The following is a 56,761-nucleotide window of genomic DNA, read 5'->3' on the forward strand; positions in this document are numbered from 1 at the left end:
GATAGGCAAGTAGGCGAATACCGAACCGGGTTCAATGCGCTGAAGGCCGTCGATCCGGATATCCTGCACGACGAACGAGGCGGTGGCATGCGCCGATACTGCCGTCACACTCAGGCCGACGAGCGCCAATGCCTGCGTGCAACGGGACAATAAGATTTTTACCTTCATGCAGGGGCAAGCGAAAAAAACCAATTCAAAATGAGAACCGGCACCGCGTGCTGTCCAATGGACGACTCGCGATTACGGGCCATGAAGCCTGGCGTTGCGCTATTGCATCCGGAGGCCGGAGAGGTCGCCGGGCTTTGCAAACCCGGTGACGAGGGCAAGCACCTCAGTCAAGTGCGCAGCTTGGGAGCGATGCATCTGAAAAGACAGCTCCGCGCCTCCCGGTAAGCGGAACGTCAAGATCAGGTAAGGTGCCCCGCCTGCATCCTTGCCTAGCGACCATGCTTCGCAAGGCATCGCGAATGTCACGTTTTTCTTCTTATGACGGATTCGCTCCGACGAGCCGATGGCATTCGACAGCGCCGCCAGCAGTTCGTGCATGACCGAGCAGTGCAATGCAATGCGATCCGGCTGGTTGCTCTTCAGCATCAGGTATTGACCGTCTTCTGTCAGCTCGAAGCCATGAAGCGAATCAATTGCGACAGCGAGCGGCGGTTGCATGTGTGCACTCCGGGAAGAAAAGCAGATTAGTGACAAGAACGGCCGAGGCTTGGGTTTTATTCCATCCTCACGAGCGACAAGCCGAGGACCTGCTCGCACAATAGGGAATTGGCGAGACGCGACTCGAACAACTCAACGCGTTTATTGCCCTGAGGCGAAGGCAAGGCTGGTCACGAGTATCGATGGCCGCCGCGTTGTGAGCGGACTGCGAAGTTCCCTCTGCTACCTGTAAGCAGACCGGCGGAAGTTGAAGAAACTTGGCGCTGGTATGGGAGGACCGTGTCTGTTCCGCTACGAGAAGCTTCCGGTGGGTCCGCAGCAGGAAGAGGTTCAGCGATTCATTCGCCGCGAAGGCTGCACAGCGTAATCTTTTGTTGGCAGAGTGTATGCATAACCGTCTTATATATGACCAAGCGGGTTTGCAATTCTACGCAGGCGATATCCCCGATCAATCCGCGATGAACAAGTCATTGATGTGGCGAAACAAAATATTCATGCCATTTTAGACCAGACGTGTTCATAATTAGGTAGGATATTTGGGCATCATGCGATCTCGCATTTCAGGCGTCATTCCAACGGTCGAACGTCAGGCAGATAGTAGGGAAGAGAGCCTTTTTGATGAGTGCAGATTTCACTTTACTCGCGGTCATGTGGCGACAACGAAGGGCAGCGCGATGGACTTTGAATCGGTTAGCGGCGTCAGGAAAGAGTGGGCGAGTGAGCGAAGTTTCGACGTGTGGTGTATCGATACTTGGAGGAGTCAGGAAAATGCACCATGGATAGCGGCATCAACGCCGCATGCACGAGGCCAATGGGGTCGGCCAATTCGTGTGATGGTCGTCATGTCCTGCTTGGTTACTCTTTGCAAATTAATTCCCTGTCGCGCCGATGAAGTTGGGGCCGCATCTGGTAGCGGAGCAAGGCAATGAGCAGCACTGGGGATTTATGCAATATGCTCCCGAAGATGCTGCCGCAATTATGGAAGTTTGCGCTGCGCATTTCCGGAGATAAGCACGACGCAGAAGACCTGATGCAGCTTGCTTGCCTTCGCGCTCTCGAACGGGCGTATCAATTGCAGCCTGATACTGCCCCGCTTAGCTGGATGTTTTCCATTGTATATTCCACGTGGATAAACGAAGTACGGGCGCGCCGTGCGCGAAGCCGTGCGGGGATCGCTTGGGACGACGATCTGCTGGACAGTGTTGCAGATCCTGCCGCCCGTACGCCCGAAGAAAACCTCATGAGCGCTCAAATTGTGAGCGCGGTACAGCGGTTGCCGGAGCCGCAACGTGTCGCCATGCTGCTGGTAGCCATAGAAGGGATGAGCTATAAGGAAGCCGCCGAAGCGCTGGACGTGCCTATCGGCACGATCATGAGCCGTCTGTCGCGCGCGCGGCAAACTATTGGAGCAGCGTTCGGCGTCGGCAAAGACCCCTTGGTCAAAAGGCAGGAATCAAAGGAGACCTCGGTCGGACGCAATGGATGATCACATACAGCGATGAGCACCTGCTTGAAACGAAAGGTGCCGAGGCGAAGGGCGATATGTCACAAAAAAATAGTTAGAATAACTAGATGAAAATTTCATAAATGAATCATCTCGCTGTAACACTCGCTTCCGCACTTTTCAACACACAGCGCTGACTGTTTTCCCGAAATGCCTGGATAGATTCAGAGCCTGAGAGTTTTGTAATGCAACTGAATGTTTTTGTGCAACGGGTGCCGACTCCGGAAAGGAGCGAGCCGAGTCGCCGCATCCGGGCCGTCGGAGACTACTAACGGCGCCAAGGTGAATCAGTCAGATGGACGGCCCAGCAACCGTTCCAACCCGGTACTCAGTAAAGGTCCCGCGGCGCCGAGCATTTCAAGTTCACGGCTACGTTCGTCAGCAATGAGATCGGGACCTGGGAGGTCCAACAAGATACCCTCGCGCAAGAAGGCCTCGCGAAAGGCAATCCACAACTTTGCATTTGCCACGAACGGCCCGGACATAACGACGGTTCGTGGGAATCCAACGCGGCACAGGTTCGCTAACGTCAACACGACATTGCGTAAGGCAATTTGGATCGATGGAAATTCGAGGAGGTCCATTTCGCGAAATATTCTTGCAATCGACTCTTCACTCGCGGCTGGATCGAATTTCTCTCCGAGCAACGCAGGTCCGAGCGACCATAGCGCTGAAGTCGTTTCCAGGCAGCCGCGCCGTCCGCACCGGCATTCGGCGCCTTCATCCGTCCAACGCCAGTGGCCCACTTCGCCGAACCCTTCGGTGCCGCTGAATCTCACCTGGCCCTCGGATGTAGAAGCAACTCCGATCCCGTATCCCCAATGAAAAAGCATCGTCCGGCTGGAAAGCCGCTTGTCTCTCGCCAGCCGAGCGTGCAATTCCGCGTCCAGATTACGGCACGCAGACACTGGAACATCCCATTTTTGCATGACCTCGCGCAGGTCCAAACGTCGCATCAGGGGCCATCGGGTAGAGAACACCCATGTTGCTGCCACCGTGTTGACAAGGCCGGGTAGCGAAAAGCGAGCGCCCACCAGTTTTGTGTTGCTCTTCAACCGCGCAACAGTCCTTTGGCTCAAAAGCTCGATTGTTGCAGAGATAATTTCGTTGGTGCAGTCAGGCCTGAGTTCGCACGCTTCGTGCGCTATGGTCTGCCCAAGAAGGTTCAGAACAGTTGCATGCATTGCTTGGCTTGTAACCGTGAAAACCAAAACAGCGATGCGATGAGAATTCCCTATCAGGACTAGAGAGGGCCTGCCGCGTCGCGTGCGGCGGTCCGCCGTTTCGGCTAACAACTGCGAGCGCAGCAAGTCACTCACCAACTCAGAGACAGAGCTGGACCGCAGCGAAAGCAGGTCCACCAAGTCCTTCCTGGATGCGGCCTGGCCGCGAAACACCGCAGCTAGAATGCGCGCTTTGTCGCTGCCTGACTCCCATCCAATTGATGGATTTTCAAACTGGGCAGGCACCTCATTTTCTACGAACGCTGGCGGTCCGACCTCATCGCGCAGGGCTCGGGCAGATAAATTCTGTCGCATTTTAAACTCTCAGGTTTCAAATATTATGTGGGCATTTTCGCAAAAAGCTGCCTCCAGCATTCGATGCGCCTCGTGGAGGTGGGTGGTGCCGAGTATTCATCGCATTTTAGAACAGATGAGGTCGGAATTCGATGCCATGCAAATGGTATCACCCGATCTTGCAGTTTCGCGTGTTAGCTAGCAAGCTACATCCTATTCCGCAGGGCTTTTCAAAAAGCGCGTATTGCGCTTCAATTCGCTCCCGCGTGGCAAAATAAAGGGTGTGTCGAGATTAGGTGAGAAAGTTGTGTATGGTATGGATTCCTACATGACCAACGAATAGAACTGCTCTGCGGTAGTGCACGCGATATCATCAACTTTCATCTGCCCTTATATGATCATGCGCATTGTCTGAATGCCTGACCAGATGATGCGAGCACACCGGAATCCTTGAAGCCCATCATCGGCCTGATTTGGTGTTTGATGGCCCGATGATCCTGTTCGACGATGTTGTTCAGATACTTGACCTGCCGGATCTTGATAGGCGTTCCCGTTCAGCGTTGATGGGCTGAAGGGCTGAAGGGCTGAAGGGCGGCCAGATTGCCTGCGCGCCTAGCGCGACACAACCCAATAAATGGATCGCTTTCGCTTCCCTAATACCCGCGACGGATCCGTGTCACGAAGGTCATCCCGCCGAGGGACAGTCTTGAAGACTGGATGGACGCGCTCTCAGGCGTCGCGTGCGAGCAGCACGGCGTCTACCTCGATATCGAAGCCTGCGAAGTTTGACTGGATGAGCGTGCGGGCAGGGGGCGGGTCGCTGACGTATTCGGCGTAAATCGCATCGAACGCCTTCGCGTCCGACGGATTCTTCAGGAACACGCCGACTTTGACGGCATCTTTCAGCGACAACCCCGCGGCGTTGGCGGCCGCCTCGAGGTTGTCCAGGGCCATGCGCGCCTGAACCTCAAAGGGCTTGTCGCCGTGGCGCACGTTGTCCCTGTCGCGCGGGGTTTGCCCCGCAAGGAAGACCAGACCCTGTGCCTGGATGGCCACGCTGTAGGTGCCCGCCGGCGGCGGCGTCCGTTCGTTCGAAAAGGCTTTGCGGGTTGTCATTGAGAACCTCCTCTGCACTCAGGCGCGATAACGGTTGATAAGTTGTGCAATGCGCTCGACGGCCTGCACGGCAGCAGCGTGGTTCTGGGAGAAGTTCAGACGGATGCTGTCGGTGGCGTGAGGACTGAACTCTGTGCCTGGCGTCACTGTCACCCCGGCCTGATGGCGGAGAATGCGGACGAAATCGTGCAGCGAGACGGACATCGCGGGCAGGCGAGGGAACAGGTAGCTGCCCGCCTCGGGCAAACGCGCGGCCATGCCGTCTACGGAACAGAACAACCCGAACAGGTCGTCGCGGATGGCCTGATGCTGTGCGATACGTTCCTGCATCCAGCCCTTTGGTTCTTCGAACCAGGTGCGCAGAATCGCTTGGCAATAGCCCGGCGCCCGGAGGGACACGATGGCCTGGAGCTTCTCCATCCGATCGACAAGACGCTTCGGGCCAAAGGCCACGCCCAGGCGATAGCCGCTGAGCGACTCGGTCTTGGACGGTCCCATGATAGTCACGACGTTGTCGGCGTTGATCTCGGTAGCGCGCAGATGCGTGTACGTCACACCGGTATAGAGCAGGCGCGAATAGAGCTGGTCGACGATGACGGTTGCCCCATACCGGTTGGCGAGCGCGGCAATCTGCTCGATCTCATCCTTTGAATAGATGACACCGGCAGGGTTGTTCGGATTGGAGAACAGGAAAGTCCTGACGCCGGCCTTGAACGCTTCTTCGAGCTGATTCAAGTCGAGGCCTGCGCGCGCTGTGTGATCCAGGTAGTCCAGTCGCACGGGCACGACTTCACCACCGGAGAACTCGACCAGCTTCCTGTTGGCGAAATAATCGGGCCGCACGATGGCGACCTTGTCGCCGGCAGTGACCGTGGCTGCAATGGCCAGGAACAGCGCGCTCTGCGTGCCGGGCGTGATGATCAGCTCATTGGCGCCCGACAGTGGCCGGCCGGTGAACGCAGCCAGGTGCACAGCCACGCGCTCGCGCAGCTCGGCACCCCCTCTGTACTCGGTGTACGCCTGCTCGCCACCGCGCTCAACGCCCTTGATGAACTCATCCAGCGAACCAGGCGTGGGGGCGAAGGCACTGGTGTTCACGTCGCCATGTGAGAAATCCACAGGCGTGCCACTCAGGTTGTCACCGCGCAGTAGCGATTCCAGGCCGCCTTCGTGCTGGCGCACCTCTTGGCCCGGCGCATGGTCAGTGGTCAGTTTGGCGAACTTCTCTTCGATCGAACTCATTTCATTACTCGGTGGGTGGAGGGGAGGACGGGAGGTGGGAACATGTCGCTTGGCAATTTACGGCTGCCCACGGTAGTTATATGAGCGGCCTGTCGACCTCAACGTTTACGATAAGACAAAAAAATGCTAATGTGAAACGCACATTTTTCATTCTTAGCAGAAGTTTTTTTTATATGATCCGGTACCTGAAGACGTTCTTGGTGGCAGCCGAATTGGAGTCATTCTCGGCCGCGGGTGCGAAGCTCGGACTCACGCAATCGGCGGTCAGCATTCAGATGAAACAGCTGGAGGCCGACTTGGGCTGTCTATTGTTTCAGCGCAGCGGTAAAGCCGTTCAACTGAGCGATCGCGGTAGGGCAATGCTGATACAGATACGCCATGTGGTCGACATGTACGACGCGCTGAAGATACAAGCTACGGAACTCGTTCCCGAGACGATCGGCCTGGGTGCGATTTCGACCGTTCAATCGAGCTTGCTGCCTGGCATCTTGCGCAAATTTAAGGAACGCTGTCCCCATGCACGTATCAACATCTGTCCGGGGACATCTGCGGAGTTGCTAGCGAAGGTTGACAGTCGCGAACTGGATATGGCCGTTATGATCAAGCCCCATTTCGGTATCCCCTCCGATCTGGAGTGGATGCCATTAATCGACGATATTTTTGTAGCCATCGCTGCTTCCTCGGTCAAAGAGCCAATGGACGAATGGGCGAGTCAACTGCCATTTATACGATACGACCGCCGATCGTTCGGCGGGCGTATCGTGGACCGGTTTTTGCGCCGTCACAAAATACTCATTCGTGAAGGCATGGAGCTTGACGAACCCAACATCATTGTGAAAATGGTCGCCCAGGGTCTGGGGTGGTCGATCATCCCGGCCGCGCTTCTCGATGTACCGTCGGTTAGTTCTATTCAAACGGCGGAATTGCCCGGAAATCCGGTCTGCCGAAACATCGGATTACTAATACGTCCACCGGTCGCCGAAGCAAGTGCTATCCGCGTGCTTGTGAATCAATTCGAAGACACGGTTCGTCTCCTGGATATCTAGCTTATCCAGCTGGCTTTTAGGACTCTGGTGCAAATGGCCTGTCTGGCTGAGATGTTCCCTATAGATAGGGATACCTTATCGATTGAACAGGACGGAATTCCAGAAAAAAGGCGCGGCGGTATCTTTGAACCCGACCATGGGGAGGTTGAACTGTCCCTTGCGAATGCGATGCATCAATTTGATGCCTGAAATCGTGGCCGCGGCATGCCTGAACTGTTTGAAGCCGAGCATCACGTTCGTTCTGGACTTTGGTCAACACGCCACGACCGCCCTGTGGGTATGCCAAAACGATTCCAGTGCTTGACGAACTCGGGTGTAAAGCGCTTCACCCTGTTGTTCGATGTGCCGCGGCCAATCCCCGCGCCAGAAATGGACGGCTCGAGTCGGACAATGGCAAGTCCTGGCCGGCATCGATATCGAGCGATTTGCGGCAATACTGAACGGCGGTGGAGTGGTGACAATCGTGCGAATTCGAAAGCGGCCGAAACGCCGTAGCGGTACATTTCGCGGAACCGCCCGGAGTATGGCGGCGAGGCATTTGTTGGCCTGTCTGGCAATCAGTACGGCGAGCTGACTCAGGCACTCGCCGGACATTCCACGGCTATGCTAAAGGTCAATCCCGTGATTGAAACGATCCTTAACGGACTCCTGCCGGTCGCATTGGCCATCGTTCTTGGATGGCTATCGGCCAGGATTGGTCTCCTGAAGCACGAGGATGCCGGTGTGCTGGCAACCTTGGTCATCCGTTTTGCACTGCCGTTTGCGCTGTTTTACGCAGCGGTCACCACACCCGCTGACCAGATCGTTGACCCAGGACTGGCCCTGTGCCTGACTTTTGGATTGATGGGCAGCTATTTGATCGCCCTTGCGCTGGGTTGCCTCGTGTTCAAGCATGACCTGCGTACCGCCACCATGCAGGCACTGGTGTGCGGATATCCTGACATGGCGTATTTTGGTGCTCCAATCCTGGCAGCCATGTTTGGTCCGCGAGGGTTCCTCGTTGTTCTCGTCGGCAACCTGGTCACCAGTATTCTCATGTTGCCCCTGACCATTGTTCTGACCCACCTTTCGGACAAACGGGAAGCGGGGCACGGCTGGAAGGACGCTGTACACGTCCTTGGCCACAGCCTTTGGGGGGCCGCTATCAATCCGATCGTCTTCCTGCCAATCTTCGGTGTCGTCTTGAGTTTTTGCCACGTGAAGCTCCCGACGCCTGTACTTTCATCAGTGGATTTGATCGGGAAGGCGTCCGGGGGCACCTCGTTGTTCGCGCTTGGTTTGATGCTTTATGGAGAGAAATTCCGCATCAACCTTGACGTCTTGACGAACATTGGTATAAAGAATTTTTTCATGCCGGCAATGATGCTGTTAGGCGTTTTGCTTTTCAAGCTGACAGGAGATCCCGCGCATCAGGCCATTATCACTGGAGCAGTTCCGACTGCGACCGCAGCCGCCATGTTTGCGTTAAAGAACAAGACCTATACCGCTGACGCGACATCAACCATCCTGCTCAGCACGGTCCTGGGAATCGGAACGGAAGCAATACTGATCGGTCTGTTCTCCAGGTAGCGGATTCTTAAATTCAGGTGACCATCGCGAAGTCGCTTCGTACAATCCGGCCGTTCTGGTGTCCGCACGTCTCACACCGGGATCTGAATCGAACTTGATCTAACATTATTCAGGAGTGCGTCATGGAAAAATCATCTGAGGTCGCACAGACCCTTGCGACGGAACTGATGAGCTATGACCTGATCAATCAGCCCGGACTGAACAAGGGAACCGCCTTCACGGAGGAGGAGCGCGATCTGTTCCACTTGCATGGGCTGCTTCCGCCTCATATTGGCACGCTGGAAGAGCAAGCCGCGCGACGGATCAAGGTACTACGCAGTTACGAAACCGACTTTGAACGCTATGCGTATCTTCGGGACCTGCAGGATACCAATGAGACGCTCTTCTATTCGGTGCTCGTCAGCAACCTCGAAGAGCTGTTGCCGATTGTCTATACGCCGACCGTCGGTGAAGGGTGCCAGCGCTTTAGTGAAATCTGGCGTAAGCCGCGCGGACTGTTTCTGAGCTACGCCAATAAACATCGGATTCCTGATATTTTCGCAGACAAACGATTCGATCAGGTTCGCGCCATTGTCGTGACCGACGGCGAACGGATTCTTGGGCTAGGCGACCAGGGTGCTGGGGGTATGGGAATCTCGATCGGCAAACTGGCCCTTTACGTTGGTTGCGCGGGCATTCACCCGGAAGAGACACTGCCCATCTTGCTCGATGTCGGTACTAACAATCAGGAACGTCTGAAGGACCCGCTGTATATGGGGTGGCGGCACGAGCGTGTCACCGGGACCGAATACGACGAATTTGTCGAAGCGTTCGTGACCGCTGTGATGGCGCGTTGGCCGCATGTGCTTCTCCAGTGGGAAGATTTTGCGGGCTACCACGCTGGACCGTTGCTTGAACGCTATCGCGATCGGCTCTGCACGTTCAACGACGATATCCAGAGTACCGCATCGGTCGCGCTGGCGACGCTCCTGGCGGCCATCAACGTCACCGGCATACCGCTGACTGAGCAGCGCGTTGCCCTGCTGGGCGCCGGTTCCGCCGGCTGCGGCATCGTCTCGCTCGTGCTGCGGGCCATGGTCGAGGCGGGCGCCAGTGAAGCGGACGCGCGCAGCCGCTTTTATGCGGTCGATCGCGACGGGCTGCTGGTGGACGGGATGCCGGGTATCACCACCTGGCAGAGGCCATTCGTGCAGAGCCGCGCGGCGGTTGCTAACTGGAAGAGTGAGTCGCCAGGCAAGATCGGGTTATTCGATGTGGTCGCGAACGCGCACCCGACCGTGCTGATCGGCGTGTCGGGTCAATTTGGCGCTTTCACGGAACCAGCGATCCGTTTGATGGCACAGCATGTTCAACAGCCGATCATTTTTCCGCTGTCGAATCCGACATCGCGCAGCGAGGCAACGCTTGAGCAACTCGTCACGTGGACGGAAGGGCGCGCGCTGGTTGGCACAGGCAGCCCGTTTAAGCCCGTCACCTGGAATGGCGTGGAAATAGCCAACAATCAGACGAACAACTCATACATTTTCCCTGGCATGGGGCTCGGCATTCTGGCCGTGAGGGCAAAACGTGTAACGGACGCAATGTTCATGGTCGCGGGCAAGGCGGTCGCTGCCATGTCGCCAACGGTGACCGACCCGAAAGGACGGCTCTTGCCGCGGGTGAGCCAGTTACGCGATGTGGCAATTTCTGTCGCGAGGGTAGTGGCTCGGCAGGCACAGCGGGATGGGGTTGCCACCTTTCTTGACGAGTCGGGCGTGGACGCTCGCATCGCGGAATACATGTGGACGCCGCACTATCGCCGCTATGTCAAGGGCGGTTCGGGAGGGTGATGGGTGGCTTCATACGCGCGATTCCAATACGTAATCGTGCGAATCCTAAAGCACGCCCGGATGACCCGCGACACCATGATCGCAGGCAAACCGAGGCCCGCCGGCATACGTGCCAGCACGACCAGCCTGCGATCAACGAACTGGTGCTCTCGATCACCGATGACCTCAAGGTAGTCGACGCCTGGGCCGGGGAAGGCACGGTGATGTTTCCCGACGCCGCGGGCGAGGAACTGTCGACGCTCGCGCCGGTGCGCAATGGCGCGGGCTTACGCATGTGCATCTCGTACACGGTCACGGACCTGCAACTGCTTGAAGACCTGACGCAACGCCACGCGGGCTGAAGGCATGGCGCGAAACCACAGGAGGCGCATCTTGAACAACCCCCAAGCTTACTCGCGTTCGCTGCTCCCCATAGCGGCGGATACCTCCATCGGGGAGGCATCATGAGCACCGCAGCAGACTACCTGGTCGACGCTCTGACGCAAGCCGGCGTGAAGCGCATTTACGGTGTCGTCGGCGACTCGCTGAACGGCATTACCGACTCGCTCAGGCGTTCCGGCGAGATCGACTGGATCCACGTGCGGCACGAGGAAGGCGCTGCCTTCGCGGCCGGTGCGGAAGCCCATCTCACCGGCCACCTGGCCGTGTGCGCCGGCAGTTGCGGACCGGGCAACCTGCACCTGATCAACGGGCTGTTCGACTGCCACCGCAGCGGTGTGCCCGTCCTCGCGATAGCCGCGCACATTCCCAGCTCGGAGATCGGCATCGACTACTTCCAGGCGACGCATCCGGAAAGCCTGTTCAAGGAGTGCAGCCACTACGTGGAACTCGTGTCGAACGTTGGCCAGTTACCGCAGATCCTGACCCGCGCGATGCGGGTCGCGGTCGGACGGCGCGGCGTGGCGGTCGTCGTGATTCCGGGTGACATCGCGCTGTCGACGACGACTGCCGAGGTTGCACCTTGGCTGATACCGTCGACGCCGCCCGTGCTGCGTCCGGCCGACGACGAGATCGCGCGTCTGGCCGATATGCTGCACGCGGCATCGCGCGTGACGCTGATGTGCGGCGCCGGCTGCGCGGGCGCGCACGACGAAGTGGTCGAGCTCGCGAAGCGCCTCAAGGCGCCTGTCGTGCACTCGCTCCGCGGCAAGGAGTCCATCGAGCACGATAACCCGTTCGATGTTGGCATGACGGGCATGGTCGGGTTCGCGTCGGGCTACGCTGCGATGAAGGCGTGCGACATGTTGTTGCTCCTCGGCACCGACTTTCCATACCGGCAGTTCTATCCGGAAGACGCAAAGATCGCGCAGATCGACGTGCGTCCCGAAGCGCTCGGCAACCGCTGTTCGCTCGATCTTGGCCTGCTCGGCACGGTCAAGGACACGCTCGCCGCGTTGCTGCCTCTCCTCAAGGAAAAGACCGATTCGTCGCATCTCGACAGCGCGCTCGATCATTACCGGAAAGCGCGCAAGGATCTCGACGCGCTTGCCGAGAGCAATCCGTCGAGCACCACGATCCATCCGCAGTATGTGACGCGGCTCGTGAGCCAGCTCGCAGCTGACGACGCGATCTTTACCTGCGACGTCGGCACGCCGATCGCATGGACGGCGCGCTATCTGAAGCTGAACGGCAGGCGCCGGCTGGTCGGCTCGTTCAATCACGGTTCGATGGCGAACGCGTTGCTGCATGCAATCGGCGCACAGGCTGCGTATCCCGGCCGCCAGGTGATCTCGATGTCCGGTGACGGCGGCTTCACGATGATGATGGGCGACTTCATCACGCTGGTTCAGGCGGGGCTGCCGGTGAAAGTAGTTGTGCTGAACAATGGCACGCTGGGTTTCGTGGAAATCGAAATGCGCGCGTCGGGCTTCGTCGATACCGGCACCGAACTCGTCAATCCGAACTTCGCGCGCATGGCTGAAGCGGTGGGAGTGAAGGGCATCCGCGTCGAGAAACCGCAGGAACTTGAAGGCGCGCTCACGGCAGCGCTCGCACACGACGGGCCCGCGCTTGTCGATGTCGTCAGCGCGCGCCAGGAACTGATCATGCCGCCGAAGACCACCATCGATGAAGCCTGGAATTTCGGCCTCTTCATGATGAAGGCGGTGATGGATGGCCGCGGCGGCGAGTTGATCGATCTCGCGAAAGTGAACCTGACGCGCTGAACGGTATAGCTTCATTGCTTGGACCTTCAGGGGGAGATGGCGATGTCGAGTGGTTTGCGCCCTGCGCGCCATGCGTGGGCGATCGCGATGTCGTGCGCGACGCTGACTGCCTGTAGCGACGCGCCGTCGGTCGGCGTGCTGGGCGCGTATTTTCCAGACTGGTTGTTCTGTATCGCGGGCGGCGTGCTGCTGGTCGCATGCGTGCACGTGCTGCTGTCGCGCAGCAGGCGCGGCGATTGGCTCACGCCGCCCGCGATCGTCTACCCGGCGCTGACCGTGCTGTTTTCGGTCGCGCTCTGGGTCGTTGGCTTTAACCTTTAGTCTCTAACCGATCGTCCGACCATGACCGCTGCCCACGGCACGGATGCAGGAAAGCAGCGTCCGCGAACCTGGCCCGCCATGCTGCTGATCGCGCTGGCGGTGATCGCGCTCATCGCCGTGATCTGGCGTGTGGATACCGTGCCGCGTACCGATGACGCCTATGCGTACGCCGACACAATCGGCGTCTCGCCCGAAGTCAGCGGCAAGATCGTGACGCTCGCGGTGCGCAACAACCAGGCGGTGAAGCAGGGCGATCTGCTGTTCGAGATCGACCCTCGGCCGTACCAGTTCGCGTTGCAGCGCGCGCAGGCGGCGCTCGCGCAACTCGACGCGCAGATTCCGCTGACCCAGCGCACCGTCAATGCGCAAGGATTCAGTGCCGACGCGGCAAAGTCCGCGGTCGTGCGCGCGCAGACCGCCGCGAAGCAGGCAGGGGACACGCTGGCGAGAATGGAGCCGTTGATCGGGAAGGGCTACATCTCCGCGGACGAACTCGACCGCGCGCACACCGCGCAACGCGCCGCGCAAGCCGAACTCGCGGCCGCGCAAGCGCAGGCGCGTGAGGCGCAGGCGGCGGTCAGCAGCGTCGCCGCGCTCGTCGCGCAACGCGCGGTGCTGACCGCCGAAATCGCGACGGCGCAGCTTAATCTCGAATACGCGACCGTGCGTGCGCCGTTTGATGGCCGAGTCGTCGAGCTGCGTACATCTATCGGGCAATTCGTGTCCGCGCAAAAACCCGTCTTCACGCTTATCGATACGCGGCATTGGTACGTGGTCGCCAATTTACGCGAGAACGAGCTCGGCAATATTCGTCCCGGCACTCGTGCGACCGTGTACCTGATGAGCAATACCCGCATCCGTTTCAGCGGCTCGGTCGACTCGATCGGCTTCGGCGTCGATCCGCAGGACGGCGGCGGCACCGCAAACGGTCTGCCGAATATCCAGCGCAGCATCAACTGGGTGCACGTCGCGCAGCGCTTTCCGGTGAAGATACTGATCGATCATCCCGATCCGCTGATGTTCCGCATCGGTACATCCGCCGTGGCCGTGCTGCAACCTGAACGTCGCGAGGATCGCGACAATGGCAACAACCATGCCACGCCCAATGGAGCGCCGTCATGAGCGGGCTCGATGGCGTCGGGCGCCGTCTCGCATGGCCGCGGCCGCTCGGGCAGCTGGCAGCCTTCCTGCGTTCGGAGCTTGGCGGGTTTCCGGGGCGGGCCAACGTGACCATGCGCTCCGTGCTCGGCTGCGCGATCGTGATCGTCGTGTCGATGACCTTACAGGTGCCCGAGCTGGCGTTGTCGCTCATAGCGGTGTTCTTCGTCACGCAGTCGAACATCGTGCTGACCCGCGTGGTCGCATTGAGTATCGTGATCGGCACGACCTGCGCGATCGCTTGCATTATCGGCATCTACAAGCTGACGTTCGACTATCCGCTGCTGCGCATCATTATCGCGAGTGCCATCTTTTTTTGCAGCGCCTATCTGATGCGGGCCGTGGCGAAGTTGGGGCTGGTGTTCTTTCTCGTCTCGCTGATCGTGATTTACGCGCAGACCTTTGCCGATCTGACCGATAACGCGGAAGCACTGGTGCGTGACTGTCTGTGGGTGTGGGTAGCGGTCAACTACTCAGTTGTCCTGTCGCTGATCATCAACACGCTGTTTCTGCCGGCCGAGCCGGAGCGGCAGTTGCGCGCCGCGATGCAACGGCAGCTCGCGACGGCCCATGCGCGGCTCGCTGCCGTGATCGACTCGGATGCGCCGGCCGTGCGCATCGGCTCGCTCGATCTGGAGCGCGGCGCACTGGCGTTGCAGAAGCTGTTGCGCTTTTCGACCATGCGTCACCACTACAGCCCCGAGGATGAGGCGGCGAGGCTGGCCTGCGTGACCGTGGTATCGCGCATCTTCGAGGCTGCGGCGGTGCTGCCCGACCATGATGCCCATGCTGTCACGCACGGCGCCGGGCAGATCAATGCCATCCGCGCGGTGCAGGACGAACTCGTGTCGCTCGACCACGCGATTGGCGAGGACGCGCAATGGCTGCACTGGAGCGCATTGCGCCAGGTGCCGGTGTCGACCTCGATACCGGCGCTCGACGCGATGCAGCGCGCGCTCATCGCGTTCTCCGATGCCACGCGCAACGCCGTCGCGCCGACGCCGCCGGACGATGCCGCTGCGGCCGGTGCAACAGCGAAAGCGGCGGAGAAACCGGCCCCGCTCGAACCGGACATCTTCGCGAATCCGCGCTACGCCCGTTTCTCGCTGCGTACGCTGTTCTCGGTGCTGATTTGCTACGTGTTCTATAACGCGGTGAACTGGCCGGGCATCCACACGATCATGCTGACATGTCTCGTGGTCGCGCTGCCGAACCTTGGCGCATCAAGCCGTCAAGGCGTGCTGCGGATCAGCGGCGCATTGATCGGCAGCGCGCTGGCGCTGTTCATGGTTGCGTTCGTGATTCCGCAACTGGAGAGCGTGACAGGGCTGCTATTGATGAGCCTGCCCGTGATTACGCTCGGCGCCTGGGTGTCGGCGGGTTCCGAGCGGAGCAGCTATGCCGGCATCCAGATCATGTTTACGTTTGCGCTGGCGTTGCTCGAATCGTTCTCTCCGCCGTCCGATCTCACCGAGATCCGCGACCGGATCGTCGGCATTCTGCTAGGCGTCGGCGTGGCGACCTTCATCCAGATGTCGCTGTGGCCGGAAGGCGAAGCAGATACGCTGCGTGCACAACTGGCCTCGGTATTGCGCAGGATCGCGGCGCTGGTGCGCCTCGAGGCGAACGCTATGTTCACCGGCCCGCGCGCGACGGATTCGCCCGAGGTGGTCGCAACGTGGGCCACGATCGCGGACTGCGAGATGGTGTTGGCGCGCGTCGCGCTCGAACCCGACTGGCGCGAGGGCGAGACGGCTCGTATCACACTGCTGTCGCAGACGGTACTCGCGCAGAGCCGTGCGATGCTTATCGCTATCGAAGCGTTTCACCACGAGGCGATGATCGGCGCGTTGGCAGGCGCGTCGATGGAGGGCGCAGCGAAGTTTCAGTCGGATGTCGCGGATGCCCTTGAGCGATACGGGTCACAGCTTGCGGCCGAGCCACCGGCCGCGATGACGCCTGCACCGATCGACCCAAGTGCACTGCGCGTCACACCAGCAAGTGCAAGTGCGCTGGAACGGCTCGCGCAACAGATCGATGCAGCACTCGCCGGATTGCCGCGTTGGTCGGCGGACGAGCGTGCGTCCGGCGAATTCGCTAGTGCGGGGTGATCTGCGATGACGCGCTTCGCTTGCATCCTGCGCCGCCTTCCGCGCTTACCCTATGCACTGGCCGCAAGACTGGCCGACCACTGGCTCGCCTCTCTCGCGCTGCCGTTGCTTGCCTCGTGCGCGATCATTCATCACGACAGTCCACCCGCCGCGATGATCACACCGCAGCAGATTCGCCTCGCCGACGACATCCATCTCGCGAACGAAGGCTGGCCGTCGGCGCGCTGGTGGGAGCAGTATCACGATCCGCAACTCAATACGCTCGTCGACCTCGCGCTCGCCCGTGCGCCGACGCTCGCCGTTGCGCGCGAGCACGTCTCGCAGGCCAACGCGCAGGTCGAGCTGATCCGCGCGGCGTCCGGTCTGCAGATGTCCGCGCTTGCCGAGACCGATCGCGAGCATGTCTCGGGGCACGGTTTCCTCAGCGCGTACGCGTCGCATGACCCGGCGATCGGCGCGTATGGGCCGTGGTATTGGACCGGGCTGGTAGGCGTTGACGCTCACTACGACATCGACATCTGGGGCAAACAGCGCGAACTCGTGCGCGCAGCAATCGGCGAGCAGAACGCACGGCGTGCAGAGGCGGCGCAGGCCGAGCTTGAGCTCTCGGCAGGCGTCGCGCAGCTCTACTACAGCATCCAGATCACCTACGCGAGTCTCGACCTGTTGCGCCAGCTTCGCGAAGTGCGCGCGTTCGAGTTCGACACGCGATCGGCGCGGCACGAACGCGGCCTCGAAGCGCTGACTCAGACCGCCCGCGCGCGCGCGCAGTTGCTCGCGATCGACCAGCAGATCGCGTCGAGCGAGGAGCAGGTCGTGCACGCGCGCGAGGCGTTGCGCGCGCTGGCGGGCGCCGGTCCCGACGACCTGCCGGCGATCGCGCCGGTGCCGCTGCCGGCGCCGTCGGTTTCGCTGCCGTCGACGCTGTCGTATGAACTGCTCGCGCGGCGCCCGGATCTGCAGGCAATGCGCTGGCTGGTACAGGCGTCGTTCGACAAGATCGATTCAGCGAAAGCGGCGTTCTACCCGAGCTTCGATATCACCGCGTTCTTCGGTTTCAATGCGCTGCGAATGCGCGACCTGTTCACGCATTCGAGCCAGCAGATCAACCTCATTCCCGGCCTTACCCTGCCGATCTTCGATGGCGGCCGCCTGAACGCGAACCTGCACGGCGCACGCACGGCCAGCAACACGCTGATCGAGCAGTACGACCAGGCGGTGCTCGACGCAGTGCGCGACGTCGCGCAGAGCGGCAGCGAGATCGACGACCTCGATCATCGCGTGCATCTGCAGCATGACCGGATCGACGCGTTGCGTTTCGCGAGCGACAGCGCCGAGGCGAGCTACCAGACCGGCCTCGGCGACAGGACGAGCGCGATCCAGGCGAAGGCGCCGGTGATCCAGGGGCGCATTGAGCTCGTGCAGCTTACCGGCGACGAGATCGAGGCGGGCATCGTGCTGACCCGCGCGCTTGGTGGCGGCTATCGCAACGAGGACCTGCCGGGCGACCTCGGCAGCACGAAGGTGCATTAGAAGTGGGCGAGCGCGCCGGGTTCGTTGCTGCTGCCGGTCGACCGTGCAGGAGTCACGTCCCCCGTTCGGGGGATTGATCGCCATGCCCGGGCGATCCTAACGTAACCGATGACCCGCCTGCCAGGGAGCCCGGTCATGAAGACTCATGATGCTTTGAGGAATCCGCACTCCGCTTCGGGCAACACCGCTGTTCCACCCGGAACCGTTGATCTGTCGACTCAGGGCGGGACGGAGGACATCGACCTGATCGAACTCACTGCCGAGATCGTGGCGAGCTTCGTGTCGTGCAATCCATTGCCGGCAGCCGACCTGCCGGCGTTCATATCGAGCACCTACGCCGCGCTGGCCGCATTGCGCACGCACTCGGCACCGGCCGCGCTGCAGCGGGCTGCGGTGCCGATAGAGGAATCGGTGCACGACGATTACCTCGTCTGCCTGGAGGACGGACACAAACTGAAATCGCTCAAGCGCTATTTGCAGCGCCACTTTGCGATAACCCCTGACGAATACCGCGCGAAGTGGGGCCTGCCCGCCGACTACCCGATGGTCGCACCGGCCTATTCCGCGCTGCGCTCGGCGATCGCGAAGCGCCATCCCGCGGGTGCAATCAAGCCGCGGCGCGGCAACCTGAGTTGAACCCACGAACGGGGGACGCCGCTCCCGTCGCTCTCGCGCTCCCCCGAAGAGGGGATGTCGCGCCGTCGCCGGACTGCGCAACATGTGGACTGTCGACATCCGCCCCCGGAAGCCGCCTGGTTTGCGTCGCGGGCACGTCGCCGGTATCGACAGGAGAGGCGCACATGATCACGCGGACACCGAATGCTGCGCTCGGCAACGAGGCGGCAGGTTTCGCCGCCAATAGCAGGACCACGGCCGACCATCCGGTCGTGCTGGTCGAGCAAGACTGGCGTTGCCCGCCGCCGTCCGCGGCCGGCAGCGCCACCGGCGACCGGATCGCCGTAGGGCGCTGGGCCTGGGAGCCCGGCGAAGGGCTGGAGGTGTCGAGCCGCTGCGACGACCGCTTCTGCATTGTCGGCATCAGTCTGACGCCGGCCACGGTGCGCTTCCAGCACGGCGGCAACGTGATCTGGGATGGCCCCGTGATGCCGGGCTCGATCCAGATCACGACGCCCGGCGAAAGCGTCAGTGCGGCGTATTCCACGTCGTGCCGCGTCATGCATCTGTTCATCGAGCCGAAGCTGCTGTCGAAACGGTACGAGGAGGCCGAGGGTGAGCTTCAGGAGCCGCTCCGGTCGATCGAGAGCCCGAGCATCTTCCGCGACGTCGCGGTCGAGCGGCTCGCGACCGCGCTTGAGGAAGTCAATCCGGTCGCCGACGCGTCCGGCCGCCTCTACGCGGACAGCATCTGCGACGCAATCATCACGCGCCTGCTCACGCGGGCTGCCGAGCTCACGCCGGGGGCCGCGCGGCGCGCGTCGCCGCTGCCGAAGTGGCGTTTGCGGCGCGCGCTCGATTTCATCGAAGCGAATCTGGCGCAGCCGATCGGACTTGCCGATGTCGCCGCCAGCGCCGGCCTCACCCGCATGCATTTCGCCGCGCAGTTCCGCTCGACGACCGGCTATTCCCCGCATGCGTACCTGCTGCGGCGCAGGATCGAGCATGCCCAGATGTTGCTGCGCACGACGGCGCTCAGCGTGCTCGACGTCGCGCTCAGTTGTGGCTTCGGCTCGCATGCGCACTTCACGACCGTCTTCGGGCGGATGGTCGGTGAGTCGCCCAACAGCTGGCGGTCCCGCATGCGCGGCGAGGGGCTGATCGCGGAGCTGCCCGTGGCTACCTCCGCACGCCGGAGGGACACCGAAACGTGATCACGCAGGCTGAGCTGACGAATGACAAATGCAGGCGCGTCTCGTTGCGCCTGCTCGACGGCGGTTCATGCGAGCAGGCCGCGAAACTGCCTGAAGCACGCTTCGAGCGAGATGCTTCAAGCGTAAGGCATGGGGGAGCCGTCATGGAGCCAATCCCCCCTTTAGGGTGATATCGCGTAGTAAGGACGGTTTTGTCGCATCGAAAAATCGAGGCGCCGAGATCAAAGGAATCAGTCAAGCGAAGCCTTATAGTCTTTAACGGCAGACTCCATCCAGGCTATAAATTTCGTTAGTGACGCCAACTCACGTTTTTGTTCAGGAAAGGAAAGATAGAGCGTTGCCGAGCCTCGGCTAACGTATTGACCAATTCGAACGAGCTTTCCTGAATGCAACTCCTGATCGATTAAAAGACGCGGCAGCAGCGCGATTCCAAGACCCGATACTGCCGCGTTGATCGCCATGATGAACATGTCGAAATAGTGCTCGCCTCCGGTATGCTCGACCGGACTCAAATTGAGCGTCTCGCGCCATGCCTGCCAGACTGTGGCTTGATCGCGGGTATGAATCCAGGGCAAGGCAGCGATCTCCGAGGTTGAACACTCGCGTCCGTGACCCAGCAATTCCGGAGCGCCGACCATCCATATCTCATCTTCGGTAATGAGCGCCTGTCCAGCCATTCCGGGCACCAAGGACTGCCCGAAGTAGATCGCGGCATCGAAATTAAGATCGTTGAAATAAGTCGGCTGGTCCCGGCCCATCAAGCGAAGTTCCACGCCCGGATACCGCTCGTGGAAATTGCGCAGCCGCGGTACAAGCCACTGCGCTGCAAACGTGACACCTACGGCCAAGCGAATCGGCGGACTGGTTTGATGCTGAATGAGCTCAAGCGTGTCGAGCCGGATCTGATCCAGGTGAACACGAATACGGCGTGCGTACTCGATACCCGGCTCAGTCAGCACCAGCCGCTGCCGCACACGATCAAACAGTGGAAACCCGAGCCCGGCTTCCAACTCGTTAACCTTCTTGCAAATCGCGCCTTGCGTCTGCTGCAACTCTGCCGCGGCCTTCGAAAAACTTTGATACCGCGCAGAGGCCTCGAACGCTTGTAAAACGCTCAAGCTTGGAATGCCGTGTCGCATTGACATTGTATTTCCTCGGTGTCTGCACTCAGGAACTGCACTCGCGATCTATTTTGAGCGATGTGACATTCCGAGTCCACGGTACACCGCAACCGTTCGAAACCTGAAGTGCTGAGCGTTTGCGCGACGCGACATGTTCTAAAAGGCTATGCCGGACGCCGATGCATGGTGCCGGTTACGATCGAGTGCGATGGCCAATATGGCGGCGAATGTCATCGCGATTGCGATCGCCACAAACGCGTACTGGAACGTGCCGGTGGTGTCCCGGACCCATCCTATGAAGTAAGGCATCAGGAAACCAGACGACACGCCGATACTCGTGATCAAGGCAATGCCCGTTGCCGCAGCCCGATCCGTCAAGATACGGCTAGGCATTTGCCAAAAGGTCGAAATGCTGCAGAAACACGCCGATGTTCCGATCGCCAATGCGATGATCGTATTGATTGGCGACTCGAGATACAGCGCGGTAGCCAGTGACGCCCCAGACACCAGCAGCGGGCCCGCCACGTAATATGCGTTTATGGATCTCTTGCTGACAATCCGGCCCCACAACAACACGGCGATGACCGCCACCGCAAACGGTATGGCGGTAATCAGGCCGATCTCGCTCAGCGTCAGGTCGGCACCGTTCTTGAAGGTCTTGACCACCTGCGGCAAGAAGTACAGCAAGCCGATGATGCCCGAATTGGTACCGAAGTAGACCGCGCCCAACGCCCAGACCTTCAGGTTTGAAATGGTCTCCCATGCGCTTGTGGGTTCCACCCACTGCGCGGCAGCTTTTCTCTCAGGTGCAATAGCCTCGTTGATCTGCTCCTTCTCCTCGCTCGACAGCCAGCGAGCGGTCTCAGGCCGGTTGGGAAGCCAAAAATAAGCAATAAAGCCTAACGTAATGGCTGGCAAACCTTCCACCAGAATCATGGCGCGCCAGCCGGTGACACCGAACACATTGAGATGCTCCATGAGCCACGTCGATATGGGAGCGCCGAGCATTCCTGTCAACGGGATCGAGACCGTGAAAAGTGACATCATCCATACCCGGTTGCGTGCCGGCATCCACAACGTCATGTAGTAGACCATCCCCGGATATAAGCCGGCTTCAAAAACGCCCAGGAAAAAGCGTGCCAGGTAGAGCCAATAGACGTTGGGCACGAAGCTGGTCAACGAAGACAGAAGGCCCCAGGTAATCAATATCCGAGCCATCCAGATTCGCGCGCCAAAGCGATGCATGCATAGGTTGCTAGGCACTTCGCACAAGATGTACCCAAGAAAGAACAAACTTGCTGACAGGCCATATTGTGCCGCGCTCATGTGTAACTCGGCGTTCATCGTCAATGCGGCGTAACCCACGTTAGCGCGATCAAGCTGATTTGCGATGTACATCAGAATCATCAGCGGTGCGAGACGCATCACGACCCGCCTCATCAGCGGTGCAGGTAACGCCATGCCTGTATCAAGTGTGCTCATGATGCTCCGGTATGAATGTCTGGTTGCTTCGAGGAGCATTAGGCACGTGCCATTTTCCCCGTGCAAGCGACGGAAACTATTGAGCTTGTGAGCTTTTGTCACAATCGGCAAAGCCATGCCGGTCGTGAGTAAAAGTGGGTCGCTTGTTATTGAATATCGATGGACGGTCGGGGAAACAGCTCGGAGAATTGCTATCCATCAATGTAACGAGAGCACACGATGAGCGGCATCAGCGAAGCAGAATTCATAATCCCGACGCCCATTGGCGGGCGTCTTCCGACGCCCGAGGTCTTCGACAACGTAGGGGAGGAACGCCGCGACCGCAAACGCAGGCTTGCCGCAGCGTTTCGCATCCTGGCACGGTTCGGTTTGACGGAGGGCATTGCGGGCCACATTACTGTCCGGGACCCGGAATTTCCCGATCGATCCTGGGTCAATCAATACGCTCAGCACTTTTCCACCATCTGCCCCGACGACTTGATTTGCATAGACGACACCGGTGTCGTCCATGACGGAACCGGACCGGTCAACGCGGCCGCCGTCGCTATCCACTGCGGCATTCACAGCGCTAACCCCGCCGCTATCGCAGCGGTGCATACGCACACGACTTGGGGCCGGGCTTTCTCCGCCCGATCCAGGCTGTTAGCTCCGATCAACCAGGAAGCGTGTCTCTTCTACGAAAATCATGTGCTGTTTCGCGGTGACATTGTCGTGCTGGCGACAGACGAAGGACGCCGGATTGCAGAAACCATGGGTGAAAAGAAGGCAGCAATTCTTCTGAATCATGGCTTGCTGACAGTGGGCGGATCGGTTGACGCAGCGGTGTATCGCTTCATCGCGATGGAGCGTTGCTGCCAGGTACAACTGCTCGCGGAAGCGGCTGGCGCGATCGAGCCATTGAGTGAAGAAGAGGCGCTTGCGACCAGGGCGCATCTGGCGTCGGATTACGTAGCCTGGCTTGGATTCCAGGGGCTATATCAACAGGTGATCCGGGAAGCGCCTGACCTGGGGTGACACATGTTGCGGGTACGGCGTTCTCCTTCTCACGCCGATTACTTCCGCCGCTTCGCGCGCGATCCGTCAAAACCTCCCTTATCTTCCCGCCTCCCCTTGAAGCTCCCCTGTTCGGGGGATGTCTCCTTCCTGCGAATAATTCGATGATGGCATCAACCGGGATGCCACCGTGCGCGATATGCGCCGACGGACTTGCGTCAGTTGTGTCAACCCGATCCATTTCTCGACTTCAGGAGATGTAGATGCAGGACGCTGTGCAGGACTCGACGTCATCCCCCTATGCCTATCCGCTGTTGATCAAGCAATTGCTGCATACGCCGTTCGTTCAGGCGCCGGACCAGGAAATCGTCTACCGCGGCGAGTTGCGGATGACCTATACCACGCTGAGGGAACGCATCGCCCGGCTCGCTAATGGCCTGAACCGGCTCGGTGTGCGGCATGGCAGCACCGTGGCGGTAATGGACTGGGACAGCCACCGCTATCTGGAATCATACTTTGCAGTCCCGATGATGGGCGCCGTTCTTCAGACGGTCAACGTAAGGTTGTCGGACGCGGAGATCGCTTACACGATCAACCACGCTGGCGCAGAAGTGCTGTTTGTCCACACTGATTTCCTGCCCGTGGTCGAAGCGATCAAGGATCAGCTTGAAACGGTCCGCACATTCGTGTGGATCGACGAGCCGGGCAGTGAAGCGTGTGCCCACACCATTGCGTTCGCCACGGAATACGAGGCAATGCTCTCGGCAAGCGCAACGAGCTACGACTTCCCCGACTTCGACGAGAATACCCGCGCCACCACGTTCTACACGACGGGAACCACCGGTCTGCCCAAGGGTGTGTACTTCTCGCATCGGCAACTGGTTCTGCACACCATCACCCTGATGGCGGCATTGGCGAGCCCTGTCTCGGGACAGCGTTTCCATCGTGGCGACGTGTACATGCCGCTCACCCCGATGTTCCACGTCCACGCCTGGGGCATGCCGTATATCGCCACGGTTCTGGGTGTGAAGCAGGTCTATCCCGGACGCTATTTGCCGGACCGGCTCGCACGACTCGTGCGCGAAGAGGGCGTCACGTTTTCGCATTGTGTGGGCACGATCCTGCACATGCTGCTCGCGTGCGAGGAGGGGAAAGCCACGGACATGAGCAAGTGGAAGATCATCATTGGCGGCGGCGCGTTGCCGCAAGGCCTTGCCAAAGCGGCGCTGGACCGGGGCATCGACGTGTTCGTCGGTTACGGGATGTCGGAAACGTGCCCCGTACTCAGTCTCGCGCAACTTCCTCCCGGCGCTGAAAAGCTCGACGCCGACGAGCAGCTTCGCCTGCGCTGCAAGACCGGCCTTCCTGTTCCTCTTGTTGACCTGCGTGTCGTCGACGACAACATGGACCCACTCGCCCGCGATGGCAAAGCCACCGGCGAGATCGTCGCGCGCGCACCGTGGCTCACGCAAGGCTATCTGAACAATCCCGAGGCTTCAAGGCAGCTTTGGACCGGCGGTTATCTCCATACGCAGGACATCGCGAATATCGATCCGACGGGTAACGTACAAATTACTGACCGTCTCAAGGACGTGATCAAGTCCGGCGGCGAGTGGATTTCATCGCTCGAGATAGAAAGCCTGATCTCGCAATACGAGGGCGTTTCTGAAGTGGCCGTGATCGGCATCAAGGACGAGAAGTGGGGGGAGCGGCCGGTGGCGCTGGTGGTGCTCAAGGAGGGGGCGGCAGTCACGGAGGACGACATCAAGCAGCACGTACTGTCGTTCAGCACATCCGGAAAAATATCGAAATACGCGGTGCCGCAGATCGTGAAGTTCGTCGATGCGCTGGGAAAGACAAGTGTCGGCAAGATCAACAAGAAGTGGCTGCGCGAGCAGTTCGCCTGACCCGTCACAAGGAGCAAACACGATGAGCATCAAGGGATACAACGTCACCAGCATTGACGATTTCGTTGGCCGCGAACTGGGGGTATCGGACTGGGTTGTCGTCGACCAGGCCCGTATCAATGCGTTCGCCGAGTGTACGGGCGACAAGCAATGGATTCACGTGAACGAGGAACTGGCGAAGCGCGAGAGTCCGTTCGGCGGCACGATCGCGCATGGCTATCTGACGCTTTCACTACTGGCGTCGCTCGCGATGGAGATTGGAGTCATTCCCGAGGACGCATCGGCGGGGCTGAATTATGGGCTGGACAAGGTGCGCTTCATGACGCCGGTGAAAGCGGGGGCGCGGGTGAGAAATCGCGTGACGCTGATGTCGGTGGAAAAGAAGGGCGGCGGCCGGATCGTCATCAAGATGATCAACGAACTGCAGATCGAGGGCGAGGAGAAGCCGGCGCTGATTGCCGAGACATTGGCGATGCTGGTCTTGTAAGTGCAAGCCACTGTGTTGGCGAAGCGCATGGAGATGTTTGAGGAGCAGCAAGATGGTGGCGAAAAATGAAAGCACAGCACAAAGCGAGCAGCCGAACGACCTCGCGGCGTCTGCCGCGGAAGGCATACTCGGACCGAATCCGTTCGTGGGACTGCGCCCGCGCGACATTCTGGCAACCGCGCAGCAGATTGGCGCCCAGGCGCTGCGGCAACCCGCCTTGCTCCTGGAGCAGGAGGCGGCGCTGGCGCGGGATCTGATGGCTGTGCTTGGCGGCAGTGCGAACTGTACGCCGCCTCAGGGCGACAAGCGCTTCACCGACCCTGCATGGCAGAGCAATTCGCTTTACCGCATGGCGCTGCAAAGTTACGTGGCGTGGCGCAACGCGCTGACCGGGTTTGTCGATCGCTCCGCGCTCGACCCGAAGAGCAAGGAACGCGCGCAGTTCGTGCTGTCGCTGTTCACTGATGCGCTGTCGCCAACAAACACGTTGCTGGGCAATCCGGCCGCACTCAAGAAAGTCATCGATTCGGGCGGCGCCAGCCTGCTTGACGGCATCAGGAACCTGATGACGGACATGCTGCAGAACCAGGGGATGCCCGCGCAAGTCGACAGGACGGCGTTCAAGGTAGGCGGAAATCTCGCCACGTCGCCGGGCGCGGTCGTCTTTCGCAACGACGTGCTCGAGCTGATCCAGTACACGCCGGCGACGGAACAAGTGCACGCCCGCCCGCAACTGATCGTGCCGCCCCAGATCAACAAGTTCTACGTCTTCGACCTGTCCGAAGGCAAGAGCATTGTCGACTATCTGGTGAAGAGCGAGTTTCAGGTGTTCGTGGTGAGCTGGCGCAATCCGACCGCCGCGCAGAGTCACTGGGACCTCGATACCTATGTTGCCGCGCTCCTTGAAGCGGTCGCGGCAGTGCGTGACATCACCGGCAGCGACGACGTCAACCTGCACGGCGCCTGCTCGGGTGCGATGACGATTTCGGCGCTCCTCGGCCACCTCGCAAGCCGGGGTGACAAGAGCGTCAATGCTGCCACGCTGATGGTTGCCGTGCTGGACAACACGGCTGACTCGCAGCTCGGTCTCTTTGCAACCCCGGAAGCCATCGCGGCCGCGAAGCAGAACAGCACCTCGAAGGGCGTGCTCGCCGGTGAAGAAATGGGCCGCGTGTTCGCGTGGATGAGACCCAACGATCTCGTCTGGAACTACTGGGTCAATAACTATCTGCTCGGTAAAACGCCGCCCGCTTTCGACATCCTCTATTGGAACAACGACGCAACCCGGCTGCCCGCGGCGATGCATGGGCAACTGCTCGATATCTTCACGGGCAATTTGTTCAGCAAACCTCGCGCGCTGACGGTCCTGGGTACACCCATCGACCTGTCTGAAGTAACCTGCGACAAATACGTCGTGGCCGGCATGACCGATCACATCACGCCATGGAAGGGCGTGTACAACACGGCGCGCACGTTCGGCGGCGACACGCGTTTCGTGCTGAGTTCGAGCGGCCATATCCAGAGCCTGATCAACCCGCTGGGCAATCCGAAGTCGAAGTTCTTTCTCAATCCCGATCTGGCCGGCAATGCCGACGCATGGCTCGCCAACGCCCAGGCTGAAAAGGACTCGTGGTGGGTCGACTGGCGCACGTGGCTCGCCGGCCATTCCGGCGAGCAGCGGCCCGCACCGAAGACGCTCGGCAACAAGCGGCACCCGCCGGGCGTGAAGGCGCCGGGAACGTATGTCATGGAAGCATAGGGCACACGCACCGGCACATTCGTTGACCGCACGGCGGCCAACATCTTTCTTAACGTAGTTTCATTGGAGTATTGATGATGGATTCAACCAATCCGAATAGCATTTTCGACGAGTACAAGAAAGTCATTGGACAGTTCAAGCTGCCCGGCATGGACGTCAACGCGATCCTCGAGTCGCGCCGCAAGGACATCGAGGCGATAGCCGAAGCCAACACGACAGCGCTTGCAGGCGTGCAGTCGCTGGCTCAGAAGCAGTCGGAGATCCTCCGCACGACGCTGACCGAATTGCAGTCGTTCGCGGCTCGCGCTGCCCAGTCGGGAGCCAAGCCCGCCGCCAACACGGGCGAAGTGGTGCAGCAGGCACTGCACAAGGCGCTCGCGGACATGCAGGAACTCGCGGGCACCGCATACCGTGCGCAGTCGGACAGCATCGCGGTGGTCACCAAGCGCGTCGCCGAGCACGTCGAGGAACTGAAGACGCTGCTTCAGCCGAAGAAGTAATGGGACGCGGGCCCGTGCGGCACGCCGACAGGCCGAACGATTGGCCGTCCAGAAGATGATCCGGAAACAAGAAATGAACACGAGCCCCGAGTCTCTTTGCAGCATGCAAATCCAGACGATCGATCTGGACGGTCAGACACTGCGTGTCGGGACGTGCCGCGGCAGTGACGCTTCGCCGCCGCTGCTCATATTCAACGGCATTGGCGCCAACCTCGAGCTGGTGGAGCCCTTCGTCACGGCGCTCGAAGACGTGAGTGTGATCATCTTCGACATCCCCGGCGTCGGCGGCTCGCCTGCGCCGGTCGTGCCGTATCGCTTCTCGACGTTGTCCGTGCTGGCCGACAAGCTGCTGACGCGGTTGGGCCTTGACGGGGCCGTCGATGTGCTTGGCGTGTCGTGGGGCGGCGCGCTGGCCCAGCAGTTCGCGCGTCTGTATCCGGAGCGCTGCCGCAGGCTGATTCTTGCGGCAACCTCTCCCGGCGTCATCATGGTGCCGGGCAAACTGTCGGTATTGTCAAAGCTGATCGGTCCGCGCCGCTACACCGATCCCGCCTACCTGCAAGAGGTTGGCGCGGACATCTACGGGGGCGCTTACCGGCGCGATCCATCGTTGCTGAAGGCGCACAGCCAGCACATCCAGCCGCCGCGCGGCCGCGGCTACCTCTATCAACTGCTGGCTGTTACAGGCTGGAGCAGCCTGCCGTGGCTCGGCGCGTTGCGCCAGAAGACACTGGTCATGCACGGCAATGACGACCCCATCGTGCCGCTGACCAACGCGAAGATTCTCGCGGCCCGTATCCGCGATGCGACGCTTTATGTGATCGATGACGGCCATCTGTTCCTAATCTCGCGCGCGAGTGAAGTCGCGCCCGTGGTGCGCAGGTTTCTCAGGCAGGAGGCGAGTTGAGTTGCTTCGTGACACGGCGCACGTACGCTAGCCGGCCGCGACCAGTCCCAGTGCCTGCGCGCGCGCAACGGCCTGCGCGCGCTTGTCCACGGCCAGTTTCACGAAGATGTTCTTGACGTGGGTCTTGACGGTTTCGGGCGTGATCCCCAGAGTGCGTGCGATCTCCTTGTTCGATTGCCCCTGGGCAATCAGCTCGACGATACCGCGCTCCCGTGCGCTCAGCGGCTCGCGCTCCGTGTCGCGCCTGGGGCCGGCGGCGGGCTCATAGAGTGCTCGCCAGCCGTCCAGCAGGCGATCGATATAAGCAACGCTTTCCTTCGTCTGCGGGGTGGAACGCGTGTCATCGCGAACCGCACGCAGGAGCGGCCCGATTTCCGGCCCCTGGTCGAGAATCGAGCGATAGATATCGCTACTGGCGTTCAGGACTTCGCGAAAGATTTCGACGGCGCGGGCCTGTTCGTTCGCACGCAACCAGACGAGCGCGAGCACGGTGCGCAAGCGCAGCGCGAGATAGTCGCCGTGCCGGCTTTCGACGCTTCGCAGAGCGCATGTCAACGACCCGAGGGCTTCCTCGGTCCGGTTCTGCGCCATCGCCACCCAGGCCACCGCGATCGCGCGGTATGTTTCGATCTCCGGCGAGACTGCTTCCTCCGCGGCGCAACGGGAGCCCACCACCTGATCCAGTTGCACGACACATGCCGACGCTTCCGCGATCCTGTCTTCCGCAAGGTAGAGCCGCGCGCGCTCTACAAGGACGCCGGCAATGAGCCGGTCCCAGCGGCGTGCATAACCGAGAACCTGTGCCCGGTCGAGCAACGCATACGCCTGCCCGGCGTCGGCACGCGAGATGGCGATCCGCACGAGCACACGATAGGCGATCAAGGTGCTGTCGAGCAGGACCGCCAGGTCGATCATCGGCATGAGATCGACCAGTAACGCTTCCGCCTCGTCGAGCCGTCCCTGCTCGTACCAGATCTGCGCAATCATGGGCGCGCACAACGCGGCCGAGATGGATTTCGGACCGGAATGGCGCTCGGCGAGCTGCATCGACTCGGTGAAATAGCGCTCGGCGAGCCCGAAGTGCATCTGCTGCATTTCCGCGTGGCCAAGCAGGCATAGCCGGTACACCGAAGCGAACATATTGCGCTGGTCTTCCTCGATCGAATCGGGGATCCAGGGTGTCGCGTAGAGCGCTTTGAGGTTGCCTGCTTTCCAGTGCCCGAAGCGCACGACGTTGGAGACGACATTGGTGGTCCAGCTGTCTGTCGACGGCCGGTCGAGACACGCCTGTGCGATTACAAGCGCGCGCTCCGAGTCGTCCTGTAGCGCGATCACCACCGAGCGGATTGCCTGGCACTCCCAGCGGATGTTCCCGGCGGTCTCGCCCGAGCCGGTGTCCGCGTCGCGCTCGATCTCGTCGAGCATCGCGAGCGCTTCGTCAAAACGCATCGCAAGCGCCATCCCCCACGCGATCGCGAGCGTGACCTTCACCTGCCCGCGCATCAGATGCGCCGGGAACTGACGTTGCCAGCCGAGCAGCGTGAGCAGGTCGCCTTTCGTGACGAGCGCCATCGCGCAGTGAGCCATCAGGGAGACAGCGTTTTGCGTATCGCCCGCGGCGATCGCGTGCCTGACCGCGTCTGTCCATTGCTCCTCTTTGGTGTACCACTGGCACGCACGGCGATGCAGGTCCGCCACTTCATCGCGATGCCGGGTTTCGAGCCGCCGGCGCAGGTACTCGCCCATCAGATGGTGATAGCGGAACCAGCGTCCTTCCATATCGAGCGGTTCGAGCAGCAACTGGCGGGCGGAGATGGTGTCCAGCATGCCTTGTTGCGCCGCAACGCCGGTTACCGCTTCGCATAGCGACGCCGTCAGCCGCTCGAGTATCGACGTGCGCAACATGAACCCGACCATGTCGTTTGGAAGGCGCTTGAGCATGTCTTCAAGGTACGCGGCGAACGGGCGGGAGGCGCCGGACGGCACACTCACATCCCAGTCCGATTTGCATTCGTCACGCGATATCACCGAAGCGGAAATTCGCAGCGCCGCAGCCCAGCCTTCGGTGCTCGCGAAAAGCGACTTGACGTTGGCCGGGCGCAGTCCGCTTGGGCATTCGTGTTCGACAAAGCTGCGGGTTTCGTCGAAGTTGAAGCGAAGTGTCAGCGCGTCGATTTCCAGCAGCTCGTTCCTGGCTCTCAGGTTGGCGATCGGCAGTGGTGGATCGGTACGCGTGCAGACCACGACATGCACGTTCGACGGCGCGTTCACGATGAAGTACGACATTGCGTCGTGAATGGCGGGCAAGCTGATCAGATGGTAGTCGTCGACGAACAGATAGACCTCGTCGTCGACTTCGACGAGTTCGTTGATCAGCGTCGACACGACCGAGTGCGCGGGCACGAGCGACGCCTCGGCGGTCAGGCTGAGCGCGGAGGCGCCGACAGCCGCACAGGCGTTGCGCAATGCTTGTGCCAGATGATGGAAGAAGCGCGCGGGTTCGTCGTCCTCCGTGTCGAGCGACAGCCACGCGACATAGGCGCCGCTTAGATTCAGCCCGTCGAGCCACGTGAGCGCAAGCGAGGTCTTGCCAAAGCCGGCCGGCGCCTTGATTACGGTAAGCCGTTTGTACTCCGCCTTCCCGGCGAGCGCGACGAGCCGTGGTCGATCTATCAACCCGGCGGGCAGTCGCGGCGGCAAGACCTTCGTTGCGAGGAACAGAGGCGGCCTGTTCGGCGGCGGCGCTTGCATCACGTGCATCAGTTGCTCCAGGCGTTCGGGTTGACCCTGACTGCCATTCCCCGTCCATGCACTCGCGCTCCCCTGTAAGGGGGATTTTGCGCGGCGCCGCATTCAGACACCATGCATTCCAGGGGGAGATGCGAAGTTCCACAACTGGACAACGGCGCTGGACAACGGTGCGGCACGCCGCCGGTCATTGGGAAATCGCCTCTCGGCGGGTGCTGGCTGAAACGGTGTTTTCTCAAGAAATGATACGCCCAACCACCTTGGGCGAGGGGACATGTCTACCCCAATTAAATCGTAGTGCGGCGCATAAGCCCGGACCCGCGGCGTGTAGCTCGCACGTACAAAACAAGATTGGTTCAGACGGCCGGCGTAACGAAGTCTTTTATCGAAACGGAGGAGGCAATGAAAGTACTGGTTCCTGTCAAACGCGTCGTCGACGCGAATGTGAGAGTTCGCATGAAGGCCGACGGCAGCGCTGTCGACATCGCGAACGTGAAGCTGTCGATGAACCCTTTCGACGAAATCAGCGTGGAAGAGGCCGTGCGTTTGAAGGAAGCCGGCGCGGCGTCGGAAGTGGTCGTTGTGTCCTGCGGGGTGCAGGGCTGCCAGGAAACGCTGCGCACGGCGATGGCGACCGGCGCCGACCGCGGCATCCTCGTCGAGACCGGCGCCGAGTTGCAGCCGCTCGCCGTGGCGAAGCTGCTCAAGGCGCTGGTGGACAAGGAGCAGCCGCAACTCGTGATGCTCGGCAAGCAGGCGATAGACGACGACGCGAACCAGGTCGGCCAGATGCTCGCGGCGCTGCTCGGCTGGCCGCAGGCGACCTTTGCATCGAAGGTGAGCGTCGAAGCAGGCAAGGCGACCGTGACGCGTGAGATAGACGGCGGGCTCGAGACGATCGAGGTCGATCTGCCGGCTGTTGTGACCACCGATCTGCGCCTCAACACACCGCGCTACGCGACGCTGCCCAACATCATGAAAGCGAAGAAGAAGCCGCTCGAGGTGGTGACACCCGATGCCCTCGGCGTCGACATCACGCCGCGGCTGACGACGCTGAAGCTCGCGGAGCCGCCGAAGCGCGAGGCGGGCATTCGTGTCGCCGACGCCGCAGACCTCGTGGCGAAGCTGAAGAACGTCGCGCACGTCATCTGAAACGAAAGAGGAAAACATGTCCGTACTCGTTATTGCAGAACACGACAACCAGACGCTGAAGGCGGTGACGTTGAACACCGTCACCGCCGCTGCGCGTCTTGGCGCAGACATTCATGTTCTCGTCGCCGGAGCGCAATGCGCAGCAGTGGCCGAACAGGCCGCAAGCATCGCCGGCGTGAACCGCGTGCGTGTCGCCGATGCGCCGCACTATGCGCATCCGCTGGCCGAGAACCTGGCTGCGCTGATTGCGACGGTCGCGGCCGACTACAGTCACGTGCTGGCGCCCGCCACCACCACCGCCAAGAACGCAATGCCGCGCGTGGCCGCGCTGCTCGACGTCGCGCAGATCTCCGATGTCGTTGCCGTCGAATCCGCCGATACGTTCGTGCGCCCCATCTACGCGGGCAACGTGCTGGCGACGGTGCGAAGCTCGGACCGTATCAAGGTCATCACGGTACGCACGACGGCCTTTGCAGCGGCGCCAGCCGAAGGCGGCGCGGCGGCGATCGAATCGCTCGCCCCGGCCGGCGAGGCCCCGGGTTCGCGTTTCGTGAGCCAGCAATTGACCCGCTCGGAGCGTCCTGAATTGACATCGGCGCGGCGGGTGATCTCGGGCGGGCGGGGCATGGGCGCGGGCGAGAACTTCGCACTGCTGGAGGATATCGCCAACAAGCTGGGCGCAGCGGTCGGCGCGTCGCGCGCTGCCGTCGATGCCGGCTTCGTGCCGAACGACTATCAGGTGGGCCAGACCGGCAAGGTCATCGCGCCGCAACTCTATATCGCGGTCGGCATCTCCGGCGCGATCCAGCATCTGGCCGGCATGAAGGACTCGAAGGTGATCGTCGCGATCAACAAGGACGAGGAGGCGCCGATCTTCCAGGTCGCCGATTACTGGATCGTCGGCGATCTCTTCAAGGTATTGCCCGAGTTGTCCGGCGAGCTGGACAAACTGCAACAAAACTGATTCCGGAGACCATGATGAGCACCTATATTGCACCGCTGCGCGACATGCGCTTCGTGATGACGGAACTGGCCGGTCTTGACGAGTTGTCTTCGCTGCCGGGCTTCGAGGAGGTAAGTCCCGAACTCGCCGAGGCCGTGCTCGACGAGGCGGCGAGGCTCGCGACAGAAGTGCTGGCGCCGCTCAACAAGCCCGGCGACGCGCAGGGCGCGCGCCTGACGAAGGACGGCGTTGTTGCGGCGGACGGTTTCGCGAAAGCCTACCGGCAGTTCGCCGAAGGCGGCTGGAGCGGCCTCTCCGGCGATCCGGATTTCGGCGGCCAGGGATTGCCCGAGTTGGTGCAAGCGGCAACCGTCGAAATGTGGAATTCGTCCAACATGGCGTTCGCACTGTGTCCCCTGTTGACCGCGGGCGCTACCGAGGCGTTGAGGCAGCACGGCTCGGAAGAACTCAAGGGACGCTATCTACCCAAGCTCGTGAGCGGTGAATGGACGGGCACCATGAACCTGACCGAACCGCAAGCGGGCTCGGATCTCGCCGCCGTGCGCACGAAAGCGGTGCCCGAAGGCGACCACTATCGCCTCTACGGCCAGAAGATCTTTATCACGTGGGGCGATCACGATATGACGGATAACGTCATTCATCTCGTCCTGGCACGCACGCCGGATGCGCCTGAGGGTGTGCGCGGCATATCGCTTTTTGTCGTGCCCAAGTTCCTGCTGAATGCCGACGGCTCCAGCGGGCAACGCAACGACGTGCACTGTGTGTCCCTCGAACACAAGCTCGGCATTCACGCGAGTCCCACCTGCGTGATGAGTTTCGGCGATCAGGACGGGGCGATCGGTTATCTGGTGGGGCAGGAGAACAAAGGTCTCGCGCATATGTTCACGATGATGAACGAAGCGCGCCAGAAGGTGGGGATCCAGGGGCTCGCGATTGCGGAACGGGCTTATCAGCAAGCCCGCGAATACGCGAAGGAACGCGTCCAGGGGCGGCTCGCGGCTGGCAAATCCGGTGGCGCTGTGGCAATCATTCATCACCCGGATGTGCGGCGCATGTTGATGACGATGAAGTCCCAGGTCGAAGCGATGCGTGCTTTCGCGTACGTGATGGCTGCGGACATGGACCGCGCGCACCGTGACCCCGATGCCGGTGAGCGCACACGTCGCCAGACGCGTGTCGATCTGCTGATCCCCGTGTTGAAGGCATGGTGCACGGAGTTGGGCGTCGAGATTACGTCGACGGGTGTGCAGGTGCATGGCGGAATGGGTTACATCGAAGAGACGGGTGCGTGCCAGTTCCTGCGCGACGCACGAATCGCGCCGATCTACGAAGGCACGACGGGGATCCAGGCTGCGGACCTCGTCAGCCGCAAGCTCGCGTCGGATCAGGGCGCAGGGATGGCCGCGCTAGTCGCGGAGATGCGTCAGGCCGCGTTGGAGCTCGCGCGCAGCACGGATACCCAGGTGGCGTCCGTTGGCACCGCGTTCGCGGCCGGTATCCAGGCGCTAGACGACGCTACTGCGTGGATGCTGCAAGCCTTGGCGACTCAGCCCGACGCAGCGCTTGCCAGCTCCGTCGACTATCTGATGCTCACCGGCTACGTGTGCGGTGGCTGGCAGATGGGGCGTGCAGCGCTTGCTGCGTCAAGCAAAGCCGCAGCGGGTGAAGATCCGGACTTCCATCGCGCGAAGCTCGCCACTGCGCTCTTCTACGCCGACAAGGTCTTGCCTAAAGCGACCGCGCTTCTGGAGACAATTCGCAGCGGCGCATCGAGCGGGTCGAGCCTGCCGATCGAACAATTCTGAGCAGCGATGAAAGAAAGACATTGATTCAAAAATATTAATATGTATTACGAAATAAATTGAGGAGACATGATGAAAAAAATTGCATGCCTTGCGTTAATACCGGCCGCGATATGTTCCAGTGCGATGGCGCAGAGCGCGGGTAGTCTCATAACCAGCGTGGGTGGAGTTTGGCTCGACTTTGGTCCGTCTTCCGCAACATCGTTGCAGAGCAGTTCGGCTTTCGGCACATTCACGTCAACGGGAACGGGCGGTCAGATACATAACACGTTCACCCTGGAGCTCTCGACCACTTATTTCGTCACGGACCATATTGCTTTCGATTTGGCGGCGGGCATACCGCCCAAGCTCCAGCTCTTTGCACAGGGCAAGGCCACACCATTCGGTGCCGGTGGGCCATCGCTCAATCTGGGGAATCTGGCGCCGCTCGCCACCACACGGTCGTGGTCGCCCATTCTGTTCCTGAAGTATTACTTCTTCGACGCGCAGACGAAGCTGCGCCCGTTCGTCGGTATTGGCGGGAACTACACGTGGTTTTCGCATACCAATCTCAATTCAACATTCGGTGGCGCGTTGCAGCAGATTGCAGGGCCGGGCGGACAGGTCAAGGCTTCGCTCAGTCCGTCATGGAACCCCGCGGTCACCGCGGGCGCCTCTTACAATATCAGCAAGAACTGGTATGCGACCGGGTCGGTGACCTATCTTTCTCTGAAGACAAATGCGACGGTCAGTTCCGTGGCCGCCAACGGTCAGACAGTGTTGTCCAGCAAGACGCGCATCACGGCGGATCCGGTGATCGTCTTCCTCGGAATTGGATACCGGTTCTAGCGAGCCTGGCGGCGGCAACGCCCACTTCATGTCATGTCGGCTTCTTCAGTACATCGAGCCCTTCCGGCAGCTGCGCGTCCGGGAAATGCGTGGAAAGGGTGGTTGCGCGCCACTGCTCCTGTTCGTCGGCGCGCTGAGCGTCTGCGAGACTGCAGACATGCAGCGCATCGCCACCGAGCAACAGACGCAGCGGCAGCTCGTCACGACGTGACAGTTGGACGATCAATGCCGCGATCTTCGCGGGGTCGCTGATTTCGTGACCGCCATAAGCTTCCAGAAGCGTGAGCATCTTGCCGACAGACTGTTCGTAGTCGGGCAACATGTCGTCAATGCCGCGACGTGCTTCGCTGGCCCACTCGGTGCGTATCCCTCCCGGTTCCAGCGTACATACGCGGAGCCCCAGGTGGCCAACCTCTTTTGCAACGACGTCGCTGAACCCGCCGACCGCCCACTTCGCTGCCTGATAGGCGGACAATCCCGGCGTCGATGTACGGCCGCCCGCCGATGACACCTGGAAAATATGGCCAGAGTGCTGTTCGCGCATCACCGGCAACACCGCACGGGTCAGGTTGACCACACCGAACAGGTTGGTTTCCACCTGATCGCGGAAATCTTGCGATGTCATTTGCTCGAACGGAGCGGTGTGGCCGTAACCCGCGTTATTGACCAGCACGTCGAGGTGGCCAAAGGCATTGAGCGCGTGGTCGACCGCGTTCTGTGCAGCAACCTCGTCGGTTACGTCGAGTGCAACGGGACGAATCCGGTCTCCATAGCGGTCGACCAGATCTGCCAGGCGTTCCGGATCGCGGGCGCCGGCAACAAGACGATCGCCTGCGGCAAGGACCGCCTCGCTAATAAGACGCCCAAGGCCGCGCCCGGCGCCAGTTACCAGCCAGGTTTTTGAAGTATCAGACATAGTAAATTCCATTTTCAGGTCAACAGATCTAAACGATGTTAGCCACAAGCGCGTATACATCTCGCCGTCTCGCCGTCTCGCCGTCTCGCTGTCTCGCCGTCTCGCGACGGCAATCTAGTTGCTGCCCCCTTGCGCGGCCTTTGAGACGCTCTCCCAGCTTTCCCAAACCTTCAGGCGTTCGGCGTAGACCTGTTTGATCAAGGGAAGCATTGCGCTGCCGAGGATGAGACGCAGGGGAGGTTCGGGTGCATCGACCACCTTAAGAATCGCTTCTCCCGTCGCGGAAGGATCTCCAAAGGCGTCGGCTGACAACATCGACGCCAGGTGCTGACGCACAGGCTCGTAAGCCGGCATGGGCGGTGCCTGCCTGATGGACGATTCATTCATGAAATCCGTAGCGAACGGACCCGGCTCGATGATCGTTACCTTGATCCCGAATGCGGCCACCTCTGCGGCAAGTGCTTCGGCCAAACCCTCGACCGCAAATTTGGTTGCTTCGTAGATACCACCCGTCGGGAACGCAACGATTCCTCCTGCGCTCGACACCGGCAGGATATGTCCCGATCCCTGCGCTCGAAGCAGAGGGAGGGCGGCCTGAATCACAGACAGCGTTCCGAACACATTGGTCTCGAAGTTGGCGCGGGCGTCCTGGATGCTGACCTCTTCGATGGCGCCCATATAGCCATAACCGGCAACACTCAGAATCACGTCGAGGCGTCCGAAGTGCTGGTGCGCGCGATTGACGGTACGGACAACCTCGTCGTGGTTGGTGACGTCGAGCGGGAGCAGCAGCAGGGTATCGGCGTATTGTTTTTGCAGCGCAACGAGCGATTGCACGTCACGTGCAGTAGCTACAACCTTGTCTCCGCGCGCCAGTGCGGCTTCTGCCCAGCGACGGCCAAAGCCACGCGACGCACCGGTGATGAACCACACTTTGGGGCTGGCCATGGGTATCTCTCGAGCTGGTTGATAGGTGTTACGAATTGACAGTTTTGGTAAAAATGTCAATTACAAAAGTCTAGTTCATCTGACAGTTTTCGTCAAAGTGTCTTGTCGTCGATGTGCCATAATCGGCGTCATGAGCGAAACAACTTCAACGCGCCGTGACCAGGTGGTCCAGGCGGCAATAGGCGTATTTCTACGATATGGCTATGCGCGCACGACAATGGCGGACATCGCGCAAGCGGCGGGTCTGTCTCGTCCGACTCTGTATCTGGCGTTTCCCGACAAGGACGCGATTTTTCACGCGGTCGTGGACGCAATGGTGGCTGACAAGCTGAGCGAGATTCGCCAGCGGCTGCCGCGCTATCGTGGCTTCGAAAAAAAGCTGCGCTATGCCTGCGAGGCGTGGGGAGCGGAGGGATTCGAGTTGGTGCAGGCGCACCCGGACGCGAAAGACATGTTTGACCTGGGTTTCGCGTCCGTCTGTAATGGATTCTCCGCGTTCGGAGACTTGCTGACAGAAATCATCAGCGCACCGCTTGCCGAATCCGGCCTCGGGATAGCGGCCAAGGACTTGGCCGAGACCATCGTGTTTGCGATCAAAGGGTTCAAGGAAATCGCTCGCGATGGGGCAGACATGCGGCGAATGATTGGCGTGCAGGTCGCGATCGTCGCTGCCGCTATTGGCCGGAAAGGCTGATTCTTGTCGACTGGAGATCGATCCGGACCGGATCCTGCGGCCGGTGCCGCTATGAGTTGCGTCGCGACGATACGGTAGGCTTGGTTTTTGATAGTACGCGGTCGCTAACTCGTAGCCAGCTCTTCGATGAGAACTTCGGGATGTCTTGCTGCAATATTCAATAGGCGTTGCGCAGCACCGGATGGTGTGCGGCGACCTTGCTCCCATTCCTGGAGCGTACGTACCGATACGCCCAGCGCTGAGGCAAACTGGGACTGCGACAAGCCCACTTTCATACGGGCTTCACTTGCAGCATTCAATTTAACGGTGGTGGCGCGGGCGGCCATTCCGCCCTTCATTTGCTGGACGGCCTCCAACAACTCCGTACCGATATCGCGCGTTTTGTCACGCGCAATGAGTTCCTTTTCTGTCTTAGGCATGATCGATTGCCTCCTTGATTGCTTTAAGGATGTGCGACGGGATATTTTCCTGTGCGCTCTTGGCGTAGATAGTCAGCAGCCATATCTCGCCGTTTGCCAGTCTGTTGTAGTAGATGATGCGGACACCACCGCTCTTGCCACTGCCCTGACGTTTCCATCGGACTTTCCGGCAACTTCCTGAACCGGGGATGACGTCCCCCGAATCCGGATTGTTGGCGAGCCATGAGCAGAATTCACCACGTTCGTCCTCGCTCCAGTAGTCAGATACAAGGTTCTTGAAAAGACGCGTCTCAACGATTGTCAGCATGGGCTGATCATACGTCATTGACGTATGATATTGCAATCACCTGAACTCTCAACTACTGTATTTGCTGGTATTTGCTTGTATCTAGCAACATATATCGTCCGATGGACCCAATCCGCGCGTTCGCGTATGAGCAAGTGGGTCGGAACTGGCTGGCGACCGTTGTTGTGCCCGGATTCCATGGGGCGTGAAATCTCAACCGTTGCGCTGGCCGGCGTCCGTGCGAAACAGGCTCGAACGAGTGCCGAGCCGTCTTTACCCCTTTCAAACGCTGCCCACGTCGCCCGTGGTGCCTTCGTTGCCCTGGTCCGGCAGGTTCTGTATGGTGGATCAACAGATGCAGCGCGCCCGCGTGCATGACACCACGGATACCGAATGACTTCTGAAACAGACACTCTCATTGACGCATCAACTTCCCCAACATGCCCGATCCGCACCGATGTACTGATCGTCGGCGCAGGCCCCGTTGGCCTCTTTGCGGCATTTGAGGCGGGCGTGGTCGGGTTATCGTGTCAGATCGTCGATACGCTCGAGCGGATCGGCGGCCAATGCATTGAGTTGTATCCCGACAAGCCCATCTACGATATCCCCGCCATTCAATCGTGCACGGCACGTGAGTTGGTCGACCGCCTCATGGAGCAATGCCGTCCTTTCAACGCCCCGATTCACCTGGCTCAACGAGTCGAAACCGTTCAGCAGCGTGAAGATGGCCGGTGGACCGTCACGACGGGCCAGGGCCTCGTCTTCGATACCGCCGCGATCATGTTGGCCGCCGGGAACGGCGCGTTCGTGCCGCAACGCCTGGCGCTGCCCGAAGCGACACCGCTTGAAGGTAGCCACGTTCACTACAGCGTGCAAAATCTCGCCGATTTCGCCGACAAGACTGTGATAGTCGCCGGCGGTGGCGACTCGGCACTCGATTGGGTGCTGGCTTTGCGCAAGGTTGCGCGCCGAGTCGTGCTGGTGCATCGGCGCAATGGGTTCAGCGCGGTGGCATCGAGTGTCGATGAGATGAGGCGTGCGGTCGATGCAGGTGAAATGGAGTTCATGGTCGGTTCTATCGCGTCGTTGTCTGCACCCGAAAATAAACTGGCATCGATCGAGATCCGGCAGATCGGCGGCACGGCGCAGATCGATGCGGATCATCTGGTCGTGCTGTATGGCCTTGTCGCCGACCTCGGACCGATCGCGACCTGGGATTTAAAAATAGTCGGCGGCCGGGTCGATGTGGATACCTCAAACTACGAAAGTTCGCGACCGGGGATCTTCGCGGTGGGGGACATCGCGAATTATCCGAATAAGCAAAAGCTGATTCTTTCGGGCTTTCACGAGGCGTCGCTGGCGTTGAGGAAGGCGTACACCTACGCGTATCCTGACAAGAAGCGGGTGCATGTGCATTCCAGTTACGACGCTGGTTTGGCCGAGCGCATTGCGTCGGGTTCGGCGCATCACGAGTGAGTTTCCCGTTGGCCTGCAACGGGAAACTCCGGCTCACATAGCCGCCGCCATCGTCTCAATCTAAGACCCTGCCGCTTCGCCGCTTTCGCTTGTGCACCTGCTTAGCAATCGGTCACGGCCCCTGCGGGCATCGTACAAGCTCCCGGGCAATCTCCGGGCGCTCGCCGGGCCGCTTGGCATAAACTAGGAGCGCCCAAGCCCGCTACGCAGCCCACTAAGCAGTACCCTTTTCAGGGAGCGTTGCATGATCACCCTCTTTTCGTACCCTGAACTATACGGTCTCGAAGATAACAATCCGTATGGTCTGAAGGTATTCGCGTTCCTTAGGCTCTGCGATTTGCCTTTCGATCACCGGCATATCCTCGATACAAAATCAGCGCCTCGCGGGCAGCTTCCCTACGTGACGGATGACCAGGAATCGATTGGTGACAGCGACGCCATCATTGCTTATCTCAAGCGCAAGTACGGCCTGGCTATCGACGACGCATTGACACCCATCCAGCATGACCTGGATTTTCTGATCAGGCGGTCGCTCGACGATCTGTATTGGGTCATGTCTTATTCACGCTGGAGCGATCCGCGTTTCTGGCCAGTCTTCAAAGGCGCGTTCTTGTCCGCACACCCGGACATCACGGCAGATAGCCTTGACGCGGCCCGACAATACAACTTCGAGCGGTATCGATATCAAGGCATAGGTCGTTTCGAACCCGGCGAAGTCTATGCGCGAGGGATCGCCGATCTGCAGGTGATTTCGAACCTGCTTGGCGATAACGAATTCATGTTCGGTGCGTTGCCAACGAGCATTGACGCCAGCGTTTATGGCTTCGTGGCGAATATCTTCTTCTACGATATAGACACGCCGCTAAAGCACTTCGTTTTGGCGCGGCCTGAGCTTGTGCGGCACTGCCACGCAGTGCGTGCAGCGATAGCCAAACCCGCCTGACTAAGACGCGTACCCGAGCAATTTGGCAGCAAGGGCTTCGGGCGCGCTGATCATTGCGTCGTGTCCGGTTTCTATTTCGTCCCATGCCCAGTCCTTCTGAGCACGCACGAAGTCGCGGCTGGCTTGCAACGGCTCGTACACCGGATCGACGCACTGGATGTACACCTTCGGGATAGTGCCGCCCACGGGTCCGTTCAGCACGATGGGATCATCGAAAGTCTTCAGCGGATGGGGCGTGCAGTTACGTTCCAGCAGTGCCACTTGAGCGAGCTCGAACACGCCGAACGCGCTCGCGGGCGGCACCGGAATGGAGAGGCCGCCGCTGGATTCGTTCGATTGCTCGATGCGTTGCGCCACGATCCCGGGCGCGAGCCGGGAGAATGCCGTCTGTCCATGTTCGAGCACGACGGCATCGAGAAAGACAAGCTGGCGGATCCGCTGAGGCACGCGATCCGCCGCACCGGCGATCGGCAGGCCGCCAAAACTGTGGCCGACCAGGACGACGTCGGTCAGGTCTTCGTATTCGAGGACATTGACGACGTCCTGGATGAACACACCGAGATCGATAGCCTTCGAAAGCAGATGCGAACGTTCGCCGAGGCCGCTAAGCGTAGGGGTAAAGACCTGATGCCCATGAGCGCGCAAGATTCGGGCAACTGCATTCCAGCACCAACCACCGTGCCAGGCGCCGTGAATCAGGACATAGGTCGTGTCTCCGCAAGGAGTGGTTGCATCGATCAGATTGTCAGGGGTTGCCAAGTCAGTCTCCGTGTTTGTCTCTGCCGGTTGAGCATTGCGCAGAGCGATCATTCAAGCCGCGTCCAGAGCGGAATAGTACGCGCAACACCGTGCTTGAAGCACGGCGGCCGATTCGTTTGCGAACGCTCTAGGCGGCGCCATGTTCCTCCTGCGAGCGCTGATTCTCTGCCCTCATTGTCAACGAGACGATTGCCGCAAACCCGCCACCTTCACGCTGCAACAATTGAAGTTCACCGCCATGCAGCTTCGCAATCCTTTCGACGATAGCCAAACCCAACCCGGTACCTCCCGGATGCTTGCCCGTCGATCGCCCGCGTTTGAACGGGGCTTTCAACGCATTGAGATCGCCGCCATTCGTGCCTTTGCCGCGATCGGCAACCTCCACGTACGCGGTGTGACTCACATCGTCGGCCCACGTCCGCACCGACAACCCCACGCGCCCGTACAGCACCGCGTTCTGCATCAGGTTCATCAATACGCGCATGACGCTGATCGGACGGAACGCGAACGGTTGCAGTTCGCCTGGAGTGAGTTCAAACACGTGACCAAGGCCCGCGAAGTCGGCAGCAAGATTGCCGACCAGCGCATTCAGGTCGCCGATCTCCGCCGTTTCACGGGTGCCGCTGCCGGCATAGTCCATGAACTGCTGGAGGATGGCGTCGATCTGATCGAGATAATGATCCGTCGATACCGCCAGTTCGTCATGTTCTTCCGATGGTGTTGTCATGGCCACGGCGAGACGCAGCTTGGTCAATGGCGTGCGGATATCGTGGGAGATACCGGCGAGCATCAGCGAACGGGTGGCATCGGCTTCCTGCAACGCATTGACCATCTGGTTGAATGCAACGCTGACTTGCGCGATCTCGGTCGGTCCATCCACACGCAGCGCTTGCGGCGCCTCTCCCGAACTCAAGCGGCGCGCCGCGTTGGCGAGATCGCGCAGCGGCCGGTTGATGTGGCTCTGGATCAGGTAGGCAGTGACGATGGCAAGCCCACTGAGTGCGAGCGACAGCGCAATAGCGGAGAGCATGCCGTCGTTGTGCGCGGCTTCGGGAACGGGTAGGGCGATCCAGTAGGGTTCTTGACCGAGATGCGCACGAATCCAAAGCCGTTGTTCGCCTTCTGTTTGCCATTGAACCTCCATGTTCGCCGGCAGATGCTGGCGCAAGGTATCGATAAAAACATCGCGTTGATAGGTTCGATAGAAATTACGCCAGGTAAACGAAGGCTCGGAGGCGGCGCCGGCCGGGAATTCCTGTCTGGCTTCGAAGCGAACTGCAAGACCGCGTTGAGCATCGGGTGCCGCGGTCTGCAGCAGGTCGTCGAGCGTTTGCACATAAATAGCGAAAGTTTCTGCGGCGCGTTCGATCCGGGGTCTCTGGACAAAGTGCATTAGTACGCTTAACGAACTAATCTGACTGACAATGACCAGCGCCACGAGCAGCGCGATATTGCGTGCAAACAGTGAGCGCGGCAACGCAATTGGGCGCATGGGCCGGCTCATGGTTCGACTTCCGCGACCAGCATGTAGCCCACGCCCCAGACCGTCTTGACGAAGCGCGGTTTTGATGGATCTGCTTCCACGATCTGCCGCAACCGTAGTACCTGAACGTCGATACTGCGATCAAGCGCGTCGTGGTCGCGCCCTCGTGAGCGGGCGATCAGGTTGTCGCGGCTGACGGGCCGGTTCGGTGAGGCACCCAACGCATTCAATAGCAGCATCTGGGTCGAGTGAATCTCGAACAAATCGCCCGACTTGTACAGGCGCTGTTTGCCGAGATCCAGGCAGTAGTCGCCGAACCGCACGGTCTGCGACCTAAGCACAGGTTCGCCTGCCGCGATCTTCTGGCGCCTGAGCAGCGCGCGAACACGTGCAACAAGTTCACGCGGCAGGAACGGTTTGGCGAGGTAGTCGTCGGCGCCGGTTTCAAGACCAATGACCTTGTCGACCGGATCGCCCTTGGCGGTGAGGATGAGAATGGGCAGCGTCTGGCCCTCGGCGCGCAAACGCCGGCAGACCGACAGCCCGTCCTCCTGATCCATCATCAGGTCGAGGATCAGCAAGTCGAAGGGCTCGCGCTGCAAATAGCGGTCAAGCCGCTTGCTGTCGGCGACAACCCGGACTTCGAAACCGTGACTGCTCAGGAAACGCTGCAGCATGTTGCGCAACTCGGCTTCATCGTCGAGAACGATGATCTTCGGCTGACTCTCCATTCATGCCTCCTTCAATGCGTCGGACGGGCGGGCTTCGTGACGTTCAGCAAGCTTCTTTAGCGGGGCAAAGCGGTCTTCAGTCCAATAGACAATAGTCCGGTACGGACAGAACAAAAAGCTTTTACCTGTCGCCACGCAACCGTCAGTGCGATGCCGCGCGCTGCTGCATGAATTGCTCGATCTGCGGCAGGGTGATGTAGCCGGCCTTTTGCGTGTCGATCTGATCGAAGTTCTGCGCGACCATTGGCATGCCTTGCGCTGCTTGCGCCCGGGTAAGCTTGCCGTCGTGCGTGGTGTTGGCAGCGGCAAAGCGCGCCTGCAATTGCTGCATGGCGCGCTCCATGCGTTGCGGGCTGGCCGCCGATTGCGGTGCGGTTTGCGCCATGGCGCCGGTGCTGGCGAAGGAGGCGGCGATGGACAGGATGAAGATCGCAAGTGCGTTTTTCATGAGGTTCTCCAGTGGAATTCAGTAAATGAAGCGTTTGTTTGCCATCGATTGCGGGTGTTTGTGTTTCGCCGTTTGAAGCGGCCCCGATCGATGGCAGACCGAAGCTTATCGGCCAGCGCCGGAAAATGAATGACAAACCGGCTACGAATCATGTCGCCGCATGTCATGCACCGGACCATGAACTAAGCATCTGCTCCCTACAGAAAATGCTTGCCCAAACGTCTGAACGCCGGTGATTGGTGACATCGAATGGGTGACATCGAATGAAATATGTTTTGACGTGGCTTCCAGGCGCAGTTTGCGTATCTTTCGGTGGTCGGCGCCACGAGCGCTTCAACTGATTCGCAAGGCTCTCACGCAATGCGCATCATCCGGCGGAACGGCTTCCAAAGCGAAGGCGACACCTGCCGATCGAATCGAAGGGAATCCACATGAACATTCGTCTTATCAGTGCATCCGCCGCTACCGCTCTCGGCCTCATGCTCTCCACCGGCGTTGAAGCACGGACATTTGTTGTCTACGCCGGACCGGCCGTGGTTTATGTACCGCCGCCGCGGCCTGTGTATTACACCGTGCCGGTGCGCTCGGCCTATGTCGTGGCGGTGCCTGCACCCGCGCCGAGGCCGGTCGTCTATGTGCCGGCACCGAAACCTGCACCGGTGGTCTATGTGCCTGTGCAGGGCGGCTACGCTGCCGTGTCTGCGGCAAACGTAAGCTACGCACAACCCGTTGTAACGGTGCCGGTCGCCGGCATGCACTGAGCTAGTGTTGCTCGTGTATCGCGGTGAACGCTGCGCGCAAGCGCTCGGCTTTCTTCTCGAGCAGCGCCGGCATCTGATCCAGGCGCACCGGCTCCGGTTCGGCACTACCGGGAGGCGGCGGGTTGTTGATGGCGAAAAGCGCGATGTCGCTGTCCGGGGCTACACCGACGGCCTGCACCGTCAGCGTAGTGAACGACACCTTGCTCACGCCGGCCACGCGTTTTGCTCCATTGATTTCAGACCCGCATGGGGAAGCGACGCAACGCGCGGCTTCTCGACGACTCACTGACTGGTAATGAGTGGCAATGAGGCAACAAGGCCATGGTGACGCTCAGGAATTCGTATGACGCGAGCCGTTGTTTCGACACTTTCGCCGGCTCCTAAGTTATAGACCATGCTGCTGGCGCCAGCAGTGATTGTTGCGTAACGAGGCGAAGTACACGTTCGCCCGGGCGCGGTTGACGCACTATCGAAGAACGTGGGACGTGTATCCGTGTCTTGCGATGGGTGCGGCGTTTGTCCCTCTGAAGGAGACGATCCATGTGTGTTCATTCAATCTGCTCTTTGCCGCGGCGGCGCGCTCTGCTCGCCGGTGTGGCGTCCGTTACCGTCGCTGCGTTTTCGCTGCATGACGCACGTGCGGATCAACCTTCAACGGGGCCCGTGCCAAACGCGATCGCACCTGGGGATGCGCTCGCTCGTCTGCTGCACGGCAACAATCGCTATGTTGCCAATGCGCCTGCAAACAAGGACTATTCTGCTGGCCGGGCAGCGCGCTTGACGGCGCAATATCCCATTGCGGCGATTGTCGGTTGCTCGGATTCGCGGGTCTCGCCGGAGCTGGCGTTCGATCAAGGTCCGGGCGACCTGTTCGTCGTCAGGGTCGCCGGAAATTTCGTCAACGACGATGGTCTCGCCAGCCTGGAATACGGGGTGAAGTTCCTGGGTGTACCGTTGATCGTGGTGCTTGGACATACGCATTGCGGCGCGGTCACAGCCACGGTCAAAGCGATCCGAGAACATGCCGACTTGCCGGGGCATTTACCTGAACTGGTCAGGGCAATCAGGCCGGCCGTCGAAATTGCCAAGACGCGCGGACACGGCGATCTGGTCGCGGATGTCACGGTCGAGAACGTGCGGCTGAATGCCAACCGCTTGAGGGTTTCGAAGCCGCTGATCGGAGAGTATGTGAGGACGGGCAAGGTGCAAGTGGTCGGAGCAATCTACGATCTCGCTTCAGGCAAGGTCCGGGTTGTCGATTGAAGCGATCGCCCGGGTTCCAGCCGGTCAGCAATGCGCGTCGGAGACACGTCTGAGCACTCGTCGAGCGGAGGATTTCATGAAAGGAAGTCAGCTTACGGTCTATGTGGCAACGCAGGGTCATCGCAGGCATCACCGGACGGTGGTCGACTGGGTCCTCGAAGAAACCGGGAAGGCCGGCATTGTCGGGGCGACGGTCGTCGAGGTCACTGAAGCTATCGACATGCTTGGCAAGTATCACGCCGCGCGGTTTTTCGAACTGGCCGATCAACCGGTCGTGGTGACGGTTGTCGCGGAAGATACGCGGATCGATGCGCTGCTCGCGAGCCTTGGGCAAGGTGGTGCGAACCTGTTTTATACGCGTGCTCCGATCGAGTACGAGGTGCTGGGGTAACCGTGAGGGGTAACCGCGAGGATTAACCGGCTGCTGCATTGCGCAGGCGCGACAGCGTCAAAGACGTGACCTACAATTAAGTGTCGTGCGATTTCTCGTTCGCGGCACGTGCCCTGCTCGTTGTCGTCTGCGCGGGGTATACGCACGAAAGCGTGCGAAAGTTTGTAAGGGTGGCGTTCGGTCAGCACTCCGGACGTTGCCGCGGAGGTCGGTATGAACGGCTATCAACTGACGTTCTACACTGAGCAGAACCGTAAATGCGGTCATCTGACGTTTTGCGAGTGGCTTCTGCAAGAGGTTCGCAAACGCGGCATTCGAGGGGCGACGGTTATCAGCGCAGCGGAAGGTATCGGGCACGCGGGTGCTCATCATGCCGCGCATATTCTTAAGCTCGCTGACCAGCCAGTACAGGTCATCCTGGCGGTGACCGAGCATGAAGCGGACGAGATATTGGAGGCCGTACGCGCAGCCAACGTACATGTTTTCTACACACGCGCACCTATTGAGTTCGGATTGTTAGGCGCAGACCCGCCGCCGAAGAAAGCGAAAACATTTTTCCGGTTCCGTCGGCCCACAGGTAGTCAGTCGAAGTGATCGTGGATACCGTTCCGAGCGAGAACCTCTTGGGCGTGATTGCCGTTTGATTATCGTTTGACCATCGTATGCCAGAGCAATTAGTGCTACCGGGATTAGAGGACAGGCCGGCGCCACCGCCGGTTGAGCGTCATCACCTGTTCTTTGCGATTGTGCCGGACCCGGATACCGCCCTGCGTATCGAGAGGTTGGCACAGCGTCTGCGTGTCGAATACGGCTTGAAGGGAAAGCTGCTGCCGACGAAGAACTTCCACGTGACATTGCATTCCATTGGCATACACGACAGGTTTTTTGAAAGTGTCGCCTCGTGGGCGCAAGCCACTGCTTCCACCATTTCGATGCCAGTGTTCGATGTGGTGCTTGATCATGTCGGCAGTTTTAAGCGGACAGCCCGAGACCGGCCTGTTGTGCTGCTTGGAAGCGACGGCGTTGCTGCGCTGAAGGAGTTCCGCGGCGTTGTGGGCACGACGTTGGCGAGAGCCGGATTTAATATCAAACCCTCAAGCTTCACGCCCCATCTGACCTTGCTTTACGACAAGCAAGAAGTCGCCGAACGAACTATCGAGCCAGTCCGGTGGACCGCGCGCGAGTTCGTTCTCGTGGATAGCAGGGTGGGTAAAACACAGCATGTGCAGCTTGCACGATGGCCGCTTTTGGCGTGAGTTGACTCGTGGGCTGTATCCGTGATCCTGGAAACGGCTGAACGACCCGTACCTCCGCTCACGCTAAAGGCGACGCCTTACCTTAACTCACGTTGAAATGCACACGCACATCCTGATGACTCTCCACAGGATGTCCTCCTTGCATCGCTGGGAAGAAACGCCATTTACGCAGCGTTTCAAGCAGTAGAGCGTTCAGGCGAGGGTTTTGCGTCGGCTTCGAAAGTTCTACTTCAATTGTTCCATCCGGGTGGATATCGAAGCGCGCGACCGCGACCGCCTGATAGGCGTCCTCGCGAAGATCGTCGGGCAGGGGAGGCATTGGCTGGCTGATGACACGTGCGGCGGAACCCGCTGACGCGTCCGCCATATTGCTTGCTGATGCGGAAGATGAGGATGTTGTAGCCGCGGCCGTAGATGTAGCCGCCGCGTTTGCCTGCGGCGGCGCTGGCGGTGCCGGTTGGTCCGTTCTCGCCATCACGGGTTCTGGGCGCGGCCGCTGGATTTCCTGCCGTTTCACCACCCGGATTGGCGTTGGATCTCGTCGCGCGTGTGCTTGCTGGGTGACTGCTGCAGAGGGTGTCGAAGGGGCAACAGCAGGCGGGTTGGCGGGAGGCGCGGCCAACTCGACAAGACGCATTTCCATGGGCGCTTGCGGCGGGGTGGCGGCGCTTGGAAGAGGCCGCAAGAGCGGGTTCACGATCTGAGTCAGCAGAACCGCCCAAAGCGCAAACGCAATCAGAAGGGCCACGCCGAATCTGACTTGAGACGCATCCATCCGGCCTTCCCGTTTCCCCATCGCGCTACTCACGATGTATAGCGATCAGGAAATGCTCTGCGCCCGCGCGGCGCGCGGCCAGCATGGCCTGAACGACGGCTCCTTGCGCGGCGGCGTCGTCCGCGGCAATGACTACGTTACGGTCCGGCTTGAGAAGCCGCCTGACCCCGGCTTCCACCTGGTCGAGACGCACAGGCCGCCGATCCAGGAAGATCGTGTTCGTGCGATCGACCGCCAGCGTCAACGGCTGATCCTCGGACATCTGCTGCGCCTGTCCCGAGGGCAAATCGACCTTGACCGCATCAAGCCGTTGCATGGCCAGCGACGCCAGCATGAACGTGGCGAGCAGAAAGAACATCACGTCGATCATCGGAATGATCTCGATGCGCCCGCGCTTCGACGCCCGCGAGCGCCGGAACTTCATCGTGCGTCTCCCGCCGCCGCTCCGGCGCTTTCGGCCTTGAGGCGAAATTCGGTGAGACGCTCGTTCGCGTGCACTTCGAGGTCATCGATCAGGCGTTCAAGGCGTCGCGAAAAATAGTTGAATGCGAAAAGCGCAAACAACGCGACGACCAGACCGATAGCTGTTGCCACCAGCGATTGCGCCACGCCACCCGTCACACCGCCTGGATTAACCAGGCCGTTGCCGCCGAATAGCTGGAACGAATGCATCATCCCGACAATGGTCCCCAGCAGACCGAGCAGGGGGGCGGCCGTGACGATCGTCTCCAACACCCAGAAGCCTCGGCTCATCTCCCGTTCAATACGCGTCGCGACCGATTGCGCCCGGGCTTCGAGCAGCCATAACGGCGTTCCGGCGGGCGCTGCCACCGTTGCATCGAGGCGTTTGAACGCGTGCTGTGCCGGCAACGTGTTGGTGCCGGCCCCAGGCTGGCGTGCAAATCGCACGAACACATACGCGCGATCGATAACGATAGCGATCGCCAGCACCGCGAGCAGCGTGAGCGGGTACACCACCCAGCCGCCAACTCGTGCCGCGGCAGTAATACCTGCCCAGTCCTGCATGGTAAAAACCCTTTCGTTAAATAATCCGGTTGATTAAAAATTCTTCGTGATCCCTGCATACACGGCAATGTGCGGCCCATACTGCGGCGCGCCCACACCAATGCCTGAACCGTCGCGCAACTCGTAGACGCGGTTGAACGCGTTGATGAGCAACAGGCGCGCGTCGAACTTGCCGATCAGCGGTTCGTTGAAGTTGAAGTGATGGATCACGCCCAGATTCACCTGCGTGTAGAAAGGCAGGTGGTCCGTGTTCGCGAAGCCGCTGCGCAACCCGCTCCCCACAATGCCGTCGAAGGTGAAGGTGGTCTTGCCCAACTGGTACGCGCCGCCGAACGAAGCGGTCACGCGCTGGTCGTGATCGAGGTACACCCAGTGATTGCTGATGTAAGCGAGTTCGCTCGCATCGAAATTAAACTGGGCCGAGTCGATGTCCTTGCCCTGCGCGCGGCTGAACGCGACGTTCATGTAGGCCGACAGATTGCCCTGTTTATAGTTGCTGGTGAATTCGACACCATAAACACGGCCATATTTATAGTTGAACGGGGTGAAAATCAGGGCGGTGCCGAACTGGCCCTCGTCGAGCAGGTTCGTCGATTTCTTGTAGTACGCGTCGACGCCTACCGTAATAGTCGAGCTTAGCCGTTGCGTGATGCCGAGATCGAAATAATGGCTGCGTTCCGGCTGCACCGGATCGTTCCGGCTTGATGTCTGGGCAGTGGTCCCCACGAAGCGCGCGATATCTTCGCCCGACACGAGCTCGAAAGCAGGCGGCGTGAAGTAGCGGGAATAGCCGGCATGGACCGTTGTTGAAGGGGTCAATGCGTAGACAAGTCCTATGCGCGGGCTTAGCTGGCTCGCGCTCACATACTCGTCCATCTTGTCGTAGCGCAGGCCGTAGTTGATCGTGAGTTTGTCGGTCAGCTTCCACTCGTCCTGAATGTACGCGCTATAGAGATACCCCGTCTTGCTGCTCGAATCGGGCACGTTGAACGGCTGGTCGGAGGTCTGGTTACCGTCTGCATCGACGGGGAAAACGCTCAGGTTGTTATTGAAGATTGCATGTTCCTGCTGGACCGAAATGCCCGCGCGCAGCGTGTGTTTACCGTTGAGACGATAGGTCGTATCCGCTTGCACGCCATTGGCGCTGTCGCTGTGGAAATCGCTCGCCGCCACGCCGTTGAACAGCAGGTCGCCCACCGGGTCAGGATTGAATTGCGTACGCGAGTATCGGGTAAAGAGCGCGACTTGGTAGTCCAGTGCAGCGCCGTTGGTACCTTGCAGCGCGATGACGGCGAACTGGTTGAGTTCGGATTGTGTCTCGTTGAGCTTGCTGGAATCGAACGTGGTGCTGCCGTTCAAGGTGAAGGCAGTCGGCAATCCGGGTGTATTGGGAATCTCGAACTGATTGCTAGTCGTGCCGAACATCAGGCTCACGCGCGTGAGCGGATTGATGATGTAGGACATGAGGCCGAACGCATCGCCCTGACGCGTGTGATCGTGGATTGGACTCGCGCTTGAAGTCGGATTCTCGATGCCCAGATTGTTCTCGCCCAGCGAGCCGCTGAAGTAGTAGCTGAACGGTCCCTGGCTGCCGAAGACGTCGGCGCTGGTCTTGATGGTCTGGTGACTGCCGCCGAAGACATCGATTGAACCGCCATTGCCCTGGTCGCCGTTCTTCGTATGAATATCGACAATACCCGCCGTGCGGTCGCCATATTGAGCGGGCAATGCGCCGGTCAGCAGGTTGAGCTGGTCGATGATGCGCGTATCCAGCGACTGTCCGAAGCCACTGATGGGCTCCGGAATGATGATGCCGTTGATGCGGTATTGCAGGTTCGCGTGGTCGCCGCGCACGTGCAACTGGCCATACGAATCGCTTGCCACGCCGGGAGCTTGCAGCAGAACCTGATTGAGCGGCGTGTCCTGTCCGGCGGGGAGGGTATCAATATCCGCCTGACTGAAGCGGTACACGCTGCTGCCCGTTTCCGGCAGCAGGCCGTTGCGCGCGCGATCGAGCCGCTTCGCATTGACCTGCACATCGATCGCGTCGCTCTTGCCGAGCGCCACCGACACAGACACATCTACGCCCTCGCTTGCCGTTGCGATGCTGCTGCCGCTTGCATAGCCCGGCGCCGCAACGACGACCGCATAGGTTCCCGGCGCGACATGATGGACAGAGAAATGTCCCGTTGCATCCGTGCTCGTGGCGCCGACGGACGCGCCGCTGGCATCCTGCAGCGCGACGCTGGCGTTGGCGACGGGCTTGCCGGAGCTATCGGTGACGGAGCCTGACACGGCGCCGTCAGAACCTGCTGCATAGACATGTCCCGCGGCGATCTGAGCGAACAGCAAAAGGGCCGCGTGGGCGATGAGCGTACGATTTTTCATCGATTATTTTTCTGGATGGGTTGTGTTGGATGCGCACCGCCCGGCGACGTCGTACCGTCCCCAACGACCGACCTTCATCTGTGAAGAACGTAGTCCTAATCGATCCTGGGCAGGCGTTGCGTGTACATATCAAGCCGTGCGGCCAGGGTGGGGCCGTAGAGTGCCAGGCGGATAAAAAGTTCTACCCGTTGCAAATGCAATGTTATAACATTCGTAACCGATTGTGCGAGAACTTTTTGGACGGAAAGAATGAACAAGCTGCCGGTAACAGTTTTGTCGGGCTTCCTCGGAGCCGGAAAGACCACGTTGCTCAACCACATCCTGAATAATCGGGAGGGCAGGCGCGTGGCGGTGATCGTCAACGACATGAGCGAGGTCAATATCGACGCCGCGCTGGTTCGCGATGGCGGCGCGGAACTGGCGCGCACGGACGAAAAGCTGGTCGAGATGAGCAACGGCTGCATTTGCTGCACGCTGCGCGAAGACCTTTTACTCGAGGTGAACCGGCTCGCGAAGGAAGGGCGTTTCGACTATCTCGTGATTGAATCGACCGGGATTTCAGAGCCGCTGCCGGTGGCTGAAACCTTTACGTTTGCCGACGAGCAAGGTCAAAGCCTGTCCGATGTCGCGCGTCTGGACACCATGGTGACGGTGGTGGATACTTTCAATTTCCTTAAGGACTACAGTTCTACGGACAGCCTGCAAACGCGGGGCGAATCGATGGGCGAGGAAGACACGCGCACGGTCGTCGACCTGCTGGTCGAGCAGGTCGAGTTCTGCGACGTGATTGTCCTGAACAAGGTGGACCTAGTTGGCGACGCCGACCGCAGGCGCCTGATGACGATCCTGAAAGGGCTGAATCCACGGGCAAGGATCGAGATCGCGGAGTTCGGGAAGCTCGGACTGGACAAGGTGCTCGATACCCGCTTGTTCGATTTCGAGGAAGCGTCCAAAGCGCCGGGCTGGCTCAAGGAGCTGCGTGGCGAGCACACGCCCGAGACCGAGGAATATGGCATCACGCATTTTGTCTACCGCGCTCGCCGGCCGTTCCATCCCGAGCGTTTCTGGCAACTGATCGCGAGTGACTGGCCGGGCGTGGTGCGTTCGAAAGGTTTCTTCTGGCTTGCCAGCCGGCCGACTTATGTAGGGTCGTGGTCGCAGGCGGGCGGTGTATGCCGGCACGGCGGGATGGGGTTGTGGTGGGCCGCGGTACCGAAAGCCTACTGGCCAGAAGATCCCGAATCGGTTAAATCGATTGATGACGACTGGGACCCTCAAGTCGGGGACGCGCGGCAGGAACTGGTGTTGATCGGCATTGATATGGACGAGATGGCGTTACGCGCGCGCCTGGACGCATGTCTGCTCGACGATGTGGAAATGGCGCAGGGTCCGCAAGCGTGGCAGCGATTCGCGGACCCTTTTCCTGCGTGGGATAACGGCGTTCAGGAAGCAGAATGAACCGCGGCCCGGGTCGCCGTTAGCGTTAAGGTGTTCGAGCATTAGCTGCCGCACGAGGGCAGTTCTGCCACTTGCAGCACTTCCCCCGTCGCTCCGCGCTCGACGAACGCCACCACGCCGTCATGGCCCTCTCCCGACGCGTAGTCGCCGGAGATCAATGCGCGTCCGTCGACTATCCGGACTGGTCCGATCCAGCGACGCACCACGCGGTCGTGATGCAATGTCGCACCGCTGTTTTCGCCGCCTTTCACCGCACTGACGAGCTGGTTTTCATACACGGCGGCGTAGGCAACAGCGTCGTCGGGAAGGTTCTTGCGAGCGGTAAATGCAGCGTCGAATGCGATGTGGCCGGGCGAGGAAGGATGGCTCTCGATGCGGACATCGGCTTGCGGGGTTTCGCTATTCAACTGCTGAATGCGGGACTCGAAACTCTCGTCGTTTGACCAACTGCGCAACTCGCGGCCACCGACGAAAATCTCCGGCGTGTACACCACATGTGCGCCGCCCGTGTAGGTCAGTTGTTGCTGTCGCGTGGTGAACGCGGGTTGCGCAAAGCGATCCTTCCACGCCCAGCTATCCCAGTAGTCCACATGCAGCGCCAGCGGCACGATGGTGGCGGTTTTGCGGGCACGATCGAGTTCGCTTAGCCAGTTATCGGCAGGCGGGCAACTGTTGCAGCCCTCGCTCGTATAGAGTTCGACGAGCGCGGCGCGATGCTCCGGGCTCGATGCACTGCAAGCATTAGCGGAAGCGGCGCTGGCGGTGGCGGCGGAGAAGGACACGAACAGCGCTGCGAGAGACAGGATCGATGAAGCACGCATGACGAACTCCGAAGTGAAAGGAAAGACCCCCTTGACCGGGAAGCGGCCTGACATGACTGCGGTCACGGTCCGTCATCGACAGGGTTGTCGGGCATCTGCATTGATTCGCGGGCCAAGTGAGGCGGGAAAATGGCTGATCAAGAAACCGCGTGGCCTGATAGTTATTTCGGTGATCCGTGAAAACCGGTTACAGGCAGCGTGAAATTGCCCTAACGCATCCGCTTTCGCGTATGCAACGTATATAACGCTGAGACAATAATCCAAGCACCATAAGCCAAGCACCAAGCAGACCGAGCCAGCGCAAGGAAGATGTACCCGTGGTTGGCTCACGCGTGTAACCGCATTGGAGAATCAACCGAACTACTGACATCACGGTTGCTGCCGGTCGTTCGGTGCCGTACGACTTAGCTTGCGCACGCGCGCAGCCTCAGGCACGCTGATCCAGCGTACGCCCACAAGCATCCACCCCATACCGCCGCAGTTCCCGAGCGCATCAGGAGAACGCCATGACCCCGGACATCGCCGTACCTGTTGAAGCCGGGCAGTTGCTGCCGTTCCGCGAGTCGGTGCTGGCGATGCTGGGCGTATCGTTTGTAGCAATGCTGGTCGCTTTGGATCAGACGATTGTGGGGACGGCGCTGCCGCGTATCGTCGCTGATCTCAAGGGGTTCGACCTGTATGCGTGGGTGGCTACGTCGTACATGCTGACATCGGTTATCACGATCCCGATCTTCGGGCGCTTAGGCGACTTGTTCGGCCGCAAGCCGTTTTTAATGGCGGCGATCATTCTCTTCACCATCGCGTCGGTCATGTGCGGCATGGCGGCCAACATGCTGCTCCTTGTGATCGCGCGCGGCTTGCAAGGGATCGGAGGCGGCATTCTCGTGGGCACGATGTTCGCCACCGTCGCGGATCTTTTTCCCGATCCGAAGCTTCGCCTGCGCTGGCTGGTGTTTGTCAGTTCGGCATTTGCTTTGGCCAATATCGTTGGCCCGACACTAGGCGGCGTGCTGACCCAGTACGGCGGATGGCGGCTCGTGTTTTTCGTCAATCTGCCTGTGGGCATTGTCTCGTTGTTGTTCGTGCGCGCTTTCCTGCCGCATCTTCGCCGGCCGCGTTCAGCCGCCCCCGTGAAACTGGACTGGGTTGGCGCGATCGTGCTGGCGTCCGAATTCGGTGCGCTGCAACTGCTGATCGAATGGGTCCCGAATGAGGGCATCACGCCCGTGACCTGTGCGCTGGGTCTGCTCACCTTGACCGGCG

53 protein-coding genes and 2 pseudogenes (1 of these 55 cut by a window edge) are annotated in these 56,761 nt (G+C 60.3%); 32 read left to right on the top strand and 23 right to left on the bottom strand.

From position 1 onward, the window contains the following. Positions 1-267: 267 nt before the first annotated feature. Complete coding sequence (locus AWB69_RS26750) at positions 268-666, bottom strand: hypothetical protein (RefSeq protein WP_062089850.1); 399 nt, start codon at positions 664-666, stop codon at positions 268-270. A 925-nt stretch (positions 667-1,591) separates the two neighbouring features. Between AWB69_RS26750 and AWB69_RS26755 the strand changes: the two genes are divergently transcribed. After that, positions 1,592-2,152 (top strand): RNA polymerase sigma factor, encoded by a 561-nt coding sequence (locus tag AWB69_RS26755; RefSeq protein ID WP_062089851.1) that lies wholly within the window; start codon positions 1,592-1,594, stop codon positions 2,150-2,152. Between the two features lie 305 nt (positions 2,153-2,457). On the opposite strand, the gene AWB69_RS26760 is transcribed toward AWB69_RS26755, so the two are convergent. From AWB69_RS26760 to AWB69_RS26770, 4 genes and pseudogenes are all read right to left on the bottom strand, one after another. Next, on the bottom strand, positions 2,458-3,708 hold the full coding sequence (locus AWB69_RS26760; protein ID WP_062089852.1) for an ROK family protein: 1,251 nt from the start codon (positions 3,706-3,708) through the stop codon (positions 2,458-2,460). 303 nt (positions 3,709-4,011) lie between these two features. Further along, a pseudogene (locus tag AWB69_RS46055) lies at positions 4,012-4,229 on the bottom strand (DDE-type integrase/transposase/recombinase); the annotation flags it as partial. Between the two features lie 187 nt (positions 4,230-4,416). Further along, the gene (locus AWB69_RS26765) at positions 4,417-4,803 is read right to left on the bottom strand and encodes a RidA family protein (protein WP_062089853.1); all 387 of its coding nucleotides are present in this window, start codon (positions 4,801-4,803) and stop codon (positions 4,417-4,419) included. Positions 4,804-4,821: 18 nt separating this feature from the next. After that, on the bottom strand, positions 4,822-6,045 hold the full coding sequence (locus AWB69_RS26770; protein ID WP_062089854.1) for a pyridoxal phosphate-dependent aminotransferase: 1,224 nt from the start codon (positions 6,043-6,045) through the stop codon (positions 4,822-4,824). Positions 6,046-6,125: 80 nt separating this feature from the next. On the opposite strand from AWB69_RS26770, the gene AWB69_RS26775 reads away from it, so the two are divergent. Next, entirely contained in the window at positions 6,126-7,091 is a 966-nt protein-coding gene (locus AWB69_RS26775; RefSeq protein ID WP_082913607.1) for a LysR family transcriptional regulator, read from the top strand. A gap of 75 nt (positions 7,092-7,166) precedes the next feature. Here AWB69_RS26775 and AWB69_RS51110 read toward each other — a convergent pair. Continuing rightward, positions 7,167-7,420, bottom strand: a pseudogene (locus AWB69_RS51110) (hypothetical protein); the annotation flags it as partial. Positions 7,421-7,694: 274 nt separating this feature from the next. On the opposite strand from AWB69_RS51110, the gene AWB69_RS26780 reads away from it, so the two are divergent. The 10 genes from AWB69_RS26780 (at position 7,695) to AWB69_RS26825 (ending at position 19,606) form a co-directional block, all read left to right on the top strand. Continuing rightward, the gene (locus AWB69_RS26780; protein ID WP_231937240.1) at positions 7,695-8,660 is read left to right on the top strand and encodes an AEC family transporter; all 966 of its coding nucleotides are present in this window, start codon (positions 7,695-7,697) and stop codon (positions 8,658-8,660) included. 122 nt (positions 8,661-8,782) lie between these two features. Further along, the gene (locus AWB69_RS26785) at positions 8,783-10,489 is read left to right on the top strand and encodes an NAD-dependent malic enzyme (RefSeq protein ID WP_062089856.1); all 1,707 of its coding nucleotides are present in this window, start codon (positions 8,783-8,785) and stop codon (positions 10,487-10,489) included. Further along, a complete protein-coding gene (locus AWB69_RS26790; RefSeq protein ID WP_062089857.1) occupies positions 10,489-10,830 on the top strand; it encodes an acetoacetate decarboxylase family protein in 342 nt (113 codons plus the stop codon). Before AWB69_RS26785 ends, AWB69_RS26790 begins: the two co-directional genes overlap by 1 nt. Before the next feature lie 102 nt (positions 10,831-10,932). Further along, complete coding sequence (gene poxB, locus AWB69_RS26795; protein ID WP_062089858.1) at positions 10,933-12,654, top strand: ubiquinone-dependent pyruvate dehydrogenase; 1,722 nt, start codon at positions 10,933-10,935, stop codon at positions 12,652-12,654. 42 nt (positions 12,655-12,696) lie between these two features. Next, positions 12,697-12,975, top strand: a complete 279-nt coding sequence (locus AWB69_RS26800) for a YtcA family lipoprotein (RefSeq protein WP_197500330.1) — start codon at positions 12,697-12,699, stop codon at positions 12,973-12,975. Between the two features lie 21 nt (positions 12,976-12,996). Continuing rightward, the gene (gene mdtN, locus AWB69_RS26805) at positions 12,997-14,097 is read left to right on the top strand and encodes a multidrug transporter subunit MdtN (protein WP_062089859.1); all 1,101 of its coding nucleotides are present in this window, start codon (positions 12,997-12,999) and stop codon (positions 14,095-14,097) included. Beyond that, on the top strand, positions 14,094-16,244 hold the full coding sequence (locus AWB69_RS26810) for an FUSC family protein (RefSeq protein WP_082913608.1): 2,151 nt from the start codon (positions 14,094-14,096) through the stop codon (positions 16,242-16,244). Before mdtN ends, AWB69_RS26810 begins: the two co-directional genes overlap by 4 nt. 6 nt (positions 16,245-16,250) lie before the next feature. Beyond that, positions 16,251-17,777 carry an MdtP family multidrug efflux transporter outer membrane subunit gene (locus AWB69_RS26815; RefSeq protein ID WP_082913609.1) on the top strand — a complete coding sequence of 509 codons (1,527 nt, stop codon included), beginning with the start codon at positions 16,251-16,253 and terminating at the stop codon, positions 17,775-17,777. Positions 17,778-17,912: 135 nt separating this feature from the next. Continuing rightward, on the top strand, positions 17,913-18,413 hold the full coding sequence (locus AWB69_RS26820; RefSeq protein ID WP_082913610.1) for a MucR family transcriptional regulator: 501 nt from the start codon (positions 17,913-17,915) through the stop codon (positions 18,411-18,413). A gap of 164 nt (positions 18,414-18,577) precedes the next feature. Continuing rightward, positions 18,578-19,606 (top strand): helix-turn-helix domain-containing protein, encoded by a 1,029-nt coding sequence (locus AWB69_RS26825; RefSeq protein WP_062089860.1) that lies wholly within the window; start codon positions 18,578-18,580, stop codon positions 19,604-19,606. 230 nt (positions 19,607-19,836) lie between these two features. Here the strand turns inward: AWB69_RS26825 and AWB69_RS26830 are convergent, their stop codons facing one another. Together AWB69_RS26830 and AWB69_RS26835 are read right to left on the bottom strand one after the other, a co-directional pair. Then, positions 19,837-20,751, bottom strand: a complete 915-nt coding sequence (locus AWB69_RS26830; protein ID WP_062089861.1) for a LysR substrate-binding domain-containing protein — start codon at positions 20,749-20,751, stop codon at positions 19,837-19,839. 132 nt (positions 20,752-20,883) lie between these two features. Next, positions 20,884-22,209 (bottom strand): MFS transporter, encoded by a 1,326-nt coding sequence (locus tag AWB69_RS26835; protein ID WP_063977920.1) that lies wholly within the window; start codon positions 22,207-22,209, stop codon positions 20,884-20,886. 219 nt (positions 22,210-22,428) lie between these two features. On the opposite strand from AWB69_RS26835, the gene AWB69_RS26840 reads away from it, so the two are divergent. The 6 genes from AWB69_RS26840 (at position 22,429) to phaZ (ending at position 28,762) form a co-directional block, all read left to right on the top strand. Further along, positions 22,429-23,223 carry a class II aldolase/adducin family protein gene (locus tag AWB69_RS26840; RefSeq protein WP_062890663.1) on the top strand — a complete coding sequence of 265 codons (795 nt, stop codon included), beginning with the start codon at positions 22,429-22,431 and terminating at the stop codon, positions 23,221-23,223. 242 nt (positions 23,224-23,465) lie between these two features. After that, on the top strand, positions 23,466-25,109 hold the full coding sequence (locus AWB69_RS26845) for a fatty acid--CoA ligase (protein ID WP_062089862.1): 1,644 nt from the start codon (positions 23,466-23,468) through the stop codon (positions 25,107-25,109). 22 nt (positions 25,110-25,131) lie between these two features. Then, the gene (locus tag AWB69_RS26850; RefSeq protein ID WP_062089863.1) at positions 25,132-25,596 is read left to right on the top strand and encodes a MaoC family dehydratase; all 465 of its coding nucleotides are present in this window, start codon (positions 25,132-25,134) and stop codon (positions 25,594-25,596) included. Between the two features lie 52 nt (positions 25,597-25,648). Then, entirely contained in the window at positions 25,649-27,355 is a 1,707-nt protein-coding gene (locus AWB69_RS26855) for an alpha/beta fold hydrolase (protein ID WP_062089864.1), read from the top strand. 77 nt (positions 27,356-27,432) lie between these two features. Further along, positions 27,433-27,855, top strand: coding sequence for a phasin family protein (locus AWB69_RS26860; RefSeq protein ID WP_062089922.1), 423 nt, complete (start codon positions 27,433-27,435; stop codon positions 27,853-27,855). 73 nt (positions 27,856-27,928) lie between these two features. Further along, a complete protein-coding gene (gene phaZ / locus AWB69_RS26865; protein WP_062089865.1) occupies positions 27,929-28,762 on the top strand; it encodes a poly(3-hydroxyalkanoate) depolymerase in 834 nt (277 codons plus the stop codon). 27 nt (positions 28,763-28,789) lie between these two features. On the opposite strand, the gene AWB69_RS26870 is transcribed toward phaZ, so the two are convergent. Further along, the gene (locus AWB69_RS26870; RefSeq protein WP_062089866.1) at positions 28,790-31,522 is read right to left on the bottom strand and encodes a LuxR C-terminal-related transcriptional regulator; all 2,733 of its coding nucleotides are present in this window, start codon (positions 31,520-31,522) and stop codon (positions 28,790-28,792) included. A gap of 390 nt (positions 31,523-31,912) precedes the next feature. On the opposite strand from AWB69_RS26870, the gene AWB69_RS26875 reads away from it, so the two are divergent. From AWB69_RS26875 to AWB69_RS26890, 4 genes are all read left to right on the top strand, one after another. Then, positions 31,913-32,662 (top strand): electron transfer flavoprotein subunit beta/FixA family protein, encoded by a 750-nt coding sequence (locus tag AWB69_RS26875; protein ID WP_062089867.1) that lies wholly within the window; start codon positions 31,913-31,915, stop codon positions 32,660-32,662. A 16-nt stretch (positions 32,663-32,678) separates the two neighbouring features. Beyond that, on the top strand, positions 32,679-33,626 hold the full coding sequence (locus AWB69_RS26880) for an electron transfer flavoprotein subunit alpha/FixB family protein (RefSeq protein ID WP_062089868.1): 948 nt from the start codon (positions 32,679-32,681) through the stop codon (positions 33,624-33,626). 14 nt (positions 33,627-33,640) lie between these two features. Next, positions 33,641-35,431, top strand: coding sequence for an acyl-CoA dehydrogenase C-terminal domain-containing protein (locus AWB69_RS26885; RefSeq protein WP_062089869.1), 1,791 nt, complete (start codon positions 33,641-33,643; stop codon positions 35,429-35,431). Between the two features lie 69 nt (positions 35,432-35,500). Beyond that, complete coding sequence (locus tag AWB69_RS26890; protein WP_062089923.1) at positions 35,501-36,256, top strand: OmpW/AlkL family protein; 756 nt, start codon at positions 35,501-35,503, stop codon at positions 36,254-36,256. A gap of 31 nt (positions 36,257-36,287) precedes the next feature. On the opposite strand, the gene AWB69_RS26895 is transcribed toward AWB69_RS26890, so the two are convergent. Further along, the gene (locus tag AWB69_RS26895; RefSeq protein WP_062089870.1) at positions 36,288-37,172 is read right to left on the bottom strand and encodes an SDR family NAD(P)-dependent oxidoreductase; all 885 of its coding nucleotides are present in this window, start codon (positions 37,170-37,172) and stop codon (positions 36,288-36,290) included. A gap of 114 nt (positions 37,173-37,286) precedes the next feature. After that, the gene (locus AWB69_RS26900) at positions 37,287-38,120 is read right to left on the bottom strand and encodes an SDR family NAD(P)-dependent oxidoreductase (RefSeq protein ID WP_062089871.1); all 834 of its coding nucleotides are present in this window, start codon (positions 38,118-38,120) and stop codon (positions 37,287-37,289) included. Positions 38,121-38,250: 130 nt separating this feature from the next. On the opposite strand from AWB69_RS26900, the gene AWB69_RS26905 reads away from it, so the two are divergent. Further along, positions 38,251-38,814, top strand: a complete 564-nt coding sequence (locus AWB69_RS26905) for a TetR/AcrR family transcriptional regulator (RefSeq protein WP_062089872.1) — start codon at positions 38,251-38,253, stop codon at positions 38,812-38,814. Positions 38,815-38,918: 104 nt separating this feature from the next. Here AWB69_RS26905 and AWB69_RS26910 read toward each other — a convergent pair whose 3' ends face one another. Next, a complete protein-coding gene (locus AWB69_RS26910; RefSeq protein WP_062089873.1) occupies positions 38,919-39,233 on the bottom strand; it encodes a helix-turn-helix domain-containing protein in 315 nt (104 codons plus the stop codon). Continuing rightward, positions 39,226-39,540 (bottom strand): type II toxin-antitoxin system RelE/ParE family toxin, encoded by a 315-nt coding sequence (locus AWB69_RS26915; RefSeq protein WP_062089924.1) that lies wholly within the window; start codon positions 39,538-39,540, stop codon positions 39,226-39,228. Before AWB69_RS26915 ends, AWB69_RS26910 begins: the two co-directional genes overlap by 8 nt. Positions 39,541-39,912: 372 nt before the next feature. On the opposite strand from AWB69_RS26915, the gene AWB69_RS26920 reads away from it, so the two are divergent. Together AWB69_RS26920 and AWB69_RS26925 are read left to right on the top strand one after the other, a co-directional pair. Beyond that, complete coding sequence (locus AWB69_RS26920; protein ID WP_062089874.1) at positions 39,913-40,995, top strand: NAD(P)/FAD-dependent oxidoreductase; 1,083 nt, start codon at positions 39,913-39,915, stop codon at positions 40,993-40,995. Positions 40,996-41,239: 244 nt separating this feature from the next. Then, the gene (locus AWB69_RS26925; RefSeq protein WP_062089875.1) at positions 41,240-41,938 is read left to right on the top strand and encodes a glutathione S-transferase C-terminal domain-containing protein; all 699 of its coding nucleotides are present in this window, start codon (positions 41,240-41,242) and stop codon (positions 41,936-41,938) included. Here the strand turns inward: AWB69_RS26925 and AWB69_RS26930 are convergent, their stop codons facing one another. The 4 genes from AWB69_RS26930 to AWB69_RS26945 all read right to left on the bottom strand — a co-directional run bounded on the left by AWB69_RS26930 (position 41,939) and on the right by AWB69_RS26945 (position 45,359). Next, on the bottom strand, positions 41,939-42,697 hold the full coding sequence (locus AWB69_RS26930) for an alpha/beta fold hydrolase (RefSeq protein ID WP_231937242.1): 759 nt from the start codon (positions 42,695-42,697) through the stop codon (positions 41,939-41,941). It lies immediately after the preceding gene. A 127-nt stretch (positions 42,698-42,824) separates the two neighbouring features. Continuing rightward, positions 42,825-44,201 (bottom strand): ATP-binding protein, encoded by a 1,377-nt coding sequence (locus tag AWB69_RS26935; protein ID WP_062089876.1) that lies wholly within the window; start codon positions 44,199-44,201, stop codon positions 42,825-42,827. Continuing rightward, positions 44,198-44,911: a response regulator gene (locus AWB69_RS26940; RefSeq protein ID WP_062089877.1), complete on the bottom strand. Its 714-nt coding sequence runs from the start codon at positions 44,909-44,911 to the stop codon at positions 44,198-44,200. The genes AWB69_RS26935 and AWB69_RS26940 overlap by 4 nt, the downstream gene beginning before the upstream one ends. A 142-nt stretch (positions 44,912-45,053) precedes the next feature. Continuing rightward, on the bottom strand, positions 45,054-45,359 hold the full coding sequence (locus AWB69_RS26945; RefSeq protein ID WP_062089878.1) for an EF-hand domain-containing protein: 306 nt from the start codon (positions 45,357-45,359) through the stop codon (positions 45,054-45,056). Positions 45,360-45,790: 431 nt separating this feature from the next. Here AWB69_RS26945 and AWB69_RS26950 point away from each other — a divergent pair, with 431 nt between their 5' ends. Next, on the top strand, positions 45,791-46,120 hold the full coding sequence (locus AWB69_RS26950) for a hypothetical protein (RefSeq protein WP_062089879.1): 330 nt from the start codon (positions 45,791-45,793) through the stop codon (positions 46,118-46,120). A gap of 1 nt (position 46,121) precedes the next feature. Here the strand turns inward: AWB69_RS26950 and AWB69_RS26955 are convergent, their stop codons facing one another. Then, complete coding sequence (locus AWB69_RS26955; RefSeq protein WP_062089880.1) at positions 46,122-46,337, bottom strand: hypothetical protein; 216 nt, start codon at positions 46,335-46,337, stop codon at positions 46,122-46,124. 323 nt (positions 46,338-46,660) lie between these two features. On the opposite strand from AWB69_RS26955, the gene AWB69_RS26960 reads away from it, so the two are divergent. From AWB69_RS26960 to thpR, 4 genes are all read left to right on the top strand, one after another. After that, on the top strand, positions 46,661-47,383 hold the full coding sequence (locus AWB69_RS26960) for a carbonic anhydrase (protein ID WP_062089881.1): 723 nt from the start codon (positions 46,661-46,663) through the stop codon (positions 47,381-47,383). Positions 47,384-47,459: 76 nt separating this feature from the next. Beyond that, complete coding sequence (locus AWB69_RS26965) at positions 47,460-47,774, top strand: DUF190 domain-containing protein (RefSeq protein ID WP_062089882.1); 315 nt, start codon at positions 47,460-47,462, stop codon at positions 47,772-47,774. A 213-nt stretch (positions 47,775-47,987) separates the two neighbouring features. Next, on the top strand, positions 47,988-48,368 hold the full coding sequence (locus AWB69_RS26970; RefSeq protein WP_062089883.1) for a DUF190 domain-containing protein: 381 nt from the start codon (positions 47,988-47,990) through the stop codon (positions 48,366-48,368). A 68-nt stretch (positions 48,369-48,436) separates the two neighbouring features. Next, positions 48,437-49,030 carry an RNA 2',3'-cyclic phosphodiesterase gene (gene thpR, locus AWB69_RS26975; RefSeq protein ID WP_063977921.1) on the top strand — a complete coding sequence of 198 codons (594 nt, stop codon included), beginning with the start codon at positions 48,437-48,439 and terminating at the stop codon, positions 49,028-49,030. Positions 49,031-49,112: 82 nt separating this feature from the next. Here the strand turns inward: thpR and AWB69_RS49635 are convergent, their stop codons facing one another. The 4 genes from AWB69_RS49635 to AWB69_RS26995 form a co-directional block, all read right to left on the bottom strand. Next, positions 49,113-49,349: an energy transducer TonB gene (locus tag AWB69_RS49635; RefSeq protein WP_231937243.1), complete on the bottom strand. Its 237-nt coding sequence runs from the start codon at positions 49,347-49,349 to the stop codon at positions 49,113-49,115. A gap of 481 nt (positions 49,350-49,830) precedes the next feature. Then, positions 49,831-50,229: an ExbD/TolR family protein gene (locus AWB69_RS26985; protein WP_062089886.1), complete on the bottom strand. Its 399-nt coding sequence runs from the start codon at positions 50,227-50,229 to the stop codon at positions 49,831-49,833. Continuing rightward, positions 50,226-50,831 carry a MotA/TolQ/ExbB proton channel family protein gene (locus AWB69_RS26990; protein WP_062089887.1) on the bottom strand — a complete coding sequence of 202 codons (606 nt, stop codon included), beginning with the start codon at positions 50,829-50,831 and terminating at the stop codon, positions 50,226-50,228. The genes AWB69_RS26985 and AWB69_RS26990 overlap by 4 nt, the downstream gene beginning before the upstream one ends. A gap of 33 nt (positions 50,832-50,864) precedes the next feature. Beyond that, positions 50,865-53,219: a TonB-dependent receptor gene (locus AWB69_RS26995; protein WP_062089888.1), complete on the bottom strand. Its 2,355-nt coding sequence runs from the start codon at positions 53,217-53,219 to the stop codon at positions 50,865-50,867. Positions 53,220-53,468: 249 nt separating this feature from the next. Between AWB69_RS26995 and zigA the strand changes: the two genes are divergently transcribed. Continuing rightward, complete coding sequence (gene zigA / locus AWB69_RS27000; protein WP_062089889.1) at positions 53,469-54,677, top strand: zinc metallochaperone GTPase ZigA; 1,209 nt, start codon at positions 53,469-53,471, stop codon at positions 54,675-54,677. Positions 54,678-54,718: 41 nt separating this feature from the next. Here zigA and AWB69_RS27005 read toward each other — a convergent pair whose 3' ends face one another. Next, positions 54,719-55,498 carry a DUF1223 domain-containing protein gene (locus AWB69_RS27005; RefSeq protein WP_062089890.1) on the bottom strand — a complete coding sequence of 260 codons (780 nt, stop codon included), beginning with the start codon at positions 55,496-55,498 and terminating at the stop codon, positions 54,719-54,721. Positions 55,499-56,004: 506 nt separating this feature from the next. Here AWB69_RS27005 and AWB69_RS27010 point away from each other — a divergent pair. Next, on the top strand, positions 56,005-56,761 hold the beginning of the coding sequence (locus AWB69_RS27010; RefSeq protein ID WP_062089891.1) for an MFS transporter. It continues 836 nt past the right edge of the window; only the first 757 of its 1,593 coding nucleotides appear in the window; the start codon lies at positions 56,005-56,007; its stop codon lies beyond the right edge, outside the window.

The organism is Caballeronia udeis (assembly GCF_001544555.2).
GTDB lineage: Bacteria > Pseudomonadota > Gammaproteobacteria > Burkholderiales > Burkholderiaceae > Caballeronia > Caballeronia udeis.

Coding starts and splice junctions, on each gene's coding strand:
- zigA (WP_062089889.1), top strand. CDS start 53,469: ATGAACAAGCTGCCGGTAACAGTTTTGTCGGGCTTCCTCGGAGCCGGA.
- AWB69_RS26925 (WP_062089875.1), top strand. CDS start 41,240: ATGATCACCCTCTTTTCGTACCCTGAACTATACGGTCTCGAAGATAAC.
- AWB69_RS26755 (WP_062089851.1), top strand. CDS start 1,592: ATGAGCAGCACTGGGGATTTATGCAATATGCTCCCGAAGATGCTGCCG.
- phaZ (WP_062089865.1), top strand. CDS start 27,929: ATGAACACGAGCCCCGAGTCTCTTTGCAGCATGCAAATCCAGACGATC.
- AWB69_RS26775 (WP_082913607.1), top strand. CDS start 6,126: ATGAGCGGCCTGTCGACCTCAACGTTTACGATAAGACAAAAAAATGCT.
- AWB69_RS26840 (WP_062890663.1), top strand. CDS start 22,429: ATGAGCGGCATCAGCGAAGCAGAATTCATAATCCCGACGCCCATTGGC.
- AWB69_RS26875 (WP_062089867.1), top strand. CDS start 31,913: ATGAAAGTACTGGTTCCTGTCAAACGCGTCGTCGACGCGAATGTGAGA.
- AWB69_RS26950 (WP_062089879.1), top strand. CDS start 45,791: ATGAACATTCGTCTTATCAGTGCATCCGCCGCTACCGCTCTCGGCCTC.
- AWB69_RS26835 (WP_063977920.1), bottom strand. CDS start 22,209: ATGAGCACACTTGATACAGGCATGGCGTTACCTGCACCGCTGATGAGG.
- AWB69_RS26830 (WP_062089861.1), bottom strand. CDS start 20,751: ATGTCAATGCGACACGGCATTCCAAGCTTGAGCGTTTTACAAGCGTTC.
- AWB69_RS26870 (WP_062089866.1), bottom strand. CDS start 31,522: ATGCACGTGATGCAAGCGCCGCCGCCGAACAGGCCGCCTCTGTTCCTC.
- AWB69_RS26790 (WP_062089857.1), top strand. CDS start 10,489: ATGGGTGGCTTCATACGCGCGATTCCAATACGTAATCGTGCGAATCCT.
- AWB69_RS26880 (WP_062089868.1), top strand. CDS start 32,679: ATGTCCGTACTCGTTATTGCAGAACACGACAACCAGACGCTGAAGGCG.
- mdtN (WP_062089859.1), top strand. CDS start 12,997: ATGACCGCTGCCCACGGCACGGATGCAGGAAAGCAGCGTCCGCGAACC.
- AWB69_RS26860 (WP_062089922.1), top strand. CDS start 27,433: ATGGATTCAACCAATCCGAATAGCATTTTCGACGAGTACAAGAAAGTC.
- AWB69_RS26895 (WP_062089870.1), bottom strand. CDS start 37,172: ATGTCTGATACTTCAAAAACCTGGCTGGTAACTGGCGCCGGGCGCGGC.
- AWB69_RS27005 (WP_062089890.1), bottom strand. CDS start 55,498: ATGCGTGCTTCATCGATCCTGTCTCTCGCAGCGCTGTTCGTGTCCTTC.
- AWB69_RS26945 (WP_062089878.1), bottom strand. CDS start 45,359: ATGAAAAACGCACTTGCGATCTTCATCCTGTCCATCGCCGCCTCCTTC.
- AWB69_RS26855 (WP_062089864.1), top strand. CDS start 25,649: ATGGTGGCGAAAAATGAAAGCACAGCACAAAGCGAGCAGCCGAACGAC.
- AWB69_RS26765 (WP_062089853.1), bottom strand. CDS start 4,803: ATGACAACCCGCAAAGCCTTTTCGAACGAACGGACGCCGCCGCCGGCG.
- AWB69_RS26800 (WP_197500330.1), top strand. CDS start 12,697: ATGTCGAGTGGTTTGCGCCCTGCGCGCCATGCGTGGGCGATCGCGATG.
- AWB69_RS26850 (WP_062089863.1), top strand. CDS start 25,132: ATGAGCATCAAGGGATACAACGTCACCAGCATTGACGATTTCGTTGGC.
- AWB69_RS26810 (WP_082913608.1), top strand. CDS start 14,094: ATGAGCGGGCTCGATGGCGTCGGGCGCCGTCTCGCATGGCCGCGGCCG.
- AWB69_RS26920 (WP_062089874.1), top strand. CDS start 39,913: ATGACTTCTGAAACAGACACTCTCATTGACGCATCAACTTCCCCAACA.
- AWB69_RS26905 (WP_062089872.1), top strand. CDS start 38,251: ATGAGCGAAACAACTTCAACGCGCCGTGACCAGGTGGTCCAGGCGGCA.
- AWB69_RS26915 (WP_062089924.1), bottom strand. CDS start 39,540: ATGCTGACAATCGTTGAGACGCGTCTTTTCAAGAACCTTGTATCTGAC.
- AWB69_RS26965 (WP_062089882.1), top strand. CDS start 47,460: ATGAAAGGAAGTCAGCTTACGGTCTATGTGGCAACGCAGGGTCATCGC.
- poxB (WP_062089858.1), top strand. CDS start 10,933: ATGAGCACCGCAGCAGACTACCTGGTCGACGCTCTGACGCAAGCCGGC.
- AWB69_RS26825 (WP_062089860.1), top strand. CDS start 18,578: ATGATCACGCGGACACCGAATGCTGCGCTCGGCAACGAGGCGGCAGGT.
- AWB69_RS26970 (WP_062089883.1), top strand. CDS start 47,988: ATGAACGGCTATCAACTGACGTTCTACACTGAGCAGAACCGTAAATGC.
- AWB69_RS26885 (WP_062089869.1), top strand. CDS start 33,641: ATGAGCACCTATATTGCACCGCTGCGCGACATGCGCTTCGTGATGACG.
- AWB69_RS26985 (WP_062089886.1), bottom strand. CDS start 50,229: ATGAAGTTCCGGCGCTCGCGGGCGTCGAAGCGCGGGCGCATCGAGATC.
- AWB69_RS26820 (WP_082913610.1), top strand. CDS start 17,913: ATGAAGACTCATGATGCTTTGAGGAATCCGCACTCCGCTTCGGGCAAC.
- AWB69_RS26785 (WP_062089856.1), top strand. CDS start 8,783: ATGGAAAAATCATCTGAGGTCGCACAGACCCTTGCGACGGAACTGATG.
- AWB69_RS26770 (WP_062089854.1), bottom strand. CDS start 6,045: ATGAGTTCGATCGAAGAGAAGTTCGCCAAACTGACCACTGACCATGCG.
- AWB69_RS26815 (WP_082913609.1), top strand. CDS start 16,251: ATGACGCGCTTCGCTTGCATCCTGCGCCGCCTTCCGCGCTTACCCTAT.
- AWB69_RS26960 (WP_062089881.1), top strand. CDS start 46,661: ATGTGTGTTCATTCAATCTGCTCTTTGCCGCGGCGGCGCGCTCTGCTC.
- AWB69_RS26750 (WP_062089850.1), bottom strand. CDS start 666: ATGCAACCGCCGCTCGCTGTCGCAATTGATTCGCTTCATGGCTTCGAG.
- AWB69_RS26940 (WP_062089877.1), bottom strand. CDS start 44,911: ATGGAGAGTCAGCCGAAGATCATCGTTCTCGACGATGAAGCCGAGTTG.
- AWB69_RS26890 (WP_062089923.1), top strand. CDS start 35,501: ATGAAAAAAATTGCATGCCTTGCGTTAATACCGGCCGCGATATGTTCC.
- AWB69_RS26995 (WP_062089888.1), bottom strand. CDS start 53,219: ATGAAAAATCGTACGCTCATCGCCCACGCGGCCCTTTTGCTGTTCGCT.
- AWB69_RS26760 (WP_062089852.1), bottom strand. CDS start 3,708: ATGCGACAGAATTTATCTGCCCGAGCCCTGCGCGATGAGGTCGGACCG.
- thpR (WP_063977921.1), top strand. CDS start 48,437: ATGCCAGAGCAATTAGTGCTACCGGGATTAGAGGACAGGCCGGCGCCA.
- AWB69_RS26990 (WP_062089887.1), bottom strand. CDS start 50,831: ATGCAGGACTGGGCAGGTATTACTGCCGCGGCACGAGTTGGCGGCTGG.
- AWB69_RS26935 (WP_062089876.1), bottom strand. CDS start 44,201: ATGAGCCGGCCCATGCGCCCAATTGCGTTGCCGCGCTCACTGTTTGCA.
- AWB69_RS26845 (WP_062089862.1), top strand. CDS start 23,466: ATGCAGGACGCTGTGCAGGACTCGACGTCATCCCCCTATGCCTATCCG.
- AWB69_RS26780 (WP_231937240.1), top strand. CDS start 7,695: ATGCTAAAGGTCAATCCCGTGATTGAAACGATCCTTAACGGACTCCTG.
- AWB69_RS26900 (WP_062089871.1), bottom strand. CDS start 38,120: ATGGCCAGCCCCAAAGTGTGGTTCATCACCGGTGCGTCGCGTGGCTTT.
- AWB69_RS49635 (WP_231937243.1), bottom strand. CDS start 49,349: ATGCCTCCCCTGCCCGACGATCTTCGCGAGGACGCCTATCAGGCGGTC.
- AWB69_RS26910 (WP_062089873.1), bottom strand. CDS start 39,233: ATGCCTAAGACAGAAAAGGAACTCATTGCGCGTGACAAAACGCGCGAT.